At 70.4% G+C, this 57,031-nt stretch carries 52 protein-coding genes (1 of these 52 running past the window's edge); 25 read left to right on the top strand and 27 right to left on the bottom strand.

The genetic code is table 11. From position 1 onward, the window contains the following. On the top strand, positions 1-86 hold the 3' portion of the coding sequence (gene proB, locus ACWEKR_RS20250) for a glutamate 5-kinase (protein WP_452355784.1). Its footprint begins 1,057 nt before the window's first position; 86 of the gene's 1,143 nt are visible here — the last part of the coding sequence; its start codon lies beyond the left edge, outside the window; the stop codon is at positions 84-86. A gap of 145 nt (positions 87-231) precedes the next feature. Here proB and ACWEKR_RS20245 read toward each other — a convergent pair whose 3' ends face one another. The 3 genes from ACWEKR_RS20245 to ACWEKR_RS20235 form a co-directional block, all read right to left on the bottom strand. Beyond that, positions 232-1,527, bottom strand: a complete 1,296-nt coding sequence (locus ACWEKR_RS20245; RefSeq protein ID WP_452355783.1) for a hypothetical protein — start codon at positions 1,525-1,527, stop codon at positions 232-234. Continuing rightward, on the bottom strand, positions 1,524-1,898 hold the full coding sequence (locus ACWEKR_RS20240) for a hypothetical protein (RefSeq protein WP_195087136.1): 375 nt from the start codon (positions 1,896-1,898) through the stop codon (positions 1,524-1,526). Before ACWEKR_RS20240 ends, ACWEKR_RS20245 begins: the two co-directional genes overlap by 4 nt. Positions 1,899-1,991: 93 nt before the next feature. Further along, positions 1,992-2,696: an ESX secretion-associated protein EspG gene (locus ACWEKR_RS20235; protein ID WP_452355782.1), complete on the bottom strand. Its 705-nt coding sequence runs from the start codon at positions 2,694-2,696 to the stop codon at positions 1,992-1,994. Positions 2,697-2,964: 268 nt separating this feature from the next. Between ACWEKR_RS20235 and ACWEKR_RS20230 the strand changes: the two genes are divergently transcribed. Beyond that, entirely contained in the window at positions 2,965-3,315 is a 351-nt protein-coding gene (locus tag ACWEKR_RS20230) for a hypothetical protein (protein ID WP_452355781.1), read from the top strand. A 45-nt stretch (positions 3,316-3,360) separates the two neighbouring features. Here ACWEKR_RS20230 and ACWEKR_RS20225 read toward each other — a convergent pair whose 3' ends face one another. The 6 genes from ACWEKR_RS20225 to ACWEKR_RS20200 form a co-directional block, all read right to left on the bottom strand. After that, positions 3,361-4,455 carry a methyltransferase gene (locus ACWEKR_RS20225; RefSeq protein WP_452355780.1) on the bottom strand — a complete coding sequence of 365 codons (1,095 nt, stop codon included), beginning with the start codon at positions 4,453-4,455 and terminating at the stop codon, positions 3,361-3,363. A 39-nt stretch (positions 4,456-4,494) separates the two neighbouring features. Continuing rightward, positions 4,495-5,277 (bottom strand): MerR family transcriptional regulator, encoded by a 783-nt coding sequence (locus ACWEKR_RS20220; protein ID WP_452355779.1) that lies wholly within the window; start codon positions 5,275-5,277, stop codon positions 4,495-4,497. Between the two features lie 95 nt (positions 5,278-5,372). Next, positions 5,373-6,878 (bottom strand): flavin-containing monooxygenase, encoded by a 1,506-nt coding sequence (locus tag ACWEKR_RS20215; RefSeq protein WP_452355778.1) that lies wholly within the window; start codon positions 6,876-6,878, stop codon positions 5,373-5,375. A gap of 11 nt (positions 6,879-6,889) precedes the next feature. Beyond that, positions 6,890-7,810 carry a ferritin-like domain-containing protein gene (locus ACWEKR_RS20210; protein WP_195087287.1) on the bottom strand — a complete coding sequence of 307 codons (921 nt, stop codon included), beginning with the start codon at positions 7,808-7,810 and terminating at the stop codon, positions 6,890-6,892. 10 nt (positions 7,811-7,820) lie between these two features. Further along, positions 7,821-8,723, bottom strand: a complete 903-nt coding sequence (locus ACWEKR_RS20205; protein ID WP_452355777.1) for an SDR family NAD(P)-dependent oxidoreductase — start codon at positions 8,721-8,723, stop codon at positions 7,821-7,823. Position 8,724: 1 nt separating this feature from the next. Further along, positions 8,725-9,711 (bottom strand): alpha/beta hydrolase, encoded by a 987-nt coding sequence (locus tag ACWEKR_RS20200; RefSeq protein WP_452355776.1) that lies wholly within the window; start codon positions 9,709-9,711, stop codon positions 8,725-8,727. Positions 9,712-9,795: 84 nt separating this feature from the next. Between ACWEKR_RS20200 and ACWEKR_RS20195 the strand changes: the two genes are divergently transcribed. Continuing rightward, a complete protein-coding gene (locus ACWEKR_RS20195; protein WP_452355775.1) occupies positions 9,796-10,377 on the top strand; it encodes a GrpB family protein in 582 nt (193 codons plus the stop codon). Between the two features lie 169 nt (positions 10,378-10,546). Here the strand turns inward: ACWEKR_RS20195 and ACWEKR_RS20190 are convergent, their stop codons facing one another. Both ACWEKR_RS20190 and ligD read right to left on the bottom strand, forming a co-directional pair. Next, complete coding sequence (locus ACWEKR_RS20190) at positions 10,547-11,497, bottom strand: D-isomer specific 2-hydroxyacid dehydrogenase family protein (RefSeq protein WP_452355774.1); 951 nt, start codon at positions 11,495-11,497, stop codon at positions 10,547-10,549. A gap of 110 nt (positions 11,498-11,607) precedes the next feature. Then, the gene (gene ligD, locus ACWEKR_RS20185; protein ID WP_452355773.1) at positions 11,608-12,576 is read right to left on the bottom strand and encodes a non-homologous end-joining DNA ligase; all 969 of its coding nucleotides are present in this window, start codon (positions 12,574-12,576) and stop codon (positions 11,608-11,610) included. A gap of 113 nt (positions 12,577-12,689) precedes the next feature. Here ligD and ACWEKR_RS20180 point away from each other — a divergent pair, with 113 nt between their 5' ends. Continuing rightward, positions 12,690-12,920: a hypothetical protein gene (locus ACWEKR_RS20180; RefSeq protein ID WP_452355772.1), complete on the top strand. Its 231-nt coding sequence runs from the start codon at positions 12,690-12,692 to the stop codon at positions 12,918-12,920. Next, positions 12,917-13,225, top strand: a complete 309-nt coding sequence (locus ACWEKR_RS20175) for a hypothetical protein (RefSeq protein ID WP_236567094.1) — start codon at positions 12,917-12,919, stop codon at positions 13,223-13,225. The genes ACWEKR_RS20180 and ACWEKR_RS20175 overlap by 4 nt, the downstream gene beginning before the upstream one ends. A 271-nt stretch (positions 13,226-13,496) precedes the next feature. Here the strand turns inward: ACWEKR_RS20175 and ACWEKR_RS20170 are convergent, their stop codons facing one another. The 8 genes from ACWEKR_RS20170 to ACWEKR_RS20135 all read right to left on the bottom strand — a co-directional run bounded on the left by ACWEKR_RS20170 (position 13,497) and on the right by ACWEKR_RS20135 (position 22,911). Then, positions 13,497-13,712, bottom strand: a complete 216-nt coding sequence (locus ACWEKR_RS20170; RefSeq protein ID WP_281874928.1) for a hypothetical protein — start codon at positions 13,710-13,712, stop codon at positions 13,497-13,499. A 496-nt stretch (positions 13,713-14,208) separates the two neighbouring features. Continuing rightward, complete coding sequence (locus tag ACWEKR_RS20165) at positions 14,209-16,332, bottom strand: DEAD/DEAH box helicase (RefSeq protein ID WP_452355771.1); 2,124 nt, start codon at positions 16,330-16,332, stop codon at positions 14,209-14,211. A gap of 131 nt (positions 16,333-16,463) precedes the next feature. Further along, positions 16,464-16,943: a hypothetical protein gene (locus ACWEKR_RS20160; protein WP_452355770.1), complete on the bottom strand. Its 480-nt coding sequence runs from the start codon at positions 16,941-16,943 to the stop codon at positions 16,464-16,466. 132 nt (positions 16,944-17,075) lie between these two features. Further along, positions 17,076-18,008 carry an alpha/beta fold hydrolase gene (locus ACWEKR_RS20155; protein ID WP_452355769.1) on the bottom strand — a complete coding sequence of 311 codons (933 nt, stop codon included), beginning with the start codon at positions 18,006-18,008 and terminating at the stop codon, positions 17,076-17,078. A 242-nt stretch (positions 18,009-18,250) separates the two neighbouring features. Continuing rightward, complete coding sequence (locus tag ACWEKR_RS20150; protein ID WP_452355768.1) at positions 18,251-19,474, bottom strand: RtcB family protein; 1,224 nt, start codon at positions 19,472-19,474, stop codon at positions 18,251-18,253. A gap of 90 nt (positions 19,475-19,564) precedes the next feature. After that, the gene (locus ACWEKR_RS20145) at positions 19,565-20,644 is read right to left on the bottom strand and encodes an amidohydrolase family protein (protein WP_452355767.1); all 1,080 of its coding nucleotides are present in this window, start codon (positions 20,642-20,644) and stop codon (positions 19,565-19,567) included. Position 20,645: 1 nt separating this feature from the next. After that, positions 20,646-22,013 (bottom strand): glutamine synthetase, encoded by a 1,368-nt coding sequence (locus tag ACWEKR_RS20140; protein ID WP_452355766.1) that lies wholly within the window; start codon positions 22,011-22,013, stop codon positions 20,646-20,648. A 19-nt stretch (positions 22,014-22,032) separates the two neighbouring features. After that, positions 22,033-22,911: a ribokinase gene (locus ACWEKR_RS20135; RefSeq protein WP_452355765.1), complete on the bottom strand. Its 879-nt coding sequence runs from the start codon at positions 22,909-22,911 to the stop codon at positions 22,033-22,035. Between the two features lie 100 nt (positions 22,912-23,011). Here ACWEKR_RS20135 and ACWEKR_RS20130 point away from each other — a divergent pair, with 100 nt between their 5' ends. The 15 genes from ACWEKR_RS20130 (at position 23,012) to holA (ending at position 41,315) form a co-directional block, all read left to right on the top strand. Further along, entirely contained in the window at positions 23,012-24,277 is a 1,266-nt protein-coding gene (locus ACWEKR_RS20130; protein WP_452355764.1) for a glutamate-5-semialdehyde dehydrogenase, read from the top strand. Between the two features lie 90 nt (positions 24,278-24,367). After that, positions 24,368-25,249: an AAA family ATPase gene (locus ACWEKR_RS20125; RefSeq protein WP_159845261.1), complete on the top strand. Its 882-nt coding sequence runs from the start codon at positions 24,368-24,370 to the stop codon at positions 25,247-25,249. A gap of 3 nt (positions 25,250-25,252) precedes the next feature. Next, positions 25,253-26,680, top strand: a complete 1,428-nt coding sequence (locus ACWEKR_RS20120; protein WP_452355763.1) for a vWA domain-containing protein — start codon at positions 25,253-25,255, stop codon at positions 26,678-26,680. 10 nt (positions 26,681-26,690) lie between these two features. Beyond that, positions 26,691-27,032, top strand: coding sequence for an MmcQ/YjbR family DNA-binding protein (locus ACWEKR_RS20115; protein ID WP_452355762.1), 342 nt, complete (start codon positions 26,691-26,693; stop codon positions 27,030-27,032). A gap of 54 nt (positions 27,033-27,086) precedes the next feature. Continuing rightward, positions 27,087-28,937, top strand: a complete 1,851-nt coding sequence (locus ACWEKR_RS20110; RefSeq protein WP_452355761.1) for an HSP90 family protein — start codon at positions 27,087-27,089, stop codon at positions 28,935-28,937. Positions 28,938-28,939: 2 nt separating this feature from the next. Continuing rightward, positions 28,940-30,901: a hypothetical protein gene (locus tag ACWEKR_RS20105; protein ID WP_452355760.1), complete on the top strand. Its 1,962-nt coding sequence runs from the start codon at positions 28,940-28,942 to the stop codon at positions 30,899-30,901. Positions 30,902-31,015: 114 nt separating this feature from the next. Beyond that, complete coding sequence (gene nadD, locus ACWEKR_RS20100) at positions 31,016-31,657, top strand: nicotinate-nucleotide adenylyltransferase (protein ID WP_195087094.1); 642 nt, start codon at positions 31,016-31,018, stop codon at positions 31,655-31,657. 100 nt (positions 31,658-31,757) lie between these two features. Continuing rightward, positions 31,758-32,171, top strand: a complete 414-nt coding sequence (gene rsfS / locus ACWEKR_RS20095) for a ribosome silencing factor (protein ID WP_159845241.1) — start codon at positions 31,758-31,760, stop codon at positions 32,169-32,171. After that, a complete protein-coding gene (locus ACWEKR_RS20090; RefSeq protein ID WP_452355759.1) occupies positions 32,168-32,827 on the top strand; it encodes a histidine phosphatase family protein in 660 nt (219 codons plus the stop codon). Before rsfS ends, ACWEKR_RS20090 begins: the two co-directional genes overlap by 4 nt. A gap of 499 nt (positions 32,828-33,326) precedes the next feature. Further along, a complete protein-coding gene (gene octT, locus ACWEKR_RS20085; protein WP_195087283.1) occupies positions 33,327-34,022 on the top strand; it encodes a diglucosylglycerate octanoyltransferase in 696 nt (231 codons plus the stop codon). 3 nt (positions 34,023-34,025) lie between these two features. Further along, complete coding sequence (locus ACWEKR_RS20080; RefSeq protein ID WP_452355758.1) at positions 34,026-34,868, top strand: DegV family protein; 843 nt, start codon at positions 34,026-34,028, stop codon at positions 34,866-34,868. Positions 34,869-34,950: 82 nt separating this feature from the next. Continuing rightward, positions 34,951-35,424: a GNAT family N-acetyltransferase gene (locus tag ACWEKR_RS20075; protein WP_452355757.1), complete on the top strand. Its 474-nt coding sequence runs from the start codon at positions 34,951-34,953 to the stop codon at positions 35,422-35,424. Positions 35,425-35,791: 367 nt separating this feature from the next. Then, positions 35,792-37,153 (top strand): ComEA family DNA-binding protein, encoded by a 1,362-nt coding sequence (locus ACWEKR_RS20070; protein WP_452355756.1) that lies wholly within the window; start codon positions 35,792-35,794, stop codon positions 37,151-37,153. Between the two features lie 188 nt (positions 37,154-37,341). Then, positions 37,342-39,906 carry a ComEC/Rec2 family competence protein gene (locus tag ACWEKR_RS20065; RefSeq protein WP_452355755.1) on the top strand — a complete coding sequence of 855 codons (2,565 nt, stop codon included), beginning with the start codon at positions 37,342-37,344 and terminating at the stop codon, positions 39,904-39,906. Between the two features lie 437 nt (positions 39,907-40,343). Further along, complete coding sequence (gene holA / locus ACWEKR_RS20060; protein WP_452355754.1) at positions 40,344-41,315, top strand: DNA polymerase III subunit delta; 972 nt, start codon at positions 40,344-40,346, stop codon at positions 41,313-41,315. A 238-nt stretch (positions 41,316-41,553) separates the two neighbouring features. On the opposite strand, the gene ACWEKR_RS20055 is transcribed toward holA, so the two are convergent. After that, positions 41,554-42,186: a maleylpyruvate isomerase family mycothiol-dependent enzyme gene (locus ACWEKR_RS20055; RefSeq protein ID WP_452355753.1), complete on the bottom strand. Its 633-nt coding sequence runs from the start codon at positions 42,184-42,186 to the stop codon at positions 41,554-41,556. 91 nt (positions 42,187-42,277) lie between these two features. Next, positions 42,278-43,348, bottom strand: coding sequence for an aldo/keto reductase (locus ACWEKR_RS20050; protein ID WP_452355752.1), 1,071 nt, complete (start codon positions 43,346-43,348; stop codon positions 42,278-42,280). Positions 43,349-43,872: 524 nt separating this feature from the next. Between ACWEKR_RS20050 and ACWEKR_RS20045 the strand changes: the two genes are divergently transcribed. Then, positions 43,873-44,685, top strand: coding sequence for a helix-turn-helix transcriptional regulator (locus ACWEKR_RS20045; RefSeq protein WP_452355751.1), 813 nt, complete (start codon positions 43,873-43,875; stop codon positions 44,683-44,685). Positions 44,686-44,692: 7 nt separating this feature from the next. Here the strand turns inward: ACWEKR_RS20045 and ACWEKR_RS20040 are convergent, their stop codons facing one another. Continuing rightward, positions 44,693-44,938 carry a hypothetical protein gene (locus ACWEKR_RS20040; RefSeq protein WP_159845215.1) on the bottom strand — a complete coding sequence of 82 codons (246 nt, stop codon included), beginning with the start codon at positions 44,936-44,938 and terminating at the stop codon, positions 44,693-44,695. Between the two features lie 175 nt (positions 44,939-45,113). Beyond that, positions 45,114-45,374, bottom strand: a complete 261-nt coding sequence (gene rpsT / locus ACWEKR_RS20035) for a 30S ribosomal protein S20 (RefSeq protein WP_195087077.1) — start codon at positions 45,372-45,374, stop codon at positions 45,114-45,116. Between the two features lie 614 nt (positions 45,375-45,988). On the opposite strand from rpsT, the gene ACWEKR_RS20030 reads away from it, so the two are divergent. Next, positions 45,989-46,777: an aquaporin gene (locus tag ACWEKR_RS20030; protein WP_195087075.1), complete on the top strand. Its 789-nt coding sequence runs from the start codon at positions 45,989-45,991 to the stop codon at positions 46,775-46,777. Positions 46,778-46,825: 48 nt separating this feature from the next. Here the strand turns inward: ACWEKR_RS20030 and ACWEKR_RS20025 are convergent, their stop codons facing one another. Then, positions 46,826-47,230, bottom strand: a complete 405-nt coding sequence (locus tag ACWEKR_RS20025; protein ID WP_452355750.1) for a DUF5360 family protein — start codon at positions 47,228-47,230, stop codon at positions 46,826-46,828. Positions 47,231-47,237: 7 nt separating this feature from the next. Continuing rightward, a complete protein-coding gene (locus tag ACWEKR_RS20020; protein WP_452355749.1) occupies positions 47,238-47,792 on the bottom strand; it encodes a type II toxin-antitoxin system PemK/MazF family toxin in 555 nt (184 codons plus the stop codon). Positions 47,793-48,368: 576 nt separating this feature from the next. On the opposite strand from ACWEKR_RS20020, the gene lepA reads away from it, so the two are divergent. Beyond that, on the top strand, positions 48,369-50,270 hold the full coding sequence (lepA, locus tag ACWEKR_RS20015) for a translation elongation factor 4 (RefSeq protein WP_452355748.1): 1,902 nt from the start codon (positions 48,369-48,371) through the stop codon (positions 50,268-50,270). A gap of 4 nt (positions 50,271-50,274) precedes the next feature. Here lepA and ACWEKR_RS20010 read toward each other — a convergent pair whose 3' ends face one another. Together ACWEKR_RS20010 and ACWEKR_RS20005 are read right to left on the bottom strand one after the other, a co-directional pair. Continuing rightward, positions 50,275-51,540, bottom strand: coding sequence for a sensor histidine kinase (locus ACWEKR_RS20010; RefSeq protein ID WP_452355747.1), 1,266 nt, complete (start codon positions 51,538-51,540; stop codon positions 50,275-50,277). Then, on the bottom strand, positions 51,537-52,229 hold the full coding sequence (locus ACWEKR_RS20005; protein ID WP_452355746.1) for a response regulator transcription factor: 693 nt from the start codon (positions 52,227-52,229) through the stop codon (positions 51,537-51,539). Before ACWEKR_RS20005 ends, ACWEKR_RS20010 begins: the two co-directional genes overlap by 4 nt. Before the next feature lie 474 nt (positions 52,230-52,703). Between ACWEKR_RS20005 and ACWEKR_RS20000 the strand changes: the two genes are divergently transcribed. Both ACWEKR_RS20000 and ACWEKR_RS19995 read left to right on the top strand, forming a co-directional pair. Beyond that, on the top strand, positions 52,704-54,857 hold the full coding sequence (locus ACWEKR_RS20000; protein WP_452355745.1) for a hypothetical protein: 2,154 nt from the start codon (positions 52,704-52,706) through the stop codon (positions 54,855-54,857). Positions 54,858-54,939: 82 nt separating this feature from the next. Beyond that, entirely contained in the window at positions 54,940-56,745 is a 1,806-nt protein-coding gene (locus ACWEKR_RS19995; protein WP_452355744.1) for a dynamin family protein, read from the top strand. Positions 56,746-57,031: the final 286 nt, after the last annotated feature.

The following is a 57,031-nucleotide window of genomic DNA, read 5'->3' as shown; positions in this document are numbered from 1 at the left end:
CGGGCATGCTCGGCCGTTCCACCGCCGAACTCCCCGACACCATGCAACGGCCCGTCATCCACGCCGACGACCTGGTGAAGGTCTGAGCGCACTTGGTGCTGAACCCGCGGCCGGGCACCGGCGCACACCGGCTGTCGAGCTTTCTCTGTCCAGTTCGCCACTGATCGTGAAGTGTTGGGGGCCGGATTCGGCTCCGGCCCCGCAACGCGATGACCGTGTCCCCGCGAGCTGTCAGGACGGCACGACGCCGGGTTGATTGGTCGTCGGAATCTGCTGCTGGCTGCCATCCACCGGCCCGGTGACTCCGGGTTGGCCGTTCGGGTCGGGCATCGGTACCGCGGGGCCGGGCGCAGGAGACGGTGCGGGCTGCGGGCTCGGCGGGGGCGGACTCGGCGGTTGCGTCGGTTCCGGGACGCGCGGCGCGGGCGGTGCGGATGGGCTCGGCGGTGGCGCCGGGGCAGGGGGTACCGGCGGCGGGGGCGGTGCGGACGAACTCGGCGGTTGCGTCGGCTCCGGGACCTGCGGTGCGGGCGGTGCGGATGGGCTCGGCGCCGGGGCAGGGGGTACCGGCGACGGGCTCGGCGGCGGGGGCGGTGCGGACGAACTCGGCGGTTGCGTCGGTTCCGGGGCTTGCGGCGCCGAAGGCGTACTCGGCGGTGTGGTGGGCGGCGGCGCGGGCGTGGACGGTGCCTGCTGGGTCGGCGGAGCCGGCTCAGGTGACGGCGTCGTCGGCGTGGGCTGCGGCGCCTGAGCGGACGGAGCCTGCTGCGGTGGCGGAGCCTGCTGGGCGGGCGGCTCCGAAGGGGTTCGCTGCGGATCCGGTTTCGGCTGGACCTGCGGCGCCGGATTGTGGGACGGCGCCGACGATTCCGGTGCGGGAGGCGCGGGTTGCGTTGTGTCCGGCGACCATTGGCCGTTCGGCGGCGTCTGCTCCGGCGCCGAGTATCGCGGCGTGCCGGGGGAGACCGAGGGCGGAGCGGCCGGTGCGGCGACCGCGGGTGGTTCGGGCAGCGCGGGCACGGCGCTACCCGCGGCGGAGTAGGCGGGCTTGTAGACCATGTTCATCGCGAGCACGGCCTCCTGGCGCAGCGCTTCTTGCGCCATCTGCGCGTCGATGACGTGCGCCGCCTCCAGCAGTTGCGCGATCGCGCCCACCGGTCCGGAAGCACCCGGCGGCACCACCGCGAGTTTGACCGCCTCGGCGGCCGCGGCGACACCACCGAGCCGGGCGCCCACTTGGCCCAGCACCGCGGCCAGTTCGTCGGCCGACGCCGCGAAACTGCGTGCGCAAGCCTGAGCGGCGTCGGCGGCGGCGCCTTTCCATTCGGCCGTGTCCATCACACGGTCCACCCCGGCGTGGGTGAGCGGGAACGACGTGGTGAGCGCCCCTGCCGCCTCGAGCCAGATCGTCGAGGCGCGCAGCACCTGCGCGGCGTCGATCTGCTGCGCTTTCGCGTAGATCTCCTCGTGCCGCAGGGACTCGAAATGCTCCATCGAGCTGATGTAAGTGGGATCCGTGCCGGTCATCGGGGCAACCTCGTCCGGACCGCGCGCAGGGCGGCGGCGCCCGCGGCGTCGGCCTCTTCGAACAGTCCTCCGCTGATCAGGAACGCTTCCTTCATGCGGTAGGCCGCTTCGATGTAGTGGTCGAGCAGCGCCGCCGCGTCCCGCGCTTTGTGGCCGAATCCGGCCTGTAACTGCTGCGCGGAGATGAATCCGCCGAATCCGCCGAGTTCCGCCGCGGATTCGAGGCTCTGCTGTAGGTGGAGCAGCCGATCGGCCTGCCGGTCGTACATTTCGGCGCACTGCCGAGCCGCCGCCGGGTCGAACTGCACGGTTCCGGCCTGCGCGGCCTGCTTGAATCGGGCGATATCGGCTCGGCTGGTCTCGATCGTCATCGCTCACCCCTGAGATCGGTCGGTCCGCCCCAGACTAACCGGAAGCCCGGTGCCGGGGCAGCAATAGGCTGCGGCCGCGGTCACGAAAGACGGCTATATCGGTATGCGCTTCTGCAATTGGGTGGCGATCTGCTCGACGGAAGCAGGTGCGATGCGCACTTCGTCGCCCGCTTTGATCAGATATCGCCCGTCTTCGCGGACATCGATCCAGGTGTAGTGGATCGGCGGGGGCGGCGTCGGACGATCGAGCCGCGGTTCGATTCTGATGTGCCCCTCGGCGGTGTGCGGTTCGAGCAGCAGCTTGCGGATTCGCGGCGCCGCCTGTTGCCGCGCAGGCACGGTCTCCTGGTCGCGTACCGCGTCACCCGGCGCGACGCGCGCGGGTTCGCGGCCCGCCGGAGTCTTCGGCAGCAGCGCCGCGATCCGCCGGCCCAATTTGGCACTGTGCCCGATCGAAATACGCACGATTCCACCGAAATCCGGGCTGGTGCCGGGTTCCTGCACCGCGAGCACGGCACGGTCGTAGATGGCCGCGGCCAGCAGACGCAGTTCGCCGCCCGGCCGGTGCGTACCGCCGATCGCCACGATCCTGGTGTGCGGCTTGGCCAGAATACGCAGGCAAGCCGAGAGGTCGGGGTCGGAGCGGAGCGGCAGCCGCTCGGCCAGGACGATGCGCAACTTCTCGGCCTCGTCCTCGGTACGGGGCGTCTCCAGGATGCGCAGCGGGTACGGGTGCCGATCCAGATCCGTTTCGCGCCAGATATGGGCGAACTCGTCCGGAGTGAAGGTCCATTCCACGGCCGAATCACATCCTCACCGAACCCGCCAATGCTGCTCGTAGCCTAGCGGTCCCGGCGCCGGGAGTCCGGATGTACCGCACGGCGACGCTCGGGTGACCGTGCGGGCTTCCCGTATCCAGCCTGGAAAAGGCGGTTCGTGACGGTGTCGCGCTCGACCCTCCCCGCCGATTCTGCTGAAATATCCGAAAGGGTTCGAGATGCGAGGGCGGTAGAACCCCGCACGGCAACAACCGGGTATGGCTGAGATCTGCCGAGGAGGGATTGCGGTGCACACCACGACGTGGCGAGTAGGCGCGGGAACCGTTCTGCTGTTCCTGGCAAGCGGTCTCGTCTGGGCATCCGCTCCCGCGGGCGCGGATCCGGCCGGGTGTTATGTCGATCGCGGTGTCACCGACGCGGCCGCCCTGTGCCACAGCGGTGAAGGGGCGTCGGTGCTGGAAGCGGAATGTCTCGGCTTCTTCCTGCCGTCGGAGCGGTCGGGGCCGGTGTTCGGCTACTACAGCGGGTTCGAATCGCGGCAGACGCCGGTCGGCACACCGATGCGCGTCACCTGTGTGGCCGACGGCGCGGTGGGCATCGCCACTCTCGCGTTCCTCGTCCCCGCGGCGGCTTCGTGACGCTGCCCTACGAAACACGATCGGCTGCTTCGGAATCCGTGGAGGTCAGCTCGGCCGGGCCTCGAGCACGTTGTCCGGGGAAGCCGTCGGCACGATCTTCGTGAGCGTGAATCCGTGCCGGGCGAGGAATTCGCGGTACTCGGCCTCGGTGCGTTCCCGGCCGCCCGCGTTGACCAGCATTTCCAGGTCGATGAACTTACTCGGGTGCGGTGCGGTGTGTTCCGGGACGACGAGTTCGACGATCAGCAGCCGAGCCTCGGGAGCCATGGCCGCACGCACGGTGCGCAGGATGCGCCCCGCGTCGGCTTCGGCCCAGTCGTGCAGGATGTGCTTGAGGATGTAGGCGTCGCCTCCGCCGGGGACACGGTCGAAGAACGACCCGCTCTGCACCGCACAGCGATCGGCGAGGCCGAGTTCGGCGAGTCGAGCGGACGCCGAGGCCACCACCTCCGGCAGGTCGAACAGGATGCCGCGCGATCGCGGCGCGCGGCGCAGGATTTCGGCCAGCAACGTTCCCTCGCCTCCGCCCAAGTCGACCAGGGTCTCGTAGCGCCCGAAATCGTAGGCCGCGAACAACGGTTCCATCGCCAGGGTGCCGATGCTGGTCATCGCGCGGTCGAACAGGTCGCCGAATTCGCGGTCGTGCCGGACGTAGTCGAAGAACGACATCCCCTCGAGTTTCTCGCCCACCGGTTCGCCGGTGCGCACGGCGTCGACCAGATGCGACCAGTGGTTGCGGTGCCCGGGCGACCCGAAGAACAGCACCGCGTCGCGCAGCGACACATCCACGTCGCTGCGCAGCGCTCGCGCCATCGGCGTCAGCGCGTAGCGTCCGTCGCGCCGTTGCGTGAAGATGCCGTAACTGATCAGCAGCCGCAGCAATCGTCGCAGCGCGCCCTCGTCGGCGCCGACCGCCGCCGCGAGGTCCGCACCGGATCGCGGTCCCGCCGCGAGTTCGTCCGCCACGCCGAGCGCCGCGGCGGCGTGGATGGCTTGCGAGATCCATCCGGCCGCGATCAGTTCCATCAGCGCGACGTGCCCCGGCACCAGTTTGCGGAACGCGACGGCCAACGCGCCGCGCACCGACTCGACGGCCCGGATCAGCGGCAGCGGAGGGATTCTCGGTCGGTCGGACGCCACAGCGACTCCATCCGTCGAAGGTCGGCACTCTGCGCTTGTCTAGGAGGGTACGTCGCGACCGGATTCGCTGCGCTGTTTCTCGCGCTCGGCCGCCGTGGCGAGGTAGTCGCCGAGTTCGCGGCGCAGCGTGACGTCCAGCGAGCGGGCCAGCGTGGCGTGCACCGAGGCTACCGCCAGCTCCCGCATCTTGTTCAGCATCGTTGTGGTCTCGGCGATTTCGCCGCTGGTGTCGGGCATCCAGCCGGGGCCGTGCTCGTCGATGATGTGCTGTTTGGCGGCGGTGATCATGATGTGCGTGATGTCATCGATCCGGTCGGCCACCTTGGCGTAGATCTCGATGAGCGTGCGCAGTTCGAGGCCGTACTCGTGCAGCTCGGCGAACGAGGTGAGCAGCTGGGTCTCGGTGAAGACCACCGTGTCGCCCGCCAGCCGGACCAGCTTCATCTCGCGCAGCCGGTCGACCAGCTCGTCGGCGTCGGCGCCGAGAATGGTGCCGATCAGCTCGCGCGGCACCTCGAAGGTCTCGTCCTTGGCCCAGGACGCCGTCACGGCGTGTTGCAGGCCGAGCACCTCGGTGAGGTCCTTGCCGGTCTCCCAGCTGGTGATGAAGTCGGCGATGTGCGCGGTGGTGAAACCGCGCTGCAGCAGCGCGTCGATCAGGCGCAGCCGCTCGAGGTGCGCGTCGTCGTAGATGCTGGCCCGGCCGTCTTTGCCGACCGGCGGCGGCAGCAGACCACGTTCCTGGTAGGCGCGCACGTTGCGGGTGGTGGTGCCCGCGGCGCGCGCGAGGTCATCGATCCGGTACTCCGGCGTCGACCTCACCTCCCTCGCTGCCCAGGGCGCCGATGAACCGGCGGCACGCTGATGGAACTCCCTGCGGACCGAGTCTATCGTCCGCGCCGCCGGCGCCTCGGCACCTAGGAAACCGGCGCCACCCGCTGTCGCCGCTGGTCGGCGGTCTGTTCGACGACGAGGTAGTCGTCGAGATCGACCGCGCGCAGCTGATGGACGTACTGCGTGGCGAAACCCGGGTACATGGTCGCGTTGAAGCCGTCGTCGGTGAGATACCAGCTGCGGCACCCCGAGTTCCAGGTGGTGGCGGAGAGCTTGCGCTGGATGGCGGCGTTGTAGCGGTCCTGCCGATCCCGTCGCACGTCCAGCATGCGCAGGTCCCGGTCCAGGATGACGCCGATCGCGCCGACAAGGTAATCGATCTGGGCTTCCATGTAAACCAGCGCCGAGTTGTGCCCCGGGCCGGAATTGGGTCCGAAGGTGAGGAACAGGTTGGGATATCCGGAGACCGCGACGCTCTTGTACGCGTAAGCCCCGCGCGACCATTCCTCCGCGAGATTCCGGCCGTCGCGCCCGATCACCGGAACGGGTGTCCCGGTCTTGGAGACGTCGAACCCGGTCGCGAAGACGATGCAATCCGCCTGGTGCTCGATGCCTTCGGCGGTGCGGATGCCGTGCTCGGAGATCCGCGCGATCGGCCAGGTGATCAGCTTGCAGTTGTCCCGTTGCAGGGCGGGGTAGTAGTCGTCGGTCATCAGCAGGCGTTTGCAGCCGGCCCGGAAATCCGGGGTGAGCTGGCGGCGCAGCCACGGATCCTTGACCTGCCTGCGCAGCTGTGCCTTGCCGACCAGTTCGACCACCCTGGTCAGCGGCGTGTTCCAGACCACGCCCAGCGCCACCGACTCGTGGCCGTAGAACCAGGCGCGCCGGGCCAGCTGTTCGGCGGCGGGCACCCGGCGGTAGAGCTCCTTGGTCAGGCCGTTGGTCCGCCGGTCGACCCGTGGCAGCACCCAGCCGGGCGTGCGTTGGAACACCTTCACCGAGGCGGCCTTGTCGACCAGTTCCGGAATGATCTGGACCGCGCTGGCCCCGGTGCCGACGACCGCCACGCGCTTGCCGGTGAAGTCGTACTCGTGATCCCACCGGGCGCTGTGGATCTTGTGGCCACGGTAGGTCTCGATCCCGCGGATATCGGGGAAGCTCGCGTTGGCCAGCGGCCCGGATGCCAGCACGACGGCCCGGGCGTGGATCGGCTCCGCGTGACCCTCGACCGAAATCTCCCAGACCCCGGCCTGCTCGTCGAACGCGATGCCGGAAATGTTGTGCCCGAACCGGATGTGCGGACCGAGCCGGAACTCCGCGGCCATCGCCTCGATGTAACCGAGGATCTCGTTGCTGCCGGAATAGGTGCGCGACCAGTTCGGGTTCGGCGCGAAACTGTAGGAGTACAGCCGCGACGGAATGTCGCACGCCGCACCGGGATAGGTGTTGTCGCGCCAGGTGCCGCCGATCGCGGTGCCACGCTCGAAGATCGCGAAGTCGTGGATTCCGCGCTGCTTCAGGCGGATGGCCGTGCCGATACCGGCGAACCCGCCGCCGATGACGGCGACGTCGAGGGTGTGCGTGCTCATCGGGTTCCCTGTCATGCCGCGGGCTCGTAGGTCAGTTCCTTCGACCAGGTCGGGTTGTTGCGCAGCAGCGCCTTCGGCACCAGCCCGGTGATCTTCACCAGCGCGTCGGCGACCAGGTGATAGGGGTGGCCGCGGTCGATCACCCAGCTGCCGTGCATCTTGACGATCTGGTACATCGGCAGCCTGCGGGCGAAGTCGCTGCGCTCGCCGACGTTCGCGTACCGTTTCAGTGCGCCGTAGAGCTTCTCCTCGTCCACGCCCATCGCCACGATGTTGTCGCGCATCTTGTTCAGCAGCGGCACATAACTCAGCACGCCGATGATCAGCGACGGCTTGGCCCAGCCGCCGACCAGGTCGATGAGCAGTTTGCGCATCTCGGCGTGCCCGAGCAGATCCATCACGGCGAAATCGACCGCCAGGTGCCGGGATTCGTCGGAGTTGATCTTCTTGAACGCCTCCTGGCAGACCGGATCCTCGATCTCGTCCATGATGAACTTGATCAGCGCGCCGTCCAGCGCGACCTCCAGCATCGGGATGACGGTGCCCAAGAACGACAGCGACATGTCGTCGGAGTACTTGTCCAGGAAGTCGATCACCAGCTTGACGTTCACGTTCGGCTGCGGGATCTCGTCGCCGTCGAGCATGCCCCACCGGCGCATCAGCGCCAGCTCGGCGTTGGCGTGCTTCTGCTCCTCGGCGTGGAAGTAGCGGTAGATCTCGCGCAACGTCTCGTTCGGCGCCTTCTTCGCCATCGCCGCGAAGCCGCGCGCGCCGACGTTCTCGATCCACATCAGATCGGCCATGAACGGCTTGAGCTTGGCGTGCAGTTCGGGCGTGATCGTCTCCGCGCCGGGCGCGTCCCAGTCGATGTCGGCCAGCGCCCACTGGCGGTCCTTGATCTTGCGGAGCATGTCGTCGAAGTCCATCGCGATGGCGGCCATGTCAGACTCCTGTCTTGTCGGTGACCGGCGTGCGGTCGGTGGCGGTCGAGTGGTCCTGGGGCAGCAGCCGCTCCAGGAGCCCGAGGACGAAGGTGTATTGCGCCGGGAAACACCGCTTGAGCAGCCAGACGGCGTGCGCGTCCAGTTGGGGGAGCACGTAGAGTTGCCCGCGGTCGTGCGCGTCGAGGGCTGTGCGCGCGACGCGCTCGGGGGAGAAGCCGGTCCAGCGCATGAGGAAGTCGGCCAGCTGCGCCGATCCCTCGGTGATCCGGCCGTCGCGGGCGACGTTCGTGCGGACGAACGTCGGGCACAGCACGGTGACCGCGACGCCGGTGCCGCTCAATTCGGCGGCCATGGTCTCCGACAGCGACAGCACGCCCGCCTTGGACACGTTGTAGGCGGCCATCGACGGCGCGGCGGCGAATCCCGCGGCCGAGGCGACGTTGATGATCCCGCCGCGGCCTGCCGCGCGCAGGCGCGGGGCGAAGACTTCACAGCCGTGCACCACGCCCCACAGGTTGATGCCCAGCGCCCACTGCCAGTCGTCGAAGCCGATGCGCCCCACGGGTTTTCCGCCGATGCCGACGCCCGCGTTGTTGATCACCAGGCTGACCGGGCGGTCGAACAGCGTCTCGGCGAAGCGGGCGAGCAGCTCCACGTCCTCCCGTTGCGCCACGTCGCAGCGGAAGGCGTGGGCGGCCCCCGGGTGGTCGTGTTCGATGCGGGCGACCGTTTCGTCGGCGCGCGCCTCATCGATGTCGGCGCAGATCACCCGGCCGCCACGGGCCGCGATCTCCAGCGCGAACGCGCGGCCGATGCCGCTGCCCGCGCCGGTGACCACGGCTCGCGCGCCGTGCGTGCGGCGGGTGCGGCCCAGGGCCGCCAGCTTGTCCAATCCGAACATCTCAGCTCACCTTTTCCGTGCCGGAGGTAGCGACCAGCGCCGCGCGCAGGAAGTCGGCGGCACGGGCGAGGGCCTGATCGGCCTCGGGCACCACCAGGGGAAGGGCTTGGAAAACGTGCAGTTGCCCCGGCCAGATCTCGAGCTCGCAACTGCCGCCGGCACGCCGGACCATCTCGCACAGTGCCTGCGCGTCGGCGCCGAGCATCTCGGTGCCGCCGACCTGCACCAGGATCGGCGGCAGCGGCAGACCCGGCGGGACGGCCAGCCGCAGGCGCGCCGCGTCGGCCGGGCGGCCGCTGGTGTAGGCCGCGGGCAGCCTGCGTGCGGCGGCCGCCGAGATCAGGGGATCGGTCCGGACGCGTTCCCGCTCGGCCGCCAAGCCCAGGGTCAGGTCCAGCAGCGGGGAGAACATCGCCACGGCCGCGGGTTGCGGGCGCCGCTGCCGTCCGTTCTCGACGAGCAGATCGAGAGCGAGATGCCCGCCCGCGGAGTCGCAGGCGATCACCAGGTCGTCCGCGGCGATGCCCCGGCCGAGCAGCCATCGATAGCCCGCCTCGACGTCGTCGGCCGCGGCCGGGAACCGGTGTTCGGGCGCGAGGCGATAGTCGGTGAGGAAGACCGGGAGCCCGGTCTTCGCCGACAGCCGGGCCGCGAGAGCGCGATGCGTGCGAGCCGAGCAGATCACGTACCCGCTGCCGTGGATGTAGTAGACGGCCCGCGCCCCGAACGGCACGCCCGCCGCCCGCACCCATTCGCCGCGCACCGCCCCCGATCGGACCTGGGTTACCGAAGTGCCGGGCGGAACCGGACCGCCTACGGCCATCAGCGTCGCGATGAGCTTGCGCGCGAACCAGACGCCCGGCGCGTTCATCGGCACCGCGCAGTTCAGCGGACGCAGCGTGAGCCTGGTGGCCGCCGCAGCCACGGTGGCGCGGGTGGATGGCGCGGCCGGAACGCGAGGGACCGAGGTCCTCGTTGACCTTGTCATGCGCTAAGAATCAGTCATGAATGTGCCAGTTGTCAATGGCACATTGTGAGAAGGCTTTTATTCCCGTCGGGGTTACTGTGTCGTGTGGCGACGTTGGACGACGACGCGATCGCGGCGGCGACAGTCGGCGAACCGCAGCCCTATGGGGTCAGGGTGGTTGTCGAGGAGTGCAACCCCGCGTGGCCGAACTGGTACGCCGAAGAAGAAACCGTGATACGTGCGGCGCTCGGCGACGTGGCCCTGCGGATCGAGCACACGGGGTCCACGTCGGTTCCCGGCCTCGCGGCCAAGGCGCTGATCGACATTCTGCTGTTGGTCCCGGAGGCCGCCGATGAGGCTGCCTATCTACCGGCTCTCGAGGCAGCCGGGTATGTCTTGCGTGTCCGGCAACCGGGCTGGTATCAGCATCGCTGTCTGGTTCGCCGGGTGGGCGATGGTGCGCCGTGGGATGTGAATCTGCACGTGCTCTCGCCGGAATCGGGCGCGCCGGAGATCGAGCGGATCCTGGCGTTCCGCGACTGGCTGCGCACCCACGAGGATGACCGGGTGTACTACGAGCGGGTCAAACGTGAACTGGCGCAGCGCGACTGGCAATCCGTGCAGCACTATGCCAACGCCAAGAGCGCGGTCATCGAGGAAATCCTCGGACGAGCGCTGCCCGGCTGATGTCGGCCAGGTAGGGGCACCGATTTCGCCACCGACGCAGTACATTGCGGAGTGCTTACTCGCACTAGGGGGCACGCTCGCGCAGCGGCAGGAGGGCGGGATCGCGCTCACTGCACCACGGCGCTGGTGGATCCGGTGGAAGGCTCGAATTCATTGTGGCCCGGCGGATTCAGTACCCGAGGGCGGGATCGATCGGTGCGAGCAGCGGGCGGCCCGCGATGAAACGCTCGACGTTCGCTTCGACGTGATCGGCGAACGCCGCCAGCCGCAGCTGCGGTGGATTCGAATCGTGCGGAGTGACAATGGCATTCGGCAGTGACCAGAGCGGGTGACCCGCCGGGAGCGGCTCGGGATCGGTGACGTCCAGGCCCGCGCCCCCGATCGCGCCGGAGCTCAGCGCGGCCACCAGGGCGTCGGTATCGATGAGGCTGCCGCGCGCGACGTTGACGATCCACGAGGACGGCTTCAGTCGCGCCAGTTCGTCCGCGCCGATGAGATGCCTGGTGGCGGGCGTCGCGGGCGCGGCGACCACCACGTGATCGGTGTGCGGCCAGATCCGGCCGAGATGCTCGGCGGGGACCGTCTCGACCGACGAGGGAATACCGGGGCCGGTGACCGGACGCCCGCTGCGGTTCACCGCGATGATATGCGCGCCGAGCGGGACCAGCATCGGGATCAGCGCGCGGCCGATGCCGCCCGCGCCGACGATCGTCACCGTCTTGCCGCGCAGCGAGCCGATGTGCGGAAAGAAGTCCTGTTGCCGCCAGTCCGACGCGCGCAGGTGCTCGGGCAGATACCGGACACCCGCGAGCAGCAGCATGAGCGCGTGCTCGGCGACGCTCGCCGCGAAAGCCCCTGCGGCGGAAGTGAACCGCACGGCGGGATGCCTGGCGATGACACCCGCGGTGAACCAGTCCTCGATACCGGCGGCCGAAAGCTGCACCCACTCCACCCCGGCAGGCAGTTCGTCCGGGAACTCGTCGACCCCGCCGACCCAGATCAGTCCGCGCGCCTCGTCGAGATCGGCGACGGTGGCGCCCGCCTCCACCACGGCCTTCTCCACCAGGGTGGGCGCAGGCTCGGTGGGGCCGATCGCGATCGTCACTGCCGGTCGGTTCATGGATGGACCTCCTTCGGAGCAGTAGGACGTGGTCGCGAGCGGGTGGACGTTGCGACCGTAGCACCGCCGGGCGTGCGCAGACCGATCGCCGGTGGCCGTGCGTCGCGGCGCTAGGCCTCGCCGCGCTCCTCGTCGAGCTCCACGTCCACCTTGTCCCGCTCGGCCCACTCCAGGAGAGGATCCAGGTGGAACACCGCGTCATCCATGCCCGCGTGCAGATCGCCGAGTTCGGCGAAGCGAGCGGGCACGGAGGCCATGGTGAAGTCGCGCGGATCGATGTCGGGAATCTCGTCCCAGCGTACCGGTGTGGAGACCGTGGCGGTGGGGACGCCGCGCACCGAGTAGGCGGCGGCGATGGTGTGATCGCGTGCGTTCTGGTTGTAGTCGACGAACAGCAGCTTCGGGTCGCGGTCGCGGCGCCACCAGGTGGTGGTCACGTCATCGGGCGCGCGGCGCTCGACCTCGCGTGCGAACGCGAGCGCCGCCCGGCGCACCTCCTGGAAACCCCATTGCGGCGCGATCCGTACGTACACGTGCAGACCATTGCCGCCGGAGGTCTTCGGCCACCCCACCGCGCCGAGTTCGTCGAGGACTTCGCGCACCACCGCGGCGACCCGCCGCACGCGCGACCACGGGCAGTCCGGCATCGGATCGAGGTCGATGCGCCACTCGTCGGGACGCTCGGTGTCGGCGGCGCGCGAATTCCACGGATGGAACTCGACCGTCGACATCTGCACCGCCCAGATGACGTCGGCGAGTTTCTCGACGCACAACTCGTCGGCGTGCCTGCCGTAGCGTGGGAAGTACACGCGCACAGTCGGAATCCAGTCCGGCGCGCCCGCGGGAAGCCGCTTCTGATGCACCTTGCCGCCCGCGAGTCCTTTGGGAAACCGGTGCAGCATGCAGGGCCGATCGCGCAGCGCGTTGACGATGCCGTCCCCGACGCTCAGGTAGTACTGCACCAGATCGAGCTTGGTCGCGCCGGACTCGGGGAAGTAGACGCGGTCCGGGTTGGAGACGCGGATCGTATGGTCGCCGACCTCGAGCTCGATCGCCGACCCGGTGGATTTGCTGGCCACGGCTCGACTGTAGTGGGCGAGCCGACGGAAATCCGGCCACGAACTTCCGGTCCGCCGGTTCCGATGCCCCGGACGAGTTCCCGGTAGCGCATCGCTCTGGTATGCATACGCGTATGAGCAGGGCGACGCGCGTGACCGTCACGTTGGATCCGCAGGTGGCCGAGTGGGCCAGGCAGGCCGCCGATCGCCAGAACCGCAGCCTGTCGGCGGTGATCAACGCCGCGCTGCGCACCACGCTCGTGCACGAGAGCCTGACCGCGCTGACCATCGACGAGGAAGCCGAACTGGCCGCCGCCTACGACGACCTCCGCCTCGGCCAAGCCGCCGAAGACGACGCCGCATGAGACGCGGCGAGGTCTGGCGCTACGCCCCGACGCTCAGCGACGGCACACCCTTCCCGCGACGCATGACGGTCGTGCTGGTATCCGATTCGGCGGTGATCACCTCGCGCTCCCGCTGGCTGCAGGTCGTCCCGCTGCGCGACGCCGACCCCGGCCACGTGCTGGCCACCCACACCGAGCACGGCTGGGCCGACACCATGAAACTGCACCGCGCCTACCGCCCCTGGCTCACCGAACACCTCGGCGTGCTCACCCAGGCCGAGACGGAATCCCTCGATGCGCGCCTGCGAGCGACGCTCAGTCTTTAGTGCAGCCCTGCGGCGCTGCGTGCTCGCGGCCCCCTTGTGGCTCGCGTGTGCGCGGCCACTGCTTGCTCCTTCGTCCCGGACGCGGCGCCCGCGCCCGGGGCCTGGGGGCGGAACGAACGTCGGTGAACGCTCGACGAGTCGGATTCCTCCGGTGGCTCGAGGATGCGCTTCGTTAAGGCGCGCTCAGCTTCCGCTCGGCTGGTTCGGCAGTGCACGCGTCACTGCCGAACTCGGCGCCGTTCGTGCGCGGCTGAGCCGACTTCACGGCTGCTCATCGAACGGCCGTGCCGCCTCCGCCGGACAGGCTGCTGATCGCGCAGACCAGCGCCACGAACGGATCGGTGATACCACCACAGCTTCCTGCGACCGACACGGCCGGTGCGGGCGATTGCGGTTCGAGCGGCAACGGCGCCGCGGCGGCCGCCCCGGCACCGGTCAGGGTTGCGGCACCGACCAGGGCGGCGGCAAATCCACGTGCTGCGAACATTCGAACTCCTCGCGTATCGGCTAGACGGCCGAACCTAATCGGCAGGCCCTCGCCACGCATGACCCGAATTGTGTTGCCCTCGAATCGGGTGGTGTCTTTTTGGTTCAGGTCAAGCTGGATCGGTCGTGGCTGGGTGCGCTGGCGTAGCGTTCGGTGTCAATTCAGTCGGGGTAGGCCGGCGTCGGTGGTTCGGAACCCGCAGATGTCGCGATGGAAGCTGGTGAGGTGTGGTTCGTAGTCGACGTGCTCTGCCGGCGTCGGACGGTCGGACTCGCTTCGCTCGAAACGGGCGGGCTTGGTGCGTTGTCGTCGAGTTGTGGGCACGGTTCGCGGGTCGGAGCGGCTGACTTCTCGGGCCCGCACGAGCTCGATACGCGATACGGGACGGTTGGGGCCGCCGGGCTATCCCGGCGTCGAGGAACCGGCCCGGGTCCTTCGATCGTCATCGACTGCTGGCGCAGGTGGCCGACCGGCTCGGGGCCGCCGGGCCTCGTCGCTAAGTCGGCGTCGCCAGCGCGAAGGGCAGGATGGCGTCGGCGCCGGCTGCTCGGAGGGCGTGGGCGGCGACGGTGAAGGTCCAGCCGGTGTCGGTGATGGCGTCCACCAGCAGGATCGGGCCTTGTACCTGGGTGAGGTCGGGGACCTCCCAGGAGTCGAACAGTCCGGATACGCGATGGGCGGAGTTGGCCGCCGAGACGGGCGGGCGGCCGGGGCGGGTGCGCAGGGTGCCGAGGTCGTGCAGGTGACCGACTTCGGCGAGCCGGGCGGCGAGAGTGGCGGTGAGCACGGGGTGGCGCGGGGATTCCAGCGCGAGCACCGACGTGGGACGGGCGGCCCAATCCCATTCGCGCAGGACGGCGACGCAGGCGTCGAAGACCGCGTCGGGCACCGGGTCGTCCGGGCCGTCGAGCAGCGTCCGCAGGCGCTGCCCCCAGCCGAGGTCGGTCAGCCTGCCCAGGACGCGGCCGGTCTCGGCGCCACCGATGATCTTGCCGGACAACGGGACACCGAGTTTGGCCATGCCGGTGGGCCACTGCTTACGCGGAGCGAGATCGATGCCGGGACGGTCGAGCCGGGCCTTGGTCGCGGCGACCGCGTCGGCGGCGACGGTGCGGTCCGGGCGGCTGCCGGTGCAATTGTCGCAACGGCCGCAGCCGGGCGCAGCCGACGCGGCGGCGGACAGCCCCGGGTCGTCGAGCTGGCGACGGAGGAATTCCATGCGGCAATCGGCGGTCGACTGGTAGTCGATCATGGCCTGCTGTTCGGCCTCGCGGGCGATCGACAGCCGCTCGTAGCGCTCGGTGTCGTAAGTCCACGGCCGGCCGGTGGCGATCCAGCCGCCGCGCACCCGGCGCACCGCACCGTCCACGTCGAGCACTTTCAGCACCATCTCCAACCGCGAGCGATTCAGCTCCACCAACGGCTCCAGCGCCGCGGTGGACAGCGCCCGCTCGGAGTCCAGCGCGTCGAGCACCGCGCGCACGATGTGCTCGCGTGGGAAGGCGACCGAGGCGAAGTAACTCCAGATCCGCGCGTCCTCGGGGCCGGGAAGCAGGATCACCTCGGCCCGGTCGGTGCCGCGCCCGGCCCGTCCCACCTGTTGGTAGTAGGCGATGGGGGAGGACGGCGCACCGACGTGCACCACGAACCCCAGATCGGGTTTGTCGAAGCCCATGCCCAGCGCGGAGGTGGCGATGAGCGCCTTGACCTGGTTGTCCAGCAACGCCGCCTCCAGCGCCTCGCGCTCGGCCGGGTCGGTCTGCCCGGTGTAGGCGGCGACGGTGTGGCCGTGCGCGGTCAGCACGTCGGCCAGGTCGTGCGCGGCGGCGACGGTGAGCGTGTAGACGATGCCTGAGCCGGGCAGCCGGCGCAGGTGATCGCTGAGCCAGGCAGTGCGTTCCACGGCGTCGTCGAAGCGGACCACCGACAAGTGCAGCGACTCGCGATCCAGCGTGCCGCGCAGCACCAAGGTGTCGGTGCCGATCTGGGTGGCGACATCGGTGACCACCCGGTCGTTGGCGGTCGCGGTGGTGGCGAGCACCGGGACGTCCGAGCCGAGGTCGGCGATCAGCGTACGGATGCGCCGGTAATCGGGCCGGAAATCGTGGCCCCAGTCCGAGACGCAGTGCGCTTCGTCGATCACGACCAGCCCGGCATCGGCGGCGAGCCGGGGCAGCACCTGATCGCGGAAGTCCGGGTTGTTCAACCGCTCCGGACTGACCAGCAGCACGTCCACCGCACCCGCGGCGACGCCGGCGTGGATCTCGTCCCACTCGGTGACATTGCCCGAGTTGATGGTGGCCGCGACCACCCCCGCGCGCTGCGCCGCGGCCACCTGGTTGCGCATCAGCGCCAGCAGCGGCGACACGATCACGGTGGGCCCGCGCCCGGCCCGGCGCAACAGTTTGGCGGCGATGAAGTACACCGCCGACTTGCCCCAACCGGTGCGCTGCACGACCAGCGCCCGGCGCCGCCGTACGACGAGCGCCTCGATCGCGGTCCACTGGTCCTCGCGCAGCCGAGCGTTCGCCCCGGCCAGTTCGCGCAGCAGCTGTTCGGCGTGCTCGCGCAGGTCGGGGGCCGTGAGGTCGATCGGAGACGCGCCGGTGGCCGTGGTCATGCGCTCCATCGTGCCCGACGACACCGACAGGTGACGTCGCGGCCGACCGCCGACCGCCGACCGCCGACCGCCGACCGCCGACCGCCGACCGCCGACCGCCGACCGACCGCCGCAGACCGCCGCCGACTGCGTCAGCCGCGTGCCGCGCCGTCCGGCCACACGATCTCGACCGGCACGTTCCGCTGCCGGGCGAGGGCGACCACCGATCCGGTGCCGCCGCGTTGCCCGGCCGCGCCGTCCCATATCGCGATCAGCTGGTCAGACGAGGCCAGCATCGCCTCGTTCGCCGCCTCGTAGGCTTCGCTTCCCGCCTCGTCGAAGTCCATCACCCGCACCGCCGTCGCGCGCTCGACGAGTTCGTCGAACAGGCCGACGTGGTCGGGCCGCACTTGTGCCTCCCGGTAGTTCCGCGACGGCAACACCACTTCCAGCCGCCCGCCCGCGTCAAGGACCGCCTTGGCGAACACCGAGTCGGCGCCACGGGCGAGGCAGCTGACGCCGACCAGCTCCGCGGCTGCGTACGGGGCGAGAAGTGCACCGATCGCGGTGTAGACCAAGGGCTCGGTGGTCGGCGTGACGTTCGTATGCCCGGTGACCCCGATGCGCACCATGCAGGTTTCTCCTATGCCGTCGTCACCGGCGGCCGTATCCGACTCGCAGCTCGATCCCGAGTTTCACATACGCACAGGTCAGCTTTGCCTGCGGTCGCCGCGCCTGACTCGTCGCCTCCACGGCGGCTGTGCTCAGCTGGATCGCGCGGTCGCCGCCGCCAGCTCGACCAAGCGGACGCGGACCAGGTCCGGTCGCTCCTCGATGATGAAGTGGCCGCAGTCCGGGACGAGCTCCAGCCGGTAGTCGTCGGCGCGGGCGGTCTCCGCGGAAGCGAGCGACGGATGGATCGCCGCGTCCTCGACGCCGAACAGGGTCAGGATCGGCACTTGCGCTCGGCGTCGTTCGCCGCGCCCGGCCGACCGGGGTACTTCGCGCAGCAGGAAGGTCCGGTAGGTGTCGGTCGCCGTGCGGGCGCAGACGGGGTCGCGAAAACGGTCGGCGTAGGCCCGGGTCACTTCCGGGCCGAACGCCGCGCGATCGCGCACGCCGCGGGTGAAGACGAGTTGCTCCAGGAAGCGAGTACGCCGGTGCAGGTACCCGCCGAACGCGGCGACGGCAGGTTGATAGAGCAGGAACCGCCACGCGTGCGGGAGAAATCGGCGCGGGGTCTGCCACGGGTGGGCGATGTTGAGCGCCAGCAGGGCATCGAATCGCTCCGGTGCACGCAGGACCAGCAGGTGCGCGATATAGCCGCCCCAGTCGTGGCCGACCAGCAAGACGCGGTCGAGTCCGAGCGCGTCCAGCAATGCGAGCACGTCGGAGGCGACGTCGTCCTTGGCCCATCGGTGCGGAGCGGGGCCGGACCAGCCGTAGCCGGGCAGGTCGGGGGCGATGATCCGCAACCCGTCCGGCGGGTCGGCGAGCAGGTGACGGTAGGCGTAGTGATGCTCGGGCCAGCCGTGCAGCACCAGCACCGGGCGTCCGTCCGCCGGACCCGCCTCGGTGACGTGGAAACGCACACCGCGGGCGGACACCTCCGACCGTCGTACGCCGGGAATCTCCGGTGGGCCCGCCGCCGGGTCGGAATCCGGAGCGGGCGCGAAGAAGGAGGGCCGCCAGGGCATATCCGATCGTATCGAGGAAACCGCCGGGAGAGCCAGACCACCGGGAACGGGTGCGTCCAATCCGGCGCTCGACCGAGCGGGCGCCGTCACCGTCACGGGAACCGAGCCGGGCCTGCCAGGACCGAGTGTTCGGGGGCAGGCACCGGTGTCCGTGGGAGCTGTTCGGCGCCACATCGCAGCCGCGCCGACCGCGACATCGCGCCGGGCGAGCGGATCGCCCGGCGCGCGGTCGGATGCGCCGATCAGCCCTTGACGCAGAGCACCTGCCGCAGCGTCGCGACCACATCGACCAGGTCGCGCTGCGCCTCGATGACCTCGTCGATGTCCTTGTACGCGGCCGGGATCTCGTCCACCACGCCCGCGTCCTTGCGTGACTCCACACCCTCGGTCTGGGCGATGAGATCGGCGACGGTGAACTGCTTCTTGGCCGCGTTGCGACTCATCCGCCGTCCCGCGCCGTGCGAGGCGGACTGGAACGACGCCGAATTGCCCTTGCCGCGCACGACATAGGAGCGGGTACCCATGGAGCCGGGGATCAGCGCGAGATCGCCTGCGCCCGCGCGCACGGCGCCCTTCCTGGTCACCAGCATCGGCACGCCGTCGATGACTTCCTCCGCCACATAGTTGTGGTGGCAGCTTATGGGCTGCTCGAAACGCACACCGCGCTCGGTGAACTCGGCGGCGACCGCGCGGCAGACCAGGGCGAGCATCACCGCGCGGTTGCGCGCCGCGTACTCCTGCGCCCAGGTGAGGTCACGCCGGTAGGCCTCCATCTCCGGCGTGCCGGAGACGAAGACCGCCAGGTCGCGGTCGGGCAGATCGACGTTGTGCGGCAGCCCGCGCGCGATCGCCATGTGCCGCTCGGCGAGTTCCTTGCCGATGTTGCGGCTGCCGGAGTGCAGCAAGATCCACACGTGGTCGTCCTGGTCGAGGCAGACCTCGATGAAGTGGTTTCCGCCGCCGAGCGTGCCCATCTGCTTGTGCGCCTTGGACTCCCGAGACTGTACCCGGTCGTCCAACGCCCCGAACGACCCCCAGAAACGGTCCCAGCCCGCCCGCAGCGTCGCGGTGCTCGCGCCGAGCCCGGCGACCTGGTGGCCGAGCCGGATGACGTCGACGGCGTCGCGATGTGCCTGGAAGCCCACCGGCACCGCTGCCTCGATGCGCGACCGCAGCGAACGCAGGTTGTCGGGTAGATCCGCCGCGGTGAGGTCGGTGCGCACGCTCTCCATGCCGCAGCCGATGTCCACGCCCACCGCGGCGGGCGACACCGCGTCCCGCATCGCGATCACCGAGCCGACCGTGGCCCCCTTGCCGAGGTGCACGTCCGGCATCACGCGGACGCCGTGGACCCATTTCAGCGCGGCGATATTGCGCAGCTGCTGGAGCGCGGCCTGCTCGACCTCGTGCTCGTGGGCCCACATCAGCGTCTGCGCCCGGGTGCCGCGCAGCTCGACGGGAAACATGGTTCCGATCCTTCCGTTGGTCTTCCACATCAACGGTAGGGACCGGCGGCACCCGGCGCACCCGAATATCCGACCGACCGGGATGGTGGATCAGCGAACGGCGGTCTCGAACCGCGCCCGGTAGGCGCGCTCGGCGTTTCCATGCGCGATGGCGCCGACCAGCGTTTCGGCGTCGGCGGTGGTGATCGCGTCGTCGGCGATCCACTCGTCGATCAGCTTGCCGAGGCCGCGCCGCCAGAGCAGCGCGCCGAGGTAGTGCAGTTCCGGCAGCCCGTAGCCGTCCGAGGAGTAGCACAGCGCACGGAACGGGGCGAGTTCGAGCGTCTCGGCGAGCACGACCCCGGCCCGCTGTCCCACGTAGGGGATGGTCAGGCCGAGATCGAGGTGGACGTGGTCGAAGACGTGCGCGAGATAGGCGGCGTGGCGGTGGAACGGCCAGCAGTGCAGCAGCATCACCGACAGGCCGGTGCCCGCGGTCCGGCGCAGGAAGTCGGTGAGCAGCAGCGGGTCGCCGTGCCGGAGGCGCAGATCCGGATCACCGAACCCGGTGTGGAATTGCAGGGGGAGACCGAGTTCGGCGCCGATCCGCGCGCCGAGCCCGACCAGCCAGCCGAGGAACTGCGGATCGGTGAGCCGGTGTTCGGGCGCGAAACTGGTCGGCGGGTGATCCCGCAGCGGGAAGTCCAGACCGCACCGGTAGGCGACGATCGTCTTGAGCCCGACGGCGCCCGCGGCCCGCGCCCGCACCTCCGCCTCGATGTGCTCGTACACCCCGGACACCGCGCCGACCTGGGCGATGACCCGCTCGGCCACCGCTTCGAGCCGCACCACCTCGCGCACGTCGCCCTCCACCAGGGCGGCGAAATCGGCCGTGCCTCCCCCGATTCCGGTGTCCAGGCACCATCGGGTCACCCCGGTCGCGCGCAACAGCCGCGCCGCGACCTCGCGCCCGCCGAGGCTCGCCCGATGCCGGAGGTAGACATCCGGGCCGACGTGGGCGGGCAGGTCGAGCGCGGGCGCGCACCAGCGGCGCACGGCGAGCCCGATCGCGGAATCGAAATTGCCGTGAGCGCCCTCACCGAGCAGGCGCTCGAAGCCGCGACGGTCCAGATTCGCGGTGTCCACGCCGTGGCAGTGGTGGTCGGTGAGCCGGACACCGTCGGTGAGCATGTCAGAACCGCCGGCGCGTCAGGGCGACGAGTTCTTCGGCGCTCGAGCCGGCGTACCGCTGCGCTTCCGCGCGGCGCACGGTCAGCAGCGCGTCGTGCAGTTCGACGCCCATGGCGTCGGCGAGCACCTCGGACGCGGCGAGGTGGTCGGCGGCTTCGGCCGGCGTGGTGGGGAGGCGGCGCACATCCGCCATCATGCGTGCTTCGGCGTCGAAATTCGCGGGGTCACCGGTGATCTCCGCCGGAAGACGTAACCGTTCTGCGACACCGGCGAGCCCGGCGGCGATGACCGACCCCACGATCAGGTACGGATTGCCGGTCGCGTCGAAGCACTTGATCTCGGCGTTGGCCGCCCACCCCTCGGTGCCGTGCACCCCGGTGACGAACCGCAACGCGGCCTCTCTGGTCTCGCGTCCCCAGCACTGCCAGACCCCGGCCCAGCGCGACGGCGCCAACCGCAGGAAGCTCGCCGGATTGCCCGCGCCGACCGCGACCAGCGCGGGCAGTTCCCGCAGCACTCCCGCCAGGAACGCCGCACCGATCGGTCGCATGCCGTGCGGACCGTCGCCGCCCGCGAACAGCGGGCCGTCGTCGTCGGTCACCGACAGGTGCAGGTGCGCACCGGACCCGGCGCCGTCCGGCTCGATGCACGGGGCCAGCACCGCCCGCATGCCGTGCCGTGCGCTCACCTGACGGATCGTGTGCCGGACCAGAACGGCATCGTCCGCGGCGGCGACCGGTTCGGACGGTTCGACCGACAGTTCCAGTTGCCCGAGCGCGTATTCCGGGTGGAATTGCGCGACGGCGATCCCTTGCCGCTCCAGCGCCGCGACCAGGTCGGCGGCGTAGTCGGCGACCTGCCCGAGCCGCACCAGGCCGTAGGCGGGGCCGTCGATCGCCGGGGTGAAGCCGTCGACGTCGTCGGCGCGCCCGACCGCCCATTCGGTCTCGAAGGCCATGGCCAACCGCAGCCCCGCCGCCCGCGCCGCCGCGGTCTGGCGGGCCGCGAAGTGGCGCTGACAGGCGACGAAACGGCTTCCGTCCTGGGTGTATTTGTCCGTGGGCGCCCACGCCCAGCCGGGCTGACAGGCCAATTCGGTCAGCCTGGACAGATCCGGGATGAGCCGCAGATCGCCGTCGGGGCCGCCGAGATAGCGCCCGACCGCCATCAGGTCGTCGAAGGCGAAGGTCTCGAAGCACGGCGACACCCCGACGCCGTACCTGGCCGCCGAGCCCAGCCGCTGCGTCGGGACGGCTTTCACGCGCGTGATACCCGCGTTGTCCACGAAGCTCAGCGCGACCATGGACGCGTCCAGCCCTTGGATGTGCGCGGTGTCGCTATCGGCGGGAATGCGCTCCGGCGTAGCCATGCCCATCACGATATCGCCGCTACTCCGCGACCAGAGCGGCGGTGATCTCCTCGCGTGCCGGAATCGAGCTGCTCGCGCCCAACCGGGTCGTCGCCAGTGCTCCTGCCGCACAAGCCCAGGTCAGCGCCCACTCGGGGCCGCGATGCCAGGCGGCGGCCAGCGCACCGGTGAAGGCGTCGCCCGCGCCGGTGGTGTCGACGACGTCCACCCGCGGGCTCGGCCGGGACAGGCGGGCGCCGCCCGGCCCGCGATAGTCCGCGCCCGCCGCCCCACGGGTGACGACCACGTGCGCGACGGCGTCGAGGTCCGCGCCCAGTTGCTCCGCCTCGCCCGAATTCACCACGGCCACATCGACATCGGTCCACAGGTCGGCGGGCAAGGGGCGCGCCGGTGAGGGATTCAACAGCACCGTCGTGTCGTTGGCGTGTGCGTGGCGCGCCGCGGCGGCGACCGTTTCGACTGGAATCTCCAACTGGCACACCAGGATATCGGCCGCCGCGATGGCCGCGAGATCGTCGTCGGTCAGCTCGGTCATCCGGGAGTTGGCGCCCCCGACCACGATGATGCTGTTCTCGCCGTCGTCGTCCACCACGATCGTGGCGATGCCGCTCGGCCCGGCGACGGTGCGCAGCCGGTCGGCCGACACCGCCGCATCCGTGAGCGCGCCGCGCAGTTCGGCGGCGAAGACGTCGTCGCCGACCGCCCCGAGAAAGCGCACCGCACCCCCCGCCCGCTGCGCCGCGATGGCTTGATTGGCGCCCTTTCCGCCCGGCACCATGGCGAAGCCGCTGCCGAGGACCGTCTCGCCGGGGACCGGCCTGCGTGCGGTCGTGGTCACCAAGTCCATGTTGATGCTGCCGAGCACCACGATCGCGGGAGCGTCCGGTTCGACCGTCATATCGCCGGACGGTAGTCGCCCGGCGCGAGTCGCGCACGCGTCGTGAGTGCCCGTCACAGCGGGTGGAATCGGCGTTGTGCCCGGTGCGTAGGCTGTACCCATGACGGTAGGAACGACCACCCAGCCGGATGTCCGCGAGGTGGTGCACGAGGCCGCCCGCAAGGCCAGGGTCGCGTCGCGGGCACTCGCCCAGCTGACGACCGCGCAGAAGAACGACGCCCTGCACGCCGCGGCCGACGCGCTGCTGGCCGCCGCCGACCGGGTGCTGGCCGCCAACGCCGAGGACATCGCCGCGGCGCAGGCCGCGGGCATCGAGGAGTCGCTGCTGGACCGGCTGCGGCTGACCGAGCCGCGCATCGACGGCATCGCCTCGGGGCTGCGTCAGGTGGCCGGGCTGCCCGACCCGGTCGGTGTCGTGGTGCGCGGCTCGACCCTGCCCAACGGCTTGGAGATCCGGCAGGTGCGCGTGCCGCTCGGCGTGGTCGGCATGGTGTATGAGGCCCGGCCGAACGTCACCGTCGACGCGTTCGGGCTCGCGCTCAAGTCCGGTAACGCCGCCCTGCTGCGCGGCTCGTCCTCGGCGGCCCGGTCGAACGCCGCGCTCGTCGCGGTGCTGCGCGAAGCGCTTGCCGCGCAGGACATCCCGGCCGATGCCGTGCAGTTGCTGCCGAGCGAGGACCGTTCCAGCGTCACCCATCTGATCCAGGCCCGTGGCCTGGTCGACGTGGTCATTCCACGCGGTGGCGCCGGGTTGATCAACGCGGTCGTGCGCGACGCGCGGGTGCCCACCATCGAGACCGGCACCGGCAACTGCCACGTCTACGTGCACGCCGCCGCCGATCTGGAGATGGCCGAGCGGATCCTGATCAACGCCAAGACCCGTCGTCCGAGCGTGTGCAATGCCGCCGAGACCGTCCTGATCGACGCCGCGATCGCCGAGACCGCGCTGCCCCGGCTGACCGCGGCGCTGGAGCGCTCCGGCGTCACCATCCACGGTGACCTGCCCGGCCAGGTTCCGGCCACCGACGCCGACTGGGGCGAGGAGTACCTCACCCTGGACATCGCGCTCAAGGTGGTCGACGACCTGGACGCGGCCATCGAGCACATCAACACCTGGGGCACCGGCCACACCGAGGCCATCGTCACCGGCGACCTCGCCGCCGCGCGCGAGTTCACCGGCCGGGTCGATGCCGCCGCCGTGATGGTGAACGCCTCCACCGCGTTCACCGACGGCGAGCAGTTCGGCTTCGGCGCCGAGATCGGCATCTCCACCCAGAAGCTGCATGCGCGCGGTCCGATGGCGCTGCCGGAGCTGACCTCCACGAAGTGGATCGTCTGGGGCGAAGGACAGATCCGGCCGGTCTGACCCACGTGCGCGGCGGTCGCGGGCGACGCCGAGTCGGCGTCGGCGCAGCGCTGCCGTAGCGTGGGGGACGGTTCGGAAGGAAGGTGCCGGGTGGTGTCGGAGAGCGCAGTACAGGAGCCGATCTTCGCGTCGGTGGACGACGTGATCGAACGGTTGGCGAGCACGGGCTACCTGGCGGACAAGGCCACCGCCACCTCGGTGTTCCTCGCCGATCGCCTCGGTAAGCCGCTGCTGATCGAGGGGCCTGCGGGGGTGGGCAAGACCGAACTCGCCCGCGCGGTCGCGCAGACCTCGGGTGCGGAGCTGGTGCGGTTGCAGTGCTACGAGGGCGTCGACGAGGCCCGCGCGCTGTACGAGTGGAACCACGCCAAGCAGATCCTGCGCATCCAGGCCTCCAGCGAGAACGACTGGGAAGAGACGAAGGCCGACGTCTTCACCGAGGAGTTCCTGCTGTCGCGCCCGCTGCTGACCGCGATCCGGCGCGCCGATCCCACCGTGCTGCTGATCGACGAGACCGACAAGGCCGACGTCGAGATCGAGGGTTTGCTGCTCGAGGTGCTCAGCGATTTCGCGGTGACGGTGCCGGAGCTGGGCACGATCACTGCCAGCCGCAAACCGTTCGTGGTGCTCACCTCGAACGCCACCCGCGAGCTGTCCGAGGCGCTCAAGCGCCGCTGCCTGTACCTGCACCTGGATTTCCCGGACGAGGAGCTGGAGCGGCGCATCCTGGCCAGCCGGGTGCCCGAGCTGTCGGCGGCGGTCGCCGCGCAGCTGGTGCGGATCGTGCACGTACTGCGCGGCATGCAGCTGAAGAAGCTGCCCTCGGTCGCGGAATCGATCGACTGGGGCCGCACCCTGCTGGCGCTGGGCTTGCGGGATCTGGACGACACGACGGTGCGCGCCACCCTCGGCGTCGTCCTCAAACACCAGAGCGACCACCAGCGCGCGCTGGCCGAACTGAAGCTGGCCTGAGCCATGGCGACCGGGTCGGTCCCCGCGGAGATCGCGTCCCTGAGCGCGCCGCACGGTATCCCCGGGCATCTGGTCGGATTCGTCGAGGCGCTGCGGGCGCGCGGCATACCGGTCGGGCCGTCGGAAACGGTGGACGCGGGCCGGGTGATGACCGTGCTCGACCTGATGGACCGTGAGGTCCTACGCGAAGGGCTGGCCTGTGCGCTGCTGCGGCGCACCACCCATCGCGCCACCTTCGACGGGCTGTTCGACCTGTGGTTCCCGGTCGCCGTCGGGGAACGCGCCACCGTCCGGGACGAGATCGAGATTCCGCACACGCCCACGGGTGACGTGGACATCCCGGCGCTGCGCGAACTGCTCGCGCAACTGCTGGCGCAGGAGTCGGCGACGCCGCAGCTGGAGGCGCTGGCCGCGCAGCTGGTCGAACAACTCGGCCAGTACCAGTCCGCCCGCGGCCCGTCCTTCTCGTCCTATCAGGCGCTGAAGGAGGTCCAGCCGCAGACGCTACTGGCGCGCATCCTCGCGGGTATGGCCCTCGGACCGGACGCGAGCGAGTTCCACGCGGAGATCGCCCGCCGCACCGTTCGGCAGCGCATCACCGGTTTCCGCGCGACCGTCGAGGCCGAGACCAGGCGGCGGGTCGCCGAGCGGATCGGCCGGGAACGCGTCGCGACCTACGGCGTCGCCCGCCAAGCCGAGGAGGTCGACTTCCTGCGCGCCTCCGAAGCCGAACTCGCCGAACTCAAGCGCAGTACCCAGCGGTTGGCCCGGATCCTCGCCGCCCGCTTGGCGGCGCGACGCAGGCACGCGCGCCGCGGCGCCATCGATCTGCGCCGCACGTTGCGCGCGTCCATGTCCACCGGCGGGGTGCCCATCGATCTGGTGAACCGCAAACCGCGGCCGGGGCGACCCGAGTTGGTGCTGCTGTGCGACGTCTCCGGGTCGGTGGCCGGCTTCAGCAACTTCACGCTGTTGCTGGTGAGCGCGCTGCGCGAACAGTTCTCCCGGGTGCGCATCTTCGCGTTCGTCGACCAGATCGACGAGGTGACCAGGTTCTTCGATCCGCACACCCAGCTGGATCGGTCGATGGCCCGGATCTTCGGCGAGGCGAGCGTCGTCGGCCTGGACGGGCACTCCGACTACGGCAACGCGCTGGCCGGATTCGCGCGGAACTATCCGGATGCCGTCACCAGCCGCAGCTCGCTGTTGATTCTCGGCGACGCCCGCACCAACTACCGCGATCCCGAACTGAACACGTTGCGGTCGCTGGTCGAGGTCGCCAAACACGCGCACTGGCTCAACCCGGAACCGCGCAACCAATGGGGTTCCGGCGATTCCGCCGCGGACAGATATCGCGACGTGATCGAGATGCACGAATGCCGCTCGGCCAGACAGCTCACCGCGGTCGTGTCCCGGCTGCTGCCGGTGTAGGAAGACGAGCATGGACGACGCCGCGTTGCTGAGTTATTGCCTGTCCAAGCCGGGCGCCTGGCAGGACGAGCCGTGGGAAGGCGACGTCGTCGCCAAGGTGGGGGACAAGATCTTCGCCTTCCTCGGGGCGACGTCGGTCGGCCTGAAGTGCGGACGCACTCGCGAGGAGGCCGACGAGCTGGTCCGGGTGTACCCGGACGACGTGGCGGCCTCCGCCTACATCGGGCGGTACGGCTGGAACGTCGTCCAGCTGGGCGGCGCCGTTGCGGACGACGAAGTCCGCGAGCTGGTCGACCTCTCGTACGAGGCCGTCGTGCGCAAGCTGCCGAAGAGCAAACGCCCGACCATGTGACTGAAAAGGGTTCGTTAAGCGAACCTTTGGCGCGCGCCGACAAGATCGGCGCCCATGGTGAACACAACGCCCCAGGGTCCGGCGGCGGTGCACGACAATTATTCGTTCCAGGTCGACCTGCGCGGAATCGTCGATCTGCTTTCTCATCACCTCTACTCGAGTCCTCGGGTCTACCTGCGCGAGCTGTTGCAGAACGCCGTCGACGCGGTCACCGCGCGCACCCGGCTCGATTCCCGGGCTCCCACCGCCATTCGCCTCACCGTGGACGAGGCCGGCGTGCGGATCAGCGATCCCGGCATCGGTCTCACCGAGAGTGACGTCCACCGGTTCCTCGCCACCATCGGCCGCTCGTCCAAGCGGGACGACATCGAAGGCGCCCGACGGGAGTTCCTCGGGCAGTTCGGCATCGGGCTGCTGGCCTGTTTCACGGTGGCCGAGAGCATCCGGGTGGTCACCCGCTCGGCTACCGATCCGGCCGCGCCGCCCGTCGAATGGCTGGCTCGCGCCAACGGCACCTATGCGGTGCGCCCGCTGGATCCGGACGACCACGCGGAGCCGGGCACCACGGTGTGGCTCAGCCCGCGCGGCGGGGCCCGGGAGTGGTTCCGACCGGAGCGGGTGACCGATTTGGCGCGCGAGTTCGGGTCCCTGCTGCCCTATGCGGTGACGGTGGAGTCGGACGGCGTCGTGACGACGATCACCGAGGGTGTGCCGGTCTGGCGGCGCGCGTACCCGTCGGCGGAACAGCGCAGGGTCGCCCTGCTCGAGTACGGTCACCGGACGCTGGGTTTCGCCCCGCTCGACGTGATAGACCTCGATGCCGGTGCGGCGGGGGTCAGCGGGGTGGCCTATGTGCTGTCCCAACCCGGGAACCCGTCCGACAGCAGTGCGCATCGGGTGTACCTGAAGGGGATGCTGCTGGGCGACACGGTGCGGGGCGTGCTGCCGGACTGGGCGTTCTTCGTGCGCTGTGTGATCGACACCGACACGCTGCGGCCCACGGCCTCGCGCGAGGGGCTCTACGAGGACGAGCGGCTCGCCGTCGTCCGTGAGGTGCTCGGCGATCGGATCCGGGACTGGCTCACCGAGATCGCCGCCGCGCAGCCGCAGCGGCTGGCGGCGTTCCTGTCCGTGCACGCGCTCGGGGTGAAGGCCCTGGCCCGGCATTCGACCGACCTGCTGCGGATCATGCTGCCGCATCTGCATTTCGAGACCACCGACGGGCGCGTGCCGCTCACCGAGTTCGCCCGCAATCACCGCACCGTGCGGGTGACCGCGACGGTCGAGGAGTTCCGCCAGGTGGCGGCCACCGCCGCCGCGCAGGGGATCGGCGTCGTCAACGGCGGCTACGCCTACGACCGTGAGCTGGTCGCGCTGCTGCCTCGGCTGCTGCCCGGCGTGGAGGTGGTGGACCTGGACACCGACGCGATCACCGCGGCGCTCGACCCGGTCGACCCGGGCGAGGAACTGGCCCTGGCTCCGGTGCTCGCGCTGGCGCGGACCGTGCTCGATCCGCTCGCGTGCGATGTGATCGTGCGCGCCTTCCACCCGGTCACCGTGCCCGCGCTCTACCTCGACGGCCGTGCCGCCCGCAACGAACGCGCGCGGGCGCAGACCGCCGAGGACGCCGACGAACTGTGGAGCGAGATCCTCGGCGCACTGGCGGTCGCGGCGCCGCGTGCCCAGCTCGTGCTCAACCACCACAGCCCGATCGTGCGCAGGCTGGCCCGCATCGGCGACCCGGCCTTCCTGAAGACGGCGGTGGAGTCGCTCTACGGCCAGGCGCTGCTGATGACCCACCGGCCGCTGAGCGCGGCCGACACCGCGTTGCTCAACCGCGCCTTCGGCGAATTCCTCGGCTGGGCCACCCAACGCGCCGCCGGACGCGGCGAAGAGACGGAGTGAGCATGGACGCCGCCGAGATCACCACGGCACTGGCGCAGGTCTACGCCCTGCCACACGGCCGGACGCGGACCGAGCGACTGGAGACCTTGGCCGCGGCCGCGAAAAGCGGAGCGGATCGCGCGCTCGAAGGCCGGGTGCTGCTGGAGCTGGCGCAGTCGTACACCTACGCCGGGGAACGCGACCTGGCGCCGGTGGCCTACGGCCGATTGCTGCGCATCTACGACGACCACCCGGCCGAGCTGGGCTCCATGACGCATTCGGTGCACTGGTACCTGAAGTGGGTGACGTGGGGGATGATCGACAATCCGGCGATACCGTTGCCCACGATCGACCGCTGGTTCGGCGAACTGGACAAGCGGTTTCGGCAGCGTGGCTACAGTCTGCGGCCGGTGCAGGCCCTGCGCTCCGAACTCGCGCGCAAGATCGGCGACACCGCGGCGGCCGCCGCATGGCTGGAGCAGGCGCGGGCCGCCGCCCGCGACAGCATGTCCGACTGCGACGCCTGTGAGCGCAGCGAATGGGGCGTGACCAGCGTATATCTCGGCGATGACGAGGCCGCGCTCGCACACTGGAAGCCCGTGCTCGACGGCGACCGGGTCTGCGCGGAGGAACCGCACCGCGTGCTGGCCGAGGCATTGTTGCCGCTGGTGCGCACCGGTCGCGCCGCGGCGGCGCGCGGCGCGCACCTGACCGGGTATCCGCTGGTCCGGCATACCGAGGACCTGCGCCCGTCGGTGGCGCTGCACGTGGAGTTCTGCGCGCTGACCGGCAACGAGGCGCGCGGGCTGGAGATCCTCGCCGAGCACGCCGGCTGGCTGGCCGATGCCGGCGCCGACGCCGGTGCGCGCCTGGCGTTCGCGACCGGCGTGTGTGTGCTGCTGCGCAGGCTGGTCGCGCTGCGCCTGGGCGATCTTCCGCTGGCGGACGGCACGGTGGAATCGGTGCGCGCGCAGCTGGAAACCGAGATCGGCGCGCTGTGTGCCCGCTACGACGCCCGCAACGGCAGCAACGCGGTCAGCCTGCGCACGGCCGCCCGGCTTGCCGCCGAACCCCTGCTCGACCGACTACCCCTCGGGGTGCGTAGCAGGCTGCCCCGAGTCGGGACGGCGCCGGACAACGCTCCGGTCACCGACGACTTCTCCGGCGACCGGGGCGCGGAGGTACGCAGACTCGCCGAACTCGGCGCGGCCCGGCTCGCCGATGCGCCCGAGGAAGCGGAAGCGCGTCTGCGGGAAGCGCTGGCGCTCGGTACACCGGTGCTGGACCCGGAGGAGGCCGCCCGGTTGGGCGCGCAACTGGTCATCGCCATCGCGAGCCAGCCGGACCGTGCGCTCGATCTGGCCGACGCCGCGGTGCGCGCCGCCGCACGCTGGGAAGGGTTGTCCGAATCGGACGTGCTGCATCACACGGTGGTGGCCGCGCGCGCGTTCCACCGCGCCGAGCGCCACGGCGAGGCCGTCGCCCTGTTCGAACAGGCGCTCGTCGGCGGGACGCTGCCGTATCCTTCCGGCGAGCTGGCGGTGGTGCGCGCGCAGTTCGGCCGGTCCTTGCGCGCGCTGAACCGCCACCGCGAGGCCGCCCGGCAGTTCCTCGAGGCGGCACGGCTGGTCGAGCACGACCCGGAGCGGACGCGGCTGCATGCCGAGCTGGCGTGCTCGGCCGCCGGCGCACTCGAACATTGCGGGCAGGACGACGAGGCCGTGGCGGCCTACCATCGCGCCGCCGAACTGTGGGCGGGGCTGGGCGAGGTGGCGGCGCGGGCGCGGTGCGTGCGGGCGGCGGCCTGGCTCCAGGTTGCTCCCGGAGGCGATCCCGAACCGTGGCTCACCTCGATGCGGACACTGACCGCCGACCTGGCCGCGCTGACCGGGCAGTCGGCCGAGGCGACGGAGGAACTCGCGCACACCCGCGAGCAACTGGCCCGGATGCTGCGGATCGGCCGGGTGACCGAGACCAGCGCCTGACGCGGTAGCGCCGGATCAGCGGCGGGCCGGAGTGCGGGCGGGTGTCTCCAGTTCGGTGCCCGCCCCGCTGACCGGCCCGTGCGGGCCGCGCGCGACCCGTTAAGCTCGGCAGTCATGCACGAGACAGGTCGGCGCGGCCGCAAGCTCGGGGTGATGGGCGGCACGTTCGACCCCATCCACCACGGGCATCTGGTCGCCGCCAGCGAGGTCGCGCACCGGTTCGACCTGGACGAAGTGATCTTCGTCCCGACCGGACAGCCGTGGCAGAAATCGCACAAGCGGGTCAGCCCGGCCGAGGACCGGTACCTGATGACCGTCATCGCGACCGCGTCCAATCCCCGGTTCTCGGTGAGCCGCGCGGACATCGACCGCGGCAAGGTGACCTACACCGTCGACACCCTGCGCGAGATGCAATCGACCTATCCCGACGCCGAGCTGTACTTCATCACCGGTGCGGACGCGCTGGCCAGCATCCTGACATGGCAGGATTGGGCGGAACTGTTCGACTTGGCGAAGTTCGTCGGGGTGAGCCGTCCGGGGTACGAGCTGAACATCGACCATCTCGCGGAGCATCTACGGGATCTCCCGGCGGATGCCGTGACCATGGTCGAGGTCCCCGCGCTGGCGATCTCGTCGAGCGAATGCCGTCGCCGCGCCGCCGAGAACCGGCCGGTGTGGTACCTCGTCCCCGACGGCGTGGTGCAGTACATATCGAAGCGGCACCTGTATGTGCCCGGAGCAGCGGAAGGTAGCTGAGCGTGAGCGAGCGCAGCGAAGGTGCGGGGATGAGCGAGCGAACCCTCGACCAGGCCGCGAGTGCGGTCCAGCCGGAGTCGAGCGCCATGGGGGTGCAGGCATGACCGCGTCGACGGAGTCGGTGGAGATCGCGCAGGTCGCCGCGCTGGCCGCGGACGAGAAGCTGGCGTCCGACGTGGTGGTGCTCGACGTCTCCGAGCAACTGGTGATCACCGACTGCTTCGTGATCGCGTCCGCGCCCAACGAGCGTCAGGTCAACGCCATCGTCGACAACGTCGAGGAGAAGCTCCGCGCGGCCGGGCACAAGCCGGTCCGGCGCGAGGGCACCCGCGAAGGCCGCTGGGCGCTGCTGGACTACGTCGACGTCGTCGTGCACATCCAGCACAACGACGAGCGCAATTTCTATGCGCTGGAACGGTTGTGGAAGGACTGCCCCGTCGTGCCGGTCGCCGGCCTCACCGGGGCCGCGCCGGAGACGCGCGCCGCGGCGACGGAGGACGAGGCGCGATCGTGAGCAGATATGCCGGCGTGCGCACCCTGATCCTGTTGCGCCACGGGCAAACCGAATGGAACGCCACCGACCGGATGCAAGGCCAGATCGACACCGATCTCACCGAACTCGGTCGCCGACAGGCCAAAGAAGCGGCGCGGGAACTGGTTTCGCGCAATGCCATCGCGATCCACTCCTCGGACCTGCGGCGGGCCTTCGACACCGCGACAGCGCTGGCCGAGCACACCGGGCTCACCGTCGTGCCCGACGTCCGGTTGCGGGAGACCAATCTCGGTGACTGGGAGGGATTGACCCATCTGGAGGTCGACGCCGACTATCCGGGCGCGCGCATGGCGTGGCGGCTGGACGCGCGCTACACCCCGCCCAACGGCGAGAGCAAACTCGAGGTCGGGGCGCGGTCGCTGCCGGTGGTGCGGGAGTTGCTGGTCGAGCGACAGGACTGGCCGGGCCGGACTATCATCCTGGTGGCGCACGGCGGGCTGATCGCCGCCCTCACGGCCGCGCTGCTCGACCTGCCGCCACAGAACTGGCCCATCCTCGGAGGACTCGCCAATACCAGCTGGGTGCAGCTCAGCAGTCACGGCCCGAGCATCGAACAGCCCGGTTGGCGTCTGGATGTGTGGAACGCAGCGGCGAAGGTAGCACCGGATGTCCTCTGAAGAGCCGATCAGATCGGTCCCGGACGAATTGTTCCGTAAGGTGTCGGCGAAGCCCGAACGGCAGTTGCCGGACGCCCTGTTCGGCCCGCCACCGGCTCCCCGCGAACCCGAGGCTACGTCCGAAGGAGCTTCGGGCCCGGCCGTGGAAACCGGCGGATCCGAGTCCGCCGACGAAGCCGACGCGGAGGACGACGGATCCGGCGACATCGTCACCGCGGCGGAGGCGCCGGGGAACGCCGGTGGTGACACCTCGTCCGTCGGTACCGGGAACGACGCACCGGAGCCGATCGCCGAATCGGTGGAAGCGCTCGGTGCATCGGCTGCCGCAGCTGCGGAGGTTTCTGCGGCCGGGCTCGGTGGATCGGTTGGCGCAGTGGCGGATGAATCTGCGGCAGCGTTCGGTGCATCGGCTGCCTCAGCAGTGGACGAGTCCGCCACTACTGTTTCGGCATCCGCGACCGCCGACGAGCCCGCCGAAACGCGGGAAGCCGCGCGCCCGGTGCTGCTGGTGATCGCCGATTCCCTGTCCTACTTCGGACCCAAGGGCGGGCTGCCCGCCGACCATCCGCGTATCTGGCCGAATCTCGTTGCCGCCGAGCTGGATTGGGATGTAGAACTGGTCGCCCGGATCGGCTGGACCTGCCGCGACGCCTATTGGGCGCTGATCGGCGATCCCCGGGTGTGGGCGGCGGTGCCGCGCGCAGGCGCGGTGGTCTTCGCCGTCGGCGGCATGGACACGCTGCCCTCCCCGCTGCCGACCGCGCTGCGCGAACTGATCCGCTATGTGCGCCCGCCCGCGCTGCGCCGCGTCGTCCGCGCCACCTACAACTGGCTGCAGCCCAAGCTGTCGAAACTCGGCAGGCCCGTGGCGCTTCCGCCGAAGGTGAGCGTCGACTACCTGGAACAGTGCCGCACCGCGCTGGCGCAGTTGCGTCCCGACCTGCCGGTCGTCGCGGTGCTGCCCTCGGTGCACAACTGCGAGGCCTACGGTCGCGTGCATTCCGGGCGGCCACGGGCGGTGGAGGCGCTACGCGCCTGGTCGGGCCGCACTTCGGTGCCGCTGGTCGACCTGGGTGAAGCGGTGCGCGACAACATCTTCTCCGGCGAAGCCAACCCGGACGGCATCCATTGGGGCTGGGACGGTCATACGGCGGTGGCCAACGCGATGGTCAAGACCTTGCAGGAGGTTCGGTAGTCCGTGGCAGTCGTGGTCGTCACCGATTCGTCCGCCAGCCTCCCTGCCGAACACCTCGACGAGCTGGATATCGCCGTCGTCCCGCTGCACGTCCTGGTCGGTGACCGGGCGATGCGGGAAGGCGTCGATCCGGTCGAGATCGACTACGCGTCTGACACCGTGACCACCTCGGCCGCCTCGCCCGGCGAGCTGCGCGCGGTGTACGAGCGGGCTTGGGAACGCAGCGGGGGCGATGGCGTTGTCGCGGTGCACCTCTCGCGTCGGCTGTCCGGAACGTGGGAGGCCGGTCGGCAGGCCGTACGCGATATGGACGCCGCCGACCGGGTTCGCCTGGTCGACTCGCTGGGCGCCGGGCTGGCCACCGGGCTGCCCACGCTGGCTGCGGCGCGGCGGGCCAAGGCCGGGGCGCCGCTGGATGTGGTCTACGACGCGGCGGTCGCCGCCGCCGCGCGGGCCCGCACGTTCATCCTGGTCAATCGCACCGAGCAGCTGCGCCGCGGCGGCAGGCTGTCTTCGGCGGCGACGTTCTTCGGCAGCGAGCTGGTCACCAAGCCGCTGCTGCACATCGTCGAAGGACGGCTGGAACTGCGCGAGAAGGTCAGGACACGCTCCAAGGCGTACGCGAAACTCGTCGCCGCGGCGGTCGACGCGGCGGGCGAGGACGGCGCCGCGCTTGCCGTGCAACACCTCGGCGCCGAGGACGCCGCCCACACCATCGCGGGCCAGCTGCGCGAACTCGTCCCCGGCATCCGAGAACTCATCGTCGCCGAATTCGGGCCCGCGCTGGCGGTGCATCTCGGCGTGGGAGCGCTGGGCGTGCTGGTCGTCCCGGGCGGGTGTCACTGAGCGTTTCCGAACGGCGGGTCGGGCAATGATCTCGGTGATCCGATTGCTCGTGCGGCACCGGCGGTCCGGCTAGCGTCGGGGGATGAGTTCTGTGCGCCCGCCGCTCACTGTGACCGCGGTGGACTGGGAGCATCCGGACGCGGTGACATTGCGTGACGAGATGGCCGCCGAGGTCGGGCCGCGTTACGCCCATCTGGCCAGACAGTTGCCCACGAACCCGAATGCGGTCGACCCGGCCACCGTGCACAGCACCTTCGTGGCGTACTCCGACGGTCCGGTCGGCCACGCCGCGTTGCGGTGGAACGCGGAGGAGCTCGAGGTCAAGCGGATGTTCGTCCGCCCAGCGCATCGCGGTTCCGGCGCTGCGGGGTTGTTGCTCACCGCAGCAGAGGATGCCGCCCGGGCGGCCGGGCGCCCTCGGGTGATCCTGCAGACCGGTCACCTGCAACCGGAAGCCGTACGCTTCTACGAACGTAGTGGCTACCATCGGATCCCGATTTTCTCGCCGTACGAGGTGCTTCCCTTGTCGAATTGCTTCGCCAAGGATTTGGGCTAGCCGAATTGCTTCCTTCCGCCTGCGGTCGGGTTGCGGCGTCGTCGTTCGGTTGCTCAGGCGAGCGCCGGGATGAGCGTTGTCCTGCCGTCACCGCGTCGGGGGCACGGACGGATTCGCTGTCCCGATGTCTCGGTTGGTCGTCACGGCCGGTCGGAAATCGGTGACATCCATCGCGGTTAGGTCGAGTGCGACCGTTCGGGCGGGCGTCGAGCGGGGAAGGCTCGTATGCGTAGTCGACGGCGCGTCGGGATGACGACTCCGACCGGTCGACAGCGAGTTGTGCACAGTCCGGGTGTGCTCAACAGGCTCATCGAATCGGCTGGTCGGACCGATTTTCTCGCCGGTCGGCGGCACTACCGTCGCCGCCATGTCACGACAGGACGAACGCGAGCGGGTACGACGGCGATTGGGAGAGCTGACCGCCCGGGTCGGCGCGAGCAGAACGGCCGGTGCGGGCATCGGGGCGGCGGAGCCGGACGCAGAGCGCGGGCCGTCCGGCTGGGCGACGGCGCGTTCTCCGCGCGGCGAGCCCCCGCGCAGCGCCGACCAGCGGGACAGTGCGCGCCGCACGAAATCTGCCCGCGCAACGGCCGCCGACCAACGCCGGGGACGATCGGGCATGGCGGTGCTCCCGCCGCTCGCTACCGAAAGCGCGGTGGATCCCGGATCGAAGACGAGTCGCGCGACGCGTGTCGACGGCTTCGGTCCAGTAGCCGGAAAGGGGCGCTCGGTGGCTCGGGACGTCGGTGCGGCGGCTTCCCGCGCGGCGGGGTCCGAGCAGGACGCAGACGGGCACGACTCGGCACACTCCGGTGGCGTCGCCGATGGCGCTGCGCACCAGCGTGCCCCGCTGCCGGACGAGAGTTCGGGCGGTACCGGGAAGTGGGATCTGCTGCGGCTGTCCGGCGCTCCGGCGCCCGATCGGGAAGCCGATGACGATGTCGGTCGCATCCGCTCTCCAGGCTGGCTGGAGGCGCCGACGGCCGGACCGCACTGGCGGCGTCGGCTTGTACCCGAACGGTTCCGGGGCATCCGGCTGGACGCGGGCCGTCGCGGAGTGCGCGCCCTCGCGCTGGTCGGGATCGCCGCGATGGTCGTCGCCGGGGTAATGGCTTTCCGTGAGCGCCCGATCGCTCGCCCGGTGCCGCCGGCGATCGGGCAAGCCGCCGTCGCGGCGACACCCGGCTCTCCCGCACCGGTGGGCGCGGTCAGGGAATCACCAAGGCGTACCGAGCCCGGCCCGCCGACGGCCGAATTGGTGATCAGTGTGGTCGGTTTGGTCCAGCGCACCGGTTTGGTCCGCTTGCCCGAAGGTTCCCGTGTCGCGGACGCGCTCGCCGCGGCGGGCGGCCCGAGCGCGGGTGCGGACACCACCGGCCTGAATCTGGCCCAGCGGTTGTCGGATGGCGATCAGGTGCTGGTGGGGCCGGTCGCGCCGAGTTCCGGCGCGCCGCAGCAGGGCAGCAGCACGATCGGCGCGGGCGGGCGTCCCTCCTCGGGGTCGGCCGCCGCACCGAGCCGTCCATCGAGCCCGGCGGGCCGGATCGATTTGAATACGGCCTCCGAATCCGAACTCGACGCGCTTCCCGGTGTCGGGCCTGTCACCGCGCGCGCCATAGTCGGCTGGCGGACGACCAACGGCCGCTTCACGTCGGTCGAGCAACTCGGCGAAGTCGACGGCATCGGTCCGGCCCGCCTGGCCCGGTTGCGCGATCTGGTGCGGGTATGACCGCCGGGGGATCGACGGAATCTCGCCGACGGGGCGGATCTCGCCCGAAGTCGCCGACCGGTCCGAGCACCGAAGGCATCCGAGGCCGGCAGGAGGTCGCTTCGGCGGAGGAACCGGGCGCCGTACAGGTGCTGGACGCTCGTCTGCTACCCGCCGCCTTGTGCTGTTGGGGCGCGACCATTGTGGCGGTGGCAGCGGGGTGGCGGGCGGGGGTTGCGCTGGCGGTCGCGTTGACGGTCTCGGCCATCGGGCTGTGGATGCTGTTGCTGTGGGCCCTCGCGCACCGCGGCGAACGCCGGCGGGCGGTAGCGGTGGTGGCGCTCGCGGCGGTGCTGCTGGGTGCGGGATTCGCGGCTGCCGCGGCATGGCGGGAACATCGCGTGGCGACCCACCCGCTGCGGGCGGCGGCGGGACAGTCCGTGCAGGTGGTGGTCACCCCGACGGACGACCCGAAACCGTTGCGCGGCAGAGTCTCCGGTGCGAATCGGCAATGGGTGGTACGCGCGGAGCTGCGAGAGTACCGGCGCGGTGGTGTCACCGTGCATACCGGCGGCGCGGTGGTCGTCCTTGCCTCCGGCCCGGAGTGGGCCGGCTTGTCGCCGGGCGGGCCGGTCGAGTTCCGCGCCCGGGTGCAACAGCCGCGCCGGGCCGACCTCACCGTCGTGACCCTCCACGCGCAAGGATCACCCGCCGCCGGGCCGCTGCCCTGGTGGCAGCGCGGCGCCGATACGGTGCGCGCCGCCTTCGCCGCATCGGCCGTGCGCGCACTGCCGTCCGACTCCGCGGGGCTGCTGCCCGCGCTGGTCGTCGGGGACACCTCAGCGCTGTCCGAGCATGTGCGCGAGAACTTCGAGATCGCCGGGCTGCAGCACCTGACGGTGGTCAGCGGGGCGAATTTCACCATCTTGCTTTCGGTCGTGTTGTTCGTCGTGCGCCTGCTGACGCTCGGCCCGCGCGCCGCCGCGGCCGTCGCCGCCGCGGCCTTGCTCATGTTCGTGGTCGTCGCGCGGCCGGACCCCAGTGTGCTGCGCGCCGGCGCGATGGGCGCGATCACCCTGCTGGCCGTGCTCACCGGTCGGCGTAAGCAGGCGCTGCCCGCGCTGTGCGCCGCGATCATCGCGTTGCTCGCCCTGTGGCCCGCGCTCGCCGTCAACGCGGGGTTCGCGCTGTCGGTCGTCGCGACGGGCGGCCTGATTCTGCTGGCGCCGAGTTGGGCCGACTGGCTGCGCGCCCGGGGATGGTGGCGGGTGGCCGCCGAGACGGTCGCCGTGTCCGCCGCGGCGTTCGTGGTGACGACGCCGATCGTGATCGCGCTCACCGGGCGGCTCAGCCTGGTCACGGTGCTCGCGAATGTGCTGGTCTCCCCGGTCATCGCGCCGGTCACCGTCGCCGGGGCGGGCGGAGCGGTGCTGGCGAGCCTGTGGGCACCGCTCGCCGACCTGGTCCTGCGCTGCGCGGCGCCACCGCTGTGGTGGTTGCTGTGGGTGGCCCGCCACGCGGCCGCGCTGCCCGGCGCCTCCGTCGCGGTGCCGGGCGGAGCGGTGGGGGGAGTGATCGCGGGTGTCGTCGTAGCGATCGTGGTCGCGGCCTCGCGTGCCCGAGCCGTGCGGCGGGTCGCCGCCGCGGTGGTGCTCGGTGTGGCGGTGGTCCTGGTGCCGGTGCGGATCTGGCATCCGGGATGGCCACCCAGCGGGTGGGTCTTCGCGGCCTGCGATGTCGGACAAGGAGACGGTCTGGCTCTGTCGGTCGGCCCCGGCGCCGCGGTCGTGATCGATGTGGGGCCGGACCCGCGCCCGATTCGTACCTGCCTGGACCGGTTGCGCATATCGCGCATCCCCCTGTTGATCCTCACCCATCCGCACGCCGACCATATCGACGGGCTCGCCGGCGCGTTGCATGGTCGCGCGGTCGACGCGATAGCCGTCGGCATTCACGAACTCGACGGGCTTCCTCCGCCTGCGCCACCCGGCGAAGCCCATCGGGTGCCTGCGGACGTCGGTCTCGGATGCGGTTCCCCGCCGACACCGGCTGCGGACGGATACGGCCGTACCGGTTTCGGGAAAACCTATGGGGAGGATGACCGAAGCCGTCTGGTCGGTCAGAGCGGGATGCGAAGCGTGTCGCTCGCAGATCGTCGTCTTTCTCAGCGGGAGTGGCATACGCAAATGACCTGTAGTGCAGTGGAATACGCGAGTGGAAGGCCGGCGCGTCGCTCGGGTGAGGTGGGCGCCCCTGTCTCAGGTCTCGCCCAGGTCGTGACCATCGCCAGAGGCGCGGGCGTGCCGCTGCTGGAATTGTCGGCCGGAAACCTGCTGAGTTTCGGGTCGATCGAGCTCCAGGTGCTCGCGCCGTCCACAAACGGCCCGCGACCGGTCCGGGGCACCGAAACCGAGGACGCCAATGACCGTTCGGTTGTCGTCACCGCCCGCACGCCCGCAGGACGCCTCCTGCTCACCGGGGACATCGAGGCGTCCGCCCAGCGCGCGCTGATGCGGGCCGGGATTCCCATTCAGGCGGACGTGCTCAAACTCCCGCACCACGGATCACACACCACCACGCGCCAGTTCCTCGACGCGGTGCGTCCTCGGCTCGTACTGGTCAGCGTCGGCGCCGACAACACCTTCGGACATCCCGATGCCGCGGTGTTGGCGGACTTGTCCGCCCTCGGCGCGACGGTGGTCCGCACGGATCGGCAAGGTGACCTCGTGGTCTCCGGCAGCGACGGGAACCTCCGCGTGACGAGTGCGCGATGACGACCGGCGGGCACAGGAGGCCAGGGGCGACGCGAAGCCCACGCGATCGGGCCTCTACCGCTGGGACGGCGACCCCGGGCGGCCGAATGCTGCGCCCCGTCGGTGCAGGGGGATCCGGATGCTATGAGCCCCGTCGGGTGCAGGGACGCGATGCGCATCGGATGCCATTCGGTGGGCCGGATCCGCCGGCGCGGAACCGCCGGGAGCCGTGGCGGACAGGAGTTCGGGCGCAGTGCGAGCCGCGGCTCGGTCCGATGGGGTCGGCGGGAGCCGAGCATCGCGGTCTGCCGGGTGGCGGAGCCACGATATCCGGTGGGCCGGGGGAGGTGAGGTGTCGGTCCCGGATCGTAGGATCGGGCTGTGGACAAGCGCGGCGAACAGAGCAATCCGGCAATGCCGTCGAGCACGGTGCCCCCCGGTCCCGGGGAAACGCTGTCGTGAGCGAGCGACCAGCGCCGGTGCACCTGGTACTCGGGGAAGAAGAGCTGCTGATCGAGCGGGCGTTGAGTGCGCTGACCGCGCAGGTCCGGGCGTTGGCTCCCGATCCGGACGCGGTGCCCGTCGATCGACTGCGCGCGGGGGACGCCAGCACCGCGGAACTGGCGGAACTGCTGAGCCCGTCGCTGTTCGCCGAAGACCGGGTGATCATCCTGGAGGCCGCGGCCGAGGCGGGGAAGGACGCGGTCGCGGTGATCACCGAGGCGGCGCAGAGCCCGCCCGAGGGCGTGGTGCTCGTCGCTCTGCACTCCGGAGGTGGCCGGGCCAAGGCGCTCGCGCCCGCCTTGCAGAAAGCCGGGGCCGTTACTCATGACTGCGCGAAGCTGACCAAAGCCGCCGAGCGCGTCGAGTTCGTGCGCGGTGAGTTCCGCACCGCCGGCGTGCGGGTGTCCGGCGAGGTCGTCCAAGTGGTGCTGGAGGCAGTGGGCTCGGACCTGCGTGAGCTGGCGGCGGCGTGCGGGCAGTTGGCCGCGGACACCGGCGGAAAGATCGATGTGGCGGCCGTGCGCCGCTACTACTCGGGCAAGGCCGAGGTCTCCGGATTCGACGTGGCCGAACTCGCGGTTGCCGGCGATCGCCCCGGTGCCATGGAGGCGCTGCGGTGGGCGAACGACCGTGGCGTGCCGCACGTCCTGCTCGCCGACGCGCTCGCCGACTCGGTGCACACCATCGCGCGCGTCGGCTCGGCGGGCCGCGGTGATCCGTTCAAACTGGCCCAGCAACTCGGCATGCCGCCGTGGAAGGTGAAGAAGGCGCAAGCCCAGGCTCGCAACTGGACCCCCGCGACCATCGGCTCCGCCCTTCAGGTCGTCGCCACCCTCAACGCCGATGTGAAGGGCGGCGCCGCCGATACGGGCTACGCGTTGGAACACGCCCTCACCCGAATCCTCGATCTGCACGGGGCGGGCTGATCGCGCCTGATTCGATCAGCCCGCCGACATCGACCGGTTCCGAGTGATCAGCTCACACGATCGGTGCCGCGCAGGCGATCAGATCTGGCAGACCGGGCTGGGGTGCAGCAGCCAGCAGAGGACCGTTCCGGGTCCGCCGGACCCGGAACCGGCCGAGCCGGTGCCCTCCGACCCGATCGGCGACGTCGCGGCGGGCGTCGACGGGGAGTCGAGGGGCAACGGGGCCGCCGAGACGGGCCTATAACGCACTGGTGAGCCGTTCTACACCCGTTCCCGTCAGCCCGGCGAGCCCTGCCGCGCGACCCGTCGCCACGAGCAGCAGATCGCCGAGCGGTCCGCTGATCTCCGCTGTCCCTGTACCCGACGACCACTCCGCGTCGGTGGCCACGAGACGGATACCGTGCAGCCGCTTCTGGCTGCCGTAGAACCGGCTGCGCAGCACGTGCTCCAGCCCGGCGACGGCTTGCTCGACGGGCACGACGCGTCGCCGGCCGAGTGGACGCGCGATGTCCTGCCCATGAATCATGGTGTCCACCAGCGGGTCCAGTGGCCCTGCCCCTGGCGCCCGCCGGGTCCACGCGGCGCCTTCCCGCAATTGCGCGATCAGTTCGGCGGGTGAGTACCGACGCGCTCGCTCGCGCGCCATCCGCTCCGTCATCCGGTTCCAGTCGCCACGCGCCCGGAGGATTCCAGCGATCGTCGCACCGAGGGTGACCCGGTTGGACAGAGTCAGGTGGGCCAAGACGTCGTGCACGGTCCAGCCCGGGCACAGGGACTCGACCGCCCACTCGGGGTAGTCCAGGTCGTCGAGGAAGTCGGCGAGCCCGAGACGTTCGGCGCGCGTCCACATCGTGATCTTGTCCAAGTCCATGGTTATCCTCCCGGTCGGTGTTGGCACCGATGTGGACGGTGCGGCGGCCCCGAACTGATCGAAGGGTGATTCGCCGCACGCGCAGCGATGATCAGCCGCGCCCTTCGATCTTCAGATCGCCGAAGGTGACGCTTCGGGTCATCGGGCGGTTCAGGAATTCGTGCGGGAATCCGAGCTCCACCGCGCCGGCTTGTTCGAGCCGGGCGAGCTGACTGGCGTCGAACTCCACGTCGAGCGCGCCGAGGTTGTCCTCCAGTTGCGCGGCGGTGCGTGCGCCGATGATCGGCGACGTGACCGCGGGATCGAGCAGCGTCCAGGCCAGCGCCACTTGCGACGGGCTGCTGCCGATCTCGCCCGCGACCTGCTTCACCACGTCGGCGATGGCGAGCCCGCGTTCGGTGAGCGAGCCGTTGGCGGCGGCCACGTTCTTGCGGCTGCCCTCGGGCGATCCGTCCACTTCGTGGTCCAGGTCGGCGCGGCTGTACTTACCGGTGAGCACGCCGCTGGCCAGCGGCGACCACGGGATCACGCCGAGGCCGAGTTCGCGTGCCATCGGGATGAGCTCACGCTCGACGGTCCGCTCGATCAGGCTGTACTCGATCTGCAGCGCGATCAGCGGTGACCAGCCGCGCAGGTCGGCGATGGTCTGCATCCGCGCGATCTGCCAGGCCGGTGCGTCGGAGATGCCGACGTAGAGCACTTTGCCCGAGCGCACCAAATCGTCCATGCCGCGCAGGATTTCCTCGACGGGGGTCAGGAAGTCCCAGGCGTGCAGGTAGAGCAGGTCGATGTAATCGGTGTTCAGCCTGCGCAAGCTGGCCTCCACCGAGCCGACCATGCTCTTGCGGTGGTTGCCGCCGGAATTCGGGTCGCCGGGGCGGCGCAGCATGGTGTATTTGGTGGCCAGCACCAGGCTTTCGCGGTTATCCGCGGTGAATTCGCCGAGCAGTTGCTCTGAGGTGCCGTTGGTGTACTGATTGGCCGTGTCGATGAAGTTGCCACCTCGGTCGACGTAGGTGTCGAAGATCTTGCGGGCCTCGTCCCGGTCCGCGCCCCAGCCCCAGTCGGCGCCGAAGGTCATGGTTCCCAAGGACAGGGGAGACACCCTGAGGCCGGAGCGGCCGAGCAGCCGGTAGGTGTCGAGGGTGCGGGCTCCGGACATGTCCAGCTCCTTGTTTCGCGATGCCATGTGGTCGGAAGACAGTTTTCAACGGCGCGCGCGGCCCAGTAAGGGAAGCTTCATCCTGGGAAGTCCAGTCCTAGGCAGCCGTAGGATCGACGGTGATGACTGGCACGGTGAACCCCATCCCGCGCCGCGACCTCAGGCCCGGCCGCGGCAGCCCCCGCGACCATGGTGGGCCAGGCAGCGGCGCGGAGTCGGCGCAGCGCGACGATCCCGGGGCCGACAGCGGCCCGCGAAGCCACACTGGGCCAGGGAAGGGCGCGGACCCGACCCAGCGTCCCGCTCGCGGTTCGGGTGGTGACGGCTGGTCCGATCACGGCGGACCCGGGAGCGAACCGGATCTGGCCCAGCGTCTCGATCGCGGTCCAAGGGGTCGGAGCCCATCTGACCACGGAGCTCCGGGGAGTGGCCAGGAGCCAGCCCCGCGCCGTGACTCCGGATCGGGCAGTGGGGGTGCGCGCACCCACGTGGGGTCCGTCAGCGCGGCGGATCGGGTGCATGAGATGGCAGCGTTCCTCCGTGCCCGCAGGGAGCGGTTGACGCCGGCCGATCTCGGATTGCCGCAGCGCAGGCAGACGCGCCGGACCCCCGGGTTGCGGCGGGAAGAGGTCGCCGAGCTGGCGGGGGTGAGCACCGACTACATCGTGCGGCTGGAGCAAGGGCGGGGGCTGCGACCGTCGGTGGAGGTGCTGAACGCGCTGGCGCGGGCACTGTGCCTGAACGACGACGAGCGCGCCTACCTTTTCGATCTGGCGCTGCAGCGGCAGCCCGACCACGGTAAGCCGAGCACGGTGCCCTCGCCCGCGCTGGCCATGCTGGTGTGTGACCTCTCGCCGTTGCCCGCGATGCTGGTCAACCATCGTTACGACATCCTGGCCTGGAACCGGGAGATGGCGGCGTTGATCACGGATTTCGGCGCGCTGCCGGAGCGGCAGCGCAACTCCATGTGGCTGTGCCTGCTCGACCCGAGCATGCGGGATTTCTATGTCAAGCGGGAGCGCATCATCCGGGAGGGCATCGCGGATCTGCGCGCGGCGTGGGCCGCGCACCCGGACGACCGGGCGCTGGCCGAGTTGATCGCCGAGTTCACCGAGTACAGCGCGGAGTTCGAGCAGGCGTGGGCCCGCCACGACGTGCGGGTGCAGGGGCGGGGCAACAAGCCGTTGCGGCATCCGCTGGTGGGTCCGCTGGTCGTCAGCTACGAGGTGCTGATGCCCGTGCAGGATCCCGACCAGCGGATCATCATCTACCGCGCCGCGGACGCGGAATCCCAGTCGGCGCTGGACCGGCTCGTCGCCGCCCTGGATGCGCCGTGACCGGGTGTCATTCCGCGGAGCTCAGCACCAGTTCGCCGTCGTCGTCCGCGTCCTCGTAGCGGCCTTCCCACTCCTCGTAGGCGGGCACGTCCTCGTCCCGGGTGACGATCCACTCCAACGAGTAACCGCCGTCGTCGTCGGGAACGAGCACATTCTCGATCTTCAGTCCGAAGCCGAGCACCTCGGCCGCGCGGATCACATCCGGCAGATCCTCGGCGCGGACGACCGTCTGATTGGCATACACGGTTACCATGCGCGGAATGGTAGCTGGAACCTCTGACACGGCGCGGGCCGAATCTTGAAAGCCCAGGTAGAACGCCCTCACGGCCAGGTTGCCGACCGGGCACGACAAAAGCCGCCGTGGTCATCGAGGCCACGGCGGCTGCGTCACAGCACGAGCGCGGTACCGGCCTGCGGTACCGGGTGGATCAGAGCTTGTTGAAGGCCAGCGCCAGCGCCGACTTCTTGTTGGCGGCCTGGTTGGCGTGGATGACGCCCTTCGAGGCGGCCTTGTCCAGCTTGCGGCTGGCGAACTGCAGGCGCGCGGCGGCGGCTTCCTTGTCACCGGCGGCCGCGGCCTCGCGGAAGCCGCGGATGGCGGTGCGCAGCGCGGACTTGACCGACTGGTTGCGCTTGCGCGCTTCCTCGTTGGTGCGGATCCGCTTCAGCTGGGACTTGATGTTGGCCACGCCGGTTCCTCGTGTTCCTGTCTGGTAGGTCTGTCCTGGGAAAGTTCGTCGAGCGCGCGACATACCCGAGGTGGACGGGTAACGCAGCGCCGAAGGTCGAGGTTACCAGTCGCCGTCCGGCACGCGAAATCGACACCCGACCGGTCGAATCGTGGGTGACGGGCTCGCGTTCCGCCGGGCAGCCGGGCGTTCGGCTGATCCCAGCCTTGGAGACCGGACCGCGACGGCGTCCAGGGAAGACGGACGGTCATGTGCTTCCTGCGTCGCGGTACCGGCCAGGGAGGCGCGAGTTGATGCGGACCAGCTATCTCGGGGCCCGCACCGCTGCCCGGCGCGGGATATCAGCACCGGGTGAGCAGCGCGTGCGGCGGGACAACAACATAAGCGGCAGCTTCACCTGCGATGATGGCATCTCTCCTGCTGTCGGGGCCGTGGCGGGGTCGATGCTGCCCGGTGTCTTCTCCGGCGGCGGCTCGACCGGCCCCGAAGTCGTTGTAGAGATCATCCGACTCGCGTAGCGTCCTCAGAGCAACCGTTGCTGTTCGAGCGGCTCTGTTGTCGAAGCGGTACCACGACTCGTCCGAGTACATGTCTGGAACGCGGAAGGTGGACAGATGTCTCCAACGGCCCAGGAAATGGTCGAAGAGGTTGTCGAGAACAAACCGATCCCCGAGAGCAAGAAGTGGGGCGCCGAGGCGCTCGGCACCTTCGTCCTGGTGATCGGTGGCGTCGGCACCGCGGTGCTGGCGGGGGACAAGGTCGGTCCGCTGGGTGTCGCGCTGGGCTTCGGCCTGTCGCTGATGTTTCTCGTCTACTCCATCGGGCCGATCTCGGGCTGTCACGTCAACCCGGCGGTCACCCTGGGGCATCTGTTGCTCGGCAGGCTCAGCGGCGTGTCCGCGGCCGGGTATGTGATCTCGCAGCTGATCGGCGGGCTCCTCGCCGGACTCGTGCTGTTCGCCCTGGCCAAGAACCTGCCGTCGTACGACCGGTCGGTGGACGGTCTCGGCGCGAACGGGTGGGGCAAACACAGCCCGTCGGCGATCCGAGGGCCGCTGGGCGAGGTGGTGGTGCAGAACGGGTTCGGGATCGCCGCCATGATCATCGTCGAGGTGATGCTCACGGCGCTGCTGGTCTTCGTGGTGCTGTCGTCCACCGACCAGCTCTCGGACGTGCCGTTGGCCGGCCTGTCCATCGGCGTCACGCTGGCGGTGATCCATTTGGTGTCGATTCCGGTGGACAACACCTCGGTGAATCCGGCCCGCAGTCTTGCCGTGGCGCCTTATCAGGACGGCGCGATGGGGCAGGTCTGGGCCTTCATCGTGTTCCCGCTGATCGGCGGGGGCCTCGGCGCGCTGCTGTACGGCCTGCTGTTCGGCCGTTCCCGCGACATGATCTCCTGACCGGCGCGTTCCCTCCCGGGTCATCGGCCCGCGGGCGCGGCGGCATCGTCAGCTCGTCGCTCGCTCCTGCGGGCCGTCGCATACCAGGGTGACCAAGGCGGGGAGGGGGAACAGCAGCAGGAAGAGGTTGGGCGCCCACCACAGCGGGCTGAAATCGCCGCGCAGCGTCCAGAACGCCAGGGCTTGCAGCCCGGCCACGCTGGTCAGCGTCAAGGAGATGGTCAGCAGGGTGCGTCCGCCCGGCCCGCGGCACAGGCTCGCCAGGCCGGTGGCGCTCGCGGCGAGGTCCAGCACGACGAACGAGTAGTTCCAGTCGCCGAGGATCGGATCGGCGTAGTCCTTGTAGGCCCACTCGGGCGGGAGCACCCGGGCGAACGCGATCGCCCAGTAGAGCAGGAAACCGATGTCGGTGACCAGCATGGCGATCTTGGTCGGCCCGAGTACGCGCGACATGTCGTCCTCAGTGCCAGGCGTATTCGGCGCAGAGCCGGTGGGCGACCAGGTCGAAGGTCTTGCGCGGCAGGATCGCGCCCTCCCTGCGTATACCCGCCTCCGGCACGTCGAGCACCCGATCCAGTCGCACCCAGCTCGGACGGCCGTCGTGGTCCCAGGGCCCGCTGCCGATGCCGATCCAGTTGCGGTCGTACGCGCGTTGCGGATTCGACGACAGCATCAGGCCCAGCAGCGTGCGCCGATCGCGGCCGACCACCAGCACGGGCCGGTCCTTGCCGTTGCTCGGGTCCTCTTCGAACGGCACCCAGGTCCAGACGATCTCCCCGGGATCGGCCCGGCCGTCCAATTGCGGCGAGTAGACGATCTGCCGGGCCCGTTCGGCGGTGGGGACCGGTATCGACGCGGCGGGCCGCACCGCGACGCCCCCGTTCGTGCGCCGCTGGGCCAGCGACCCCACGAGCCGGTCGACGAGCCGGGGACCCTGCTGCTTGACGATCTTTGGACCCTGTTGCTTAGCGAGGAGACCGATCTGCTTGCCGAGGGAGTTCCAACTTCGGGCCATCTCAGGAGGATAACGGCGCACCCGCCGCTTCTCACCCGCGTGGGATCCGTTGTGTCGCCGAGGTCATTCGCCTCCGAGCACGCGTGGAGTCCGGCGCACTCGCCGCCCGGGATCGGGTGAAGCATCCGGCCGCTGCCCGCCACGGGGTCGATGAGCGGTGCACAAAGGCGGCAAAGACGGAGAACGTGCTCGCCGCCGGGACAGCACGGAGCGCTCGGCGGCAGTGCGGGCGGCGGCTTCGTGGGCGGGGTGGCATGCGGCGATTCCGCATGCTCGGGTGGCCGAATCCGAAAGGCCGATGCATGAGGACGCATACGCACGGCCATTTCGGACGTCCTCGCCCGAGGAGACCGCGCGCCATGCGGACCGGCGAACCGAGGGGCCGCCGCCCGAGCACACTTCCGACCCGCCCGGGTCCGAGTCCTACGAGCGCCGTTCGCGGCCCGTCTCGCGTTCGAGCGACCGCGACTCGCGACTGCGTCGCATGCGCTTCGGTCGCTCGAACGCGAGACTTCCCGGGGCCGTGAACACGCAGCACCGCAGGCGCTGCAAAAACCAACACAGCATCATGGGACGATGGACGGCAGTTTGCCGATACCCATGAGGAGTGGAGTGCCCGCCAGCTTCGCCGACACGACGTTCACCGATCCCGCCCGGATCCGGAACTTCTGCATCATCGCGCACATCGACCACGGCAAGTCGACGCTGGCCGACCGGATGCTGCAACTGACCGGTGTGGTCGAGGAGCGGCAGATGCGTGCGCAGTATCTGGACCGGATGGATATCGAGCGCGAACGCGGCATCACCATCAAGGCCCAGAACGTGCGGTTGCCCTGGACGCCGAGGACGGGCGAGCACGCGGGCACCGATTTCGTGCTGCACCTCATCGACACCCCCGGCCACGTGGACTTCACCTACGAGGTCTCCCGTGCGTTGGAGGCGTGTGAGGGCGCGATCCTGCTGGTCGACGCCGCGCAGGGCATCGAGGCGCAGACGCTGGCCAACCTGTACCTGGCGCTGGACAAGGATCTGACGATCATCCCGGTGCTGAACAAGATCGACCTGCCCGCCGCGGACCCGGAGCGCTACGCCGCCGAGCTGGCGCACATCGTCGGCTGCGAGCCGTCGGACGTGCTGCGCGTCTCCGGCAAGACCGGCGAGGGTGTGACGGATCTGCTCGACCAGGTGATCGCCCAGGTGCCGCCGCCGGTCGGCGAGGCCGACGCGCCCGCCCGCGCGATGATCTTCGACTCGGTCTACGACACCTATCGCGGCGTGGTCACCTACGTCCGCGTGGTGGACGGCAAGCTGACCCCGCGCGAGAAGATCAAGATGATGTCCACCGGCGCCACGCACGAGCTGCTGGAGATCGGCATCGTCTCGCCCGAGCCGAAGCCGACCCGGGGGCTCGGCGTGGGCGAGGTCGGTTACCTGATCACGGGCGTGAAGGACGTGCGTCAGTCCAAGGTCGGCGACACGGTGACCGGTGCGCGCGGCGGCGCGAGCGAACCGCTCACCGGATATCGCGAGCCGCGCCCGATGGTGTACTCCGGTCTGTATCCGGTGGACGGCTCCGACTATCCGGATCTGCGCGACGCGCTGGAGAAGTTGCAGCTCAACGACGCCGCCCTGACCTACACGCCGGAGACTTCGGTGGCGCTCGGGTTCGGCTTCCGCTGCGGCTTCCTCGGCCTGCTGCACATGGAGATCACCCGCGAGCGCCTGCAGCGCGAGTTCGACCTCGACCTGATCTCGACCGCGCCGAACGTGGTGTACCGGGTGGAGATGGAGGACGGCGCCGAGCACGTGGTCACCAACCCCTCGTACTGGCCGGAGGGCAAGGTCCGCAAGGTCTACGAACCGGTCGTGAAGTGCACGATCATCTCGCCGAGCGAATTCATCGGCTCCATCATGGAGCTGTGCCAGTCCCGTCGCGGCGAGCTCGGCGGCATGGACTACTTGTCGGAGACCCGCGTCGAGCTGCGCTACACCATGCCGATGGCGGAGATCATCTTCGACTTCTTCGACTCGCTGAAGTCCCGCACCCGCGGTTACGCGAGCTTGGACTACGAGGAGTCGGGCGAGCAGGAGTCGCAGCTGGTGAAGGTGGACATCCTGTTGCAGGGCGAGGCGGTGGACGCGTTCAGCGCGATCGTGCACCGCGACGCGGCCCAGGCCTACGGGCACAAGATGACCACCAAGCTGCGCGAGTTGATCCCCCGCCAGCAGTTCGAGGTGCCGATCCAGGCCGCGATCGGGTCGAAGATCATCGCCCGCGAGAACATCCGCGCCATCCGCAAGGACGTGCTGGCCAAGTGCTACGGCGGTGACATCAGCCGCAAGCGCAAGCTGCTGGAGAAGCAGAAGGAAGGCAAGAAGCGGATGAAGACGATCGGCCGGGTCGACGTCCCGCAGGAAGCCTTCGTGGCCGCGCTGTCCTCCGACGCCGCTTCGGACAAGCCGAAGGACAAGAAGTAGGCGGCTAGCCCGCCGTGCGCAGCCGTACGCGCAGGCGGGCGCCGCCCACGGGGCTCTCATCGAGTTCCGCGGTGCCGGAGTGCAATTCGGCCTGCTGGCGGACCAAGGCCAGACCGAGGCCGGAGCCGGGGGAGCCGGGCCCTTTGACGAAGCGGTCGAACGCGTCGGCGCGCAGCGCCTCGGGGATGCCGTGGCCGTCGTCGTCGACGTGGATTTCCACGGTGTCCTCCGGACCGGATCGCGCGGTGACGGTGACGGTTCGGGCACGCCCGTGTTGCACGGCGTTGGCGACGGCGTTCGTGACGATGAGCAGGACGCCACCGGGCAGACCGGTGACGGTGACCGGGGCGCATTCCGCGAGCCGGACGTCGACTCCTGGATGCCTGCGCCGGGCGTCGTGCACCGCCCGGTCCAGGGTGTCGCAGAGGTCGAACGATTCGAACACGTCCGGCTCGGTGAGTTCGCCGAGCGCGAGGCGTTCCAGGTCGGTCAGGGTGTTCTCGATCTGCCGCTCGGCAAGCAGTACCTCGGACAGGATCGCGCCGCGCTGCTCCTCCGGTATCTCTTTGGTGGCCAGTACCTGCAGGTCGGTGCGCAAAGCCGTGAGCGGCGTCCGCAATTCGTGCGCGCAGACCGAGGCGAAGTCGCGCGCGCCGCTCAGCGCCCGCTGGGTGGCGCGGTGCGCGGCCTCCAGCCGGGCGAGCATGCGGGTGATCGCGTCGGAGAGTTCCTCGGCTTCCCGCGCGCCCCGGCCGGACAAGGGCGGCAGTTCCTCCAGGGTGTCGATGCGATGGGTGGCGTCGGCCAGGCGGCGCAGTGGCCGCGCGGCGAATCCGGCCAGGAACCAGCCGAGCAGGGCGGCCAGGAGCGCGCCCGCGACGCCGATGCCGAACCCGATGCGCTGACTGCGGTGAATGGCCGACGCCACGACATCGCGGTCGGGATCGAGCGCGACCAGCACGCCGGGCAGACCGTCGACCCGGGCGATCGCCGCGTCGGCGGGCGCGCCCGGCCCGCGTGCGTCCGCGGGCGCATGCCCGGGGGACAACGGGGATACGGTGGATTCGGCCGGCGGAACCGGTTGCGCGGGTACCGCTTCGCGCGGCCCGGCGACACGCACCGCCATCGAGGAGACGGTCTCGTCCAGCTGGCGTTCGCCGCTGGCGTCGAGCAGAGCCGCGAAGGTGATCGTCAAGGTGAGCGCGACCAGCGCCGCGACCACCCCCGAGACGACGGCCACCCGGGTGCGCAGCGACGGTGACCTGCTCATGGTTCCTCCCGGAGGACGAAGCCGACGCCGCGCACGGTGTGGATCACCCGGGGCACGTCGTGCGCCTCCAGTTTGCGCCGCAGATAGGAGACGAACACGTCGACGACGTTGGTGTCGGTGGGGAAGTCGTATCCCCAGACGGCGGACAGGATCTGCTCGCGGCCGAGCACGATGCCCGCGTGCTCGGCGAGCAGGGCGAGCACCTCGAATTCCCGCTTCGTCAGCTCCACCGTTCTGCCTCCGGCCAGCACCCGCCGCCCGGCCGGGTCGATGCGCACCCGCCCTACCGCGCGCGCCTCTTGCGGCCGCCGTACCGGTTTGCGGCTGCGCCGTAGCAGCGCGTGCAACCGGGCGACCAGCTCGCCGAGATCGAACGGCTTGGTGAGGTAGTCGTCGGCTCCGCGCTCCAGGCAGGCGATCCGATCGCTGACCGCGGTGCGCGCGCTGAGCACACAGATCGGGATGTCGTTGCCCATCGCCCGCAGGGCGGTGACCACGCCGACGCCGTCGAGTTCGGGCATGTTGACATCGAGCACCATCGCGTCGGGCGTGGTGGCGCGGACCATGCTCAGCGCTTCGGCCCCGTCGGACGCGGTGACGACCTCGAAATCGGAGAGCTCCAGTCCCCGCCGCAGCGACGCGAGGACACGAACCTCGTCGTCCGCGACCAGGATTCGTTGTCCGGCCATGGTGTCAATCTAATCCCACACTCTGGGAGCGACGGGCCGGCTGCCGACTGGGCGCGTGGAGCGCGATCTCGCCGGCAGTCGTCCGGTCGTTACGCCCGCGGTGTGGTGCCCGCACATCCGTGCCGCCGAACGGCCGGTTCTCGAATTCCACGGCGAGAAGCGGATCTTCAGCACTCCGTCGGCAAATCTCAGAGTTCTATTACTTTTTCCCGACGCGTTCGCGGCCATACGGCTGACGTAACGATCGGTCCTGGTAGCGGGGGCTGTTCGAACCTGCATGCGGTCCGGAAGGCCGCCGCAAATGGGGCTTCCGATCCGGTAATTCCGATGGCAAGGTTGTGTTGCCCAGCACAGTCCCATTCTCTCCAGTCCTGGAGAATGTGACAGGCGAGTATTCCCGAAATACTGTTGGGTGATCTTCACTTGCTCGGACCGGCGTAGTGAGGATGCTGGACAACCGAGAGTGGAGCTTCTATGACGCGTGATCTGCCCTTCGACGACGACACCGAAGGGGCCGAGCGCGCCGGCGATACCGCCTACCGCGTGGCCACCGGCGTTGCGCGGGTCGCGCGGGCGGGCGCCTACGTCACCGGCGGCGCCCTGGTGGCCGCCAACGGTGGCGGCGTCCCCGCACAGCCCGGCGAATCCCGCCTCGACAGCTGGCAGACCGGCTGGGCGCACAGCACCGATCCCGACCCCGACCAGCCGAGCCCGGTGATCACGTTCCCGGACCCGGTCGTCGAACCCGCGCCGTTCTCCGCGCACGGCTCGAACACTCCGGTGGCGCACGGCAACCCGGCCCCGGGGCCGGTCGGCCCCGCGTTCACCTTGCCCGGCACCGGCGCCGCCCCGTCATTGCCCACGCTCGAGGGCGACTACAGCGGGACCGATGCCGGATTCCCGCTGCCGACGCTGCCCGGCGGTGAGGCGGGCGGGCACGGGATGCAACTGCCCGCCCAGTCCGGAAACGGCGTTCCCGGACTGGGTGGCATCCCGGGCACGGAGGGTTCCGGATCCGGTCTGACCATTCCGGGGACCGAGGGCCACGTGTCCCACGGTCCCGCGCTGCCGGGAGCCCGGTCCGAGGCTTCCAACGATCTCGAGTCGCCCGGCGGGCACGGGTTCGGCCTGCCCGGCCACGGACTCGGCCAAGCCGGACACGGTTTCGGCCTGCCCGGTTCGAACGGCTTCGTCGCGCCCGGCTCCACCGTCTTCGACCTGCCGGGTAGCAACGGCATCGGCGCGACGCCCGCGGCGGGCGATCCGTTCGACGGCGTCGGGCAGGGCGGCGGCGATCTCGGGGCGTTCGTCGGCACGCAGTGGCAGGTCGACTTCGGGCTCGGCCCGAACGGGATCTACTTCACCTCCGAGATGAAGGTCGACGTCGGCGTCGGCCATGTCGGCGAGCAGCTCGACGAGTTCACCGACTGGCTGGGCGACGGCATCCGCGTGCCGGACGGCACCGACCACACCGCCGAGCAGGACGCGCCCGGCCACGGCCACTCCGGCCTGCTGGGCGCGCTCACGCCACCGGGCTCGTCCGCGACGCAGTCGTCGGCGGCGTCCGGCGTGGCGCAGTCCCCGTCCGCGGGAGCCGCGCAGTCGTCGACGGTCTCGAGCGTCGCCCAGCCACTGTCCGCCTCGGCTCCGGCCGCTCCCGCCGGAGCGGTCGCGCCGGTCGCCTCGGTCGCTCCCGCCGCCCCGGCTCCCGCGCCCGCGCCCGCTGCGGTCGCCGCCGCGCCGGTCGTCGCGGCCACGCCGCTGCAGACCACGATCCAGCCCGACGTCGCCTCGACCCCTATCGCGAACGTCCTCGCCGCCCCGGAGGGACCGTCCGTGCTCACCGCGCCGGCCGCGGCCGTTCCCGCGCTGTTCGACGCGGTGCGGCCGGCGCCGTCGGTCAAGCCCGCTCCGGTATCCGACCCGCAGCCGTCGCACCCGACGCATTCGCCGACGGCGACCGTGCCCGCCCCGACGACGATCGTCAAGACCACGCCGACGCCCAGCGTTCCGGGCGACGTGACCGCCCCGTCCACGCCGAAGACGCCGGATCTCGACATCACGAAGACCCCCGGCGTCACCACCGCGCCGCACGGCGGCATCACGACCGCGCCGGACGTGCCGATCACCAAGACCCCCGGCGCGACGGTCACCCAGACTCCGGCGCCCACGCACGTTCCGGCCACCCCGGACGACGATGTGACCACACCGGGCGGCAGCGCCGGACGCCCGAGCACCGGCGGCACCTCGCACAGCACCTACCCGACCGGCGACCTGCCGACCGGTGACGTGCCGACCGTGAGCCGGCCTGCGCAGCCGACGTACTCCGCGCCGGACCAGCCGACCTACACCGCCCCGGTGCCCACCGTCGAACCGCACGCCCCGACCTACACCGCCCCGGTGCCCACCCAGGCGCCGATCAAGCCGCAGGTGATCGACCCGAAGCCGCACGGGATCTCCGCGCCGCTGTCGGCCGACCCCGTCGCCGGTCCAGGATTCCCGGAGCACGACTACGATCACTCCGCACTGCTGTCCGCGGGCGGCCTCTCCAGTGCCTTGCTGCCGGAGCCGGCCATGCCGGACACGCATCACTACGCGTCCGATGTGTCGGACATCGCACTGATGTAGCAGCGTCGCGCGCGGTTGCGAGGACTGCGGAGTGCGCGCCGGGGGTACCTGAACGAAAGTCACCGAGAGTAAGGAGGAGGGGTTGTCTGCCGCTGCCGGGCTGAAGGCTGCGACCGTGAAACATCCGGACGCGATGGCCCCGCTCATCCGAATACTCGACGAGCTGCGGGAGACGGCCCGATCCGCGGGACGCGACGACCTGGGCAGCCGGTTGGGCATGGTCCGCGCCAGGGTGAGCGATCCCCGGGTACGGTTCGTGGTCGTCGGTCGTCCGAAGAACGGCATGAGCACACTGGTCAACAGCCTGGTCGGCGCCTCGGTCAGCGCGACCGACAGCGATCTGAGCGTCCCGGTGATCGTCGAGTACGGGCCGGAGCCGACCGCCACGCTGGTGCGGCAGACCGAGTACGGCCGCACCGAACGTCAGCCGGTCGACCCGCTCGATCCCGGTCCGGCGCTGGCCACCCAGGGCGTGGTCCGCGCCGAGTTCACCCAGCCGAGCCCGTTGCTGGCCGACGGCGTCGTGGTCATGGACGCACCGGGCGCGCTGGGCGACGACCGCACCACCTGGTCGATGATCGCCGCGGCCGACGCCGTGCTCTACGTCGGCGAGGCCGGCACCGAGCTGACCGCCGAGCAGATCGCCGAACTGCAGCGCATCCAGCAGATCTGCCCGACCGTGATCTGCGTGTTGAACAAGATCGACGTGTTCCCGCACTGGTCGCGCACCCAGCAGCGCAACCGCGAACTGCTGGACTCGGCAGGGTTGGGCTTCGCGGTGGCGCCGGTTTCCGCGGAACTGCACCGGCAGGCCGGGTTGACCGGCGACTACCAGCGCGACATCGAATCCGGCGTGCCGCAGCTGATCGATCATCTGCGCGACTACGTGGTCGCCCGCGCGGACGCGGTGGCGCTGGAAGCCGCGGCCAAGGACATCCGCTTGGTGTGCGACCACCTCGCGCTGACGCTGCGCACCGAAGCCGAGGCGCTGCGCGATCCACGGCGCCGGGCCGAGATCACCGACCAGCTCGCCCGCGCCCGCGACGAGGCCGACCAGCTGCGCCAGCGCACCGCGAACTGGCAGGTCACGCTGGTCGACGGCGCGACGGAGCTGATGGCCGACATCGAGCACGATCTGCGTCACCGGCTGCGCAGCCTGATCCGCGACGCCGAGGCCGAGATCGCCCAGACCGATCCGGCGCGCCGGTGGAAGGACTTCGGCGCCGATCTGGACGCGCGCATCTGCGAGGCGGTCGAGGAGAACTTCGCCGTGGCGCACTACCGCTCCATGGAGCTGTGCGAGCAGGTGGCCGCCAAATTCCCGGCCGACAACCGCACCCCTCCGCTGCCGGACCTGCGCTTGGCCAACCCGGGCGAGGTGCTCGAGGCGGTGCAGCCCTTGGAGCCGTTGGAGAGCGCGAAGGCCGGCGTGACCCAGCAGTTCCTGACCGGTCTGCGCGGCTCCTACGGCGGCATCCTGATGGTCGGTCTGGCCACCAGCCTGCTGGGCATGTCACTGGTGAACTGGTATTCGGCGGGCGCGGGCGTGCTGCTGGGCGTCAACGCGCTGTGGGACGACCGCAAGAACCGCAAGCTGCGCCGCCGGGCCGAAGCCAAGGTGGCGGTGGCCCGCCTGATGGACGACGTGATCTTCCAGGTCGGCAAGGAGTCGCGCAACCGCCTGCGCGCCATGCAGCGGGTGCTGCGCGACCACTTCACCGACATCGCGACCGAGGTCGCCCGCGGCGCGGACGACGCGCTGCGGCGAGCCGAGGAGAACTACGGGAAGTACGGCGACCGCAGGCCGGAGCGGATCGCCGACCTCGACGCACAGCTCGGCAGAGTGCGCGCGCTGCGCGAGGAGGCCGAAGGGCTCGTTCCCGCGTAGACCCTCCCCAGGGGCCGGTCGGACCGGCTGACCCTGCGGTTTCGGATGCGATCGTCGCAGGGTCGGTCCGGGTGGCCGTGCGGTGTCGGATCGTGGCCCTTCGCAGGGTCGGTCCGGCTGACCCTGCGGTTTCGGATGCGATCGTCGCAGGGTCGGTCCGGGTGGCCGTGCGGTGTCGGATCGTGGCCCTTCGCAGGGTCGGTCCGGGTGGCCGTGCGGTGTCGGATCGTGGCCCTTCGCAGGGTCGGTCCGGGTGGCCCTGCGGTGTCGGATCGTGGCCCTTCGC

It is taken from the genome of Nocardia sp. NPDC004573 (genome assembly GCF_053602135.1).
The sequence above is the reverse complement of the archived record's forward strand: the minus strand, read 5'-3'. Positions and strand labels throughout refer to the sequence as shown.

What these genes read in the sequence shown, in the direction of transcription:
- ACWEKR_RS20245 (WP_452355783.1), bottom strand. Translation starts at nt 1,527, where the DNA reads ATGACCGGCACGGATCCCACTTACATCAGCTCGATGGAGCATTTCGAG.
- ACWEKR_RS20240 (WP_195087136.1), bottom strand. Translation starts at nt 1,898, where the DNA reads ATGACGATCGAGACCAGCCGAGCCGATATCGCCCGATTCAAGCAGGCC.
- ACWEKR_RS20215 (WP_452355778.1), bottom strand. Translation starts at nt 6,878, where the DNA reads ATGAGCACGCACACCCTCGACGTCGCCGTCATCGGCGGCGGGTTCGCC.
- ACWEKR_RS20205 (WP_452355777.1), bottom strand. Translation starts at nt 8,723, where the DNA reads ATGTTCGGATTGGACAAGCTGGCGGCCCTGGGCCGCACCCGCCGCACG.
- ACWEKR_RS20200 (WP_452355776.1), bottom strand. Translation starts at nt 9,711, where the DNA reads ATGACAAGGTCAACGAGGACCTCGGTCCCTCGCGTTCCGGCCGCGCCA.
- ACWEKR_RS20190 (WP_452355774.1), bottom strand. Translation starts at nt 11,497, where the DNA reads ATGAACCGACCGGCAGTGACGATCGCGATCGGCCCCACCGAGCCTGCG.
- ACWEKR_RS20180 (WP_452355772.1), top strand. Translation starts at nt 12,690, where the DNA reads ATGAGCAGGGCGACGCGCGTGACCGTCACGTTGGATCCGCAGGTGGCC.
- ACWEKR_RS20175 (WP_236567094.1), top strand. Translation starts at nt 12,917, where the DNA reads ATGAGACGCGGCGAGGTCTGGCGCTACGCCCCGACGCTCAGCGACGGC.
- ACWEKR_RS20170 (WP_281874928.1), bottom strand. Translation starts at nt 13,712, where the DNA reads ATGTTCGCAGCACGTGGATTTGCCGCCGCCCTGGTCGGTGCCGCAACC.
- ACWEKR_RS20165 (WP_452355771.1), bottom strand. Translation starts at nt 16,332, where the DNA reads ATGACCACGGCCACCGGCGCGTCTCCGATCGACCTCACGGCCCCCGAC.
- ACWEKR_RS20160 (WP_452355770.1), bottom strand. Translation starts at nt 16,943, where the DNA reads ATGGTGCGCATCGGGGTCACCGGGCATACGAACGTCACGCCGACCACC.
- ACWEKR_RS20155 (WP_452355769.1), bottom strand. Translation starts at nt 18,008, where the DNA reads ATGCCCTGGCGGCCCTCCTTCTTCGCGCCCGCTCCGGATTCCGACCCG.
- ACWEKR_RS20150 (WP_452355768.1), bottom strand. Translation starts at nt 19,474, where the DNA reads ATGTTTCCCGTCGAGCTGCGCGGCACCCGGGCGCAGACGCTGATGTGG.
- ACWEKR_RS20145 (WP_452355767.1), bottom strand. Translation starts at nt 20,644, where the DNA reads ATGCTCACCGACGGTGTCCGGCTCACCGACCACCACTGCCACGGCGTG.
- ACWEKR_RS20140 (WP_452355766.1), bottom strand. Translation starts at nt 22,013, where the DNA reads ATGGCTACGCCGGAGCGCATTCCCGCCGATAGCGACACCGCGCACATC.
- ACWEKR_RS20135 (WP_452355765.1), bottom strand. Translation starts at nt 22,911, where the DNA reads ATGACGGTCGAACCGGACGCTCCCGCGATCGTGGTGCTCGGCAGCATC.
- ACWEKR_RS20130 (WP_452355764.1), top strand. Translation starts at nt 23,012, where the DNA reads ATGACGGTAGGAACGACCACCCAGCCGGATGTCCGCGAGGTGGTGCAC.
- ACWEKR_RS20120 (WP_452355763.1), top strand. Translation starts at nt 25,253, where the DNA reads ATGGCGACCGGGTCGGTCCCCGCGGAGATCGCGTCCCTGAGCGCGCCG.
- ACWEKR_RS20115 (WP_452355762.1), top strand. Translation starts at nt 26,691, where the DNA reads ATGGACGACGCCGCGTTGCTGAGTTATTGCCTGTCCAAGCCGGGCGCC.
- ACWEKR_RS20110 (WP_452355761.1), top strand. Translation starts at nt 27,087, where the DNA reads ATGGTGAACACAACGCCCCAGGGTCCGGCGGCGGTGCACGACAATTAT.
- ACWEKR_RS20105 (WP_452355760.1), top strand. Translation starts at nt 28,940, where the DNA reads ATGGACGCCGCCGAGATCACCACGGCACTGGCGCAGGTCTACGCCCTG.
- nadD (WP_195087094.1), top strand. Translation starts at nt 31,016, where the DNA reads ATGCACGAGACAGGTCGGCGCGGCCGCAAGCTCGGGGTGATGGGCGGC.
- rsfS (WP_159845241.1), top strand. Translation starts at nt 31,758, where the DNA reads ATGACCGCGTCGACGGAGTCGGTGGAGATCGCGCAGGTCGCCGCGCTG.
- ACWEKR_RS20075 (WP_452355757.1), top strand. Translation starts at nt 34,951, where the DNA reads ATGAGTTCTGTGCGCCCGCCGCTCACTGTGACCGCGGTGGACTGGGAG.
- ACWEKR_RS20070 (WP_452355756.1), top strand. Translation starts at nt 35,792, where the DNA reads ATGTCACGACAGGACGAACGCGAGCGGGTACGACGGCGATTGGGAGAG.
- ACWEKR_RS20055 (WP_452355753.1), bottom strand. Translation starts at nt 42,186, where the DNA reads ATGGACTTGGACAAGATCACGATGTGGACGCGCGCCGAACGTCTCGGG.
- ACWEKR_RS20050 (WP_452355752.1), bottom strand. Translation starts at nt 43,348, where the DNA reads ATGTCCGGAGCCCGCACCCTCGACACCTACCGGCTGCTCGGCCGCTCC.
- ACWEKR_RS20045 (WP_452355751.1), top strand. Translation starts at nt 43,873, where the DNA reads ATGGCAGCGTTCCTCCGTGCCCGCAGGGAGCGGTTGACGCCGGCCGAT.
- ACWEKR_RS20040 (WP_159845215.1), bottom strand. Translation starts at nt 44,938, where the DNA reads ATGGTAACCGTGTATGCCAATCAGACGGTCGTCCGCGCCGAGGATCTG.
- ACWEKR_RS20030 (WP_195087075.1), top strand. Translation starts at nt 45,989, where the DNA reads ATGTCTCCAACGGCCCAGGAAATGGTCGAAGAGGTTGTCGAGAACAAA.
- ACWEKR_RS20025 (WP_452355750.1), bottom strand. Translation starts at nt 47,230, where the DNA reads ATGTCGCGCGTACTCGGGCCGACCAAGATCGCCATGCTGGTCACCGAC.
- ACWEKR_RS20020 (WP_452355749.1), bottom strand. Translation starts at nt 47,792, where the DNA reads ATGGCCCGAAGTTGGAACTCCCTCGGCAAGCAGATCGGTCTCCTCGCT.
- lepA (WP_452355748.1), top strand. Translation starts at nt 48,369, where the DNA reads ATGGACGGCAGTTTGCCGATACCCATGAGGAGTGGAGTGCCCGCCAGC.
- ACWEKR_RS20010 (WP_452355747.1), bottom strand. Translation starts at nt 51,540, where the DNA reads ATGAGCAGGTCACCGTCGCTGCGCACCCGGGTGGCCGTCGTCTCGGGG.
- ACWEKR_RS20005 (WP_452355746.1), bottom strand. Translation starts at nt 52,229, where the DNA reads ATGGCCGGACAACGAATCCTGGTCGCGGACGACGAGGTTCGTGTCCTC.
- ACWEKR_RS20000 (WP_452355745.1), top strand. Translation starts at nt 52,704, where the DNA reads ATGACGCGTGATCTGCCCTTCGACGACGACACCGAAGGGGCCGAGCGC.